Here is a 53,436-nt window from a genome sequence, read left to right as displayed (position 1 = left end):
GCCGACGACTTCGGCCCCGAACCCGACGACTTCGGCCCCGACGCCGAGTGAGCCCAAGGAACACTGAGAGCACTGACTCCGTGTCAGTGCGGTAACTGATTCCTGGGAGCTCGGAAACACCCTGGTCACGAGATGGTGTCGGACTGGGCGGCCCACCTTCGGCTGACCCTATAGTGAGCCGCGTGCTGAATGGTGCCCAGGACCGGTCCCCCCGGTGACCGCGACCCGCGCCGCCCGGCATCGCATGCCCGGACGTCTGGTCGTGGGTGGGGTGGGTGCTGTTCTCGTCGCCTCGGCGGCGTTGGTGGCCGCGTTGTTCGCGGCCGACAGCGAGCCTCGTGATGTCGGCGGGATCGGCGGTCCGGATGTCTTCGTCGCTTGGCTGCTGCCGCTGTTGCGGATGATCTCCACGCTGGCCACGGTCGGCTGCGCCGGTGCGCTGCTGGCCGCGGTCGTCCTGCTGCGGGTCGAGGGCGGGCCGCTCGGCGTACAGGGCCGGCGTGCGGTCCGGGACGCGAGCAACGCGGCGATCATCTGGGCGGTGTGCGCGTTCGCGGGTGCGATCGTGACCGCGTCGCTGCTGCTGAACACGCCGGTGCTGCTGCTCCGGCTCCGCCTCGACGACGCGCTCGGCGTCCCCGAGGTGAAGGCGCTGCTGATCACCGGCATCCTGGTCCTCGCGCTGGCGATCGGGATCCGCCGGGTGCAGACGTCCTCGGCCGCGGGACTCGGCGTGCTGGTCGCGATCGGCGCACTGATACCGACCGCGGTCACGGCGTACCCGAGGAACGAGTCGTACGTCGTCCTGGCCGGCGCCGCCCTGGTGATCCACGTGATCGCGGCGACGACCTGGATCGGCGGACTCGCCGGCCTGGTCCGGTACGGGCGGGCGAGCCGGACCGGACTGCCGCTCGTGATGGAACGGTACGGCCAGGCGGCGTTCATCTCGGCGATCGCCGTCCTGGTCAGCGGCCTGATCAGTGCCGCCGGCCGCTTGGCGGCGAAGGGCGGTGGCTGGGGCTCGCTCGTCGACGCCCTCACCGAGGATGCGTACGGCGCGCTGCTGATCGCCAAGGTGGCGGCGTTCGTGCTCCTGGTCGTCCTCGCGGCGATCCACCGGGCTCGCTCCGACGTCGACCTGCTGGACTCCGGCGGCCCGTTCTGGCGCGTGGTCGGCGTCGAGCTCCTGGTGATGGCGCTCACCCTCGGCCTGTCGGTCGCCTTGTCGCAGACCGCCTAGTCCCTGTCTAGTCCCAGGGAGCCGTGCGCAGGTCAGCGGTACTGCGACGCTCCCGATCGGCCGGGCGGTCCTCCGCGGGCCGGCCGACCGCGATCATCGAGAGGATGTGCCAGCCGGGGCCGGGGTCGAGATCCGCGGTGAGGGACTCGAGGTCGAACGCGCGGAACTGGCGGCAGGCGAGATCCATCGCGTGGGCCTGCAGGGTGAGGTGCGCGACCGACTGCCCGAGGTCGTAGTCCGCGAAGTCGGAGTACGCCCAGTCGGTGTCCTCGACGTACCGGTGGGCCATCGTCACGATCAGCAGCGACGCGCTCGGCGCCCAGCGGGCCGAGCTGCGGGCGAGATGCCGTACGACGCGCTTGTGCTCGGGCTCGCCGCGGCGCGCCACGAAGTACGCCCAGGGCTGCGAGTTGCCCGCGGACGGCGCCCAGCGGGCCGCGTCGAGGAGCAGTTCGACGTCGTCCTCGGAGACGGTCCAGGCGGGATCGAACATCAGCGGGCTGAAGCGGCTGGCGAGCAAAGGGTGGACGGGCACGCTCCCATTCAACCCCGGACGCATACGGTGGGACGTATGGCGAACGAACTCGGGCGGTCGACCAGTCCGTACCTGCGGCAGCACGCGGACAACCCGGTGGAGTGGCGGGAGTGGTCGGAGCGGGCGTTCGCCGAGGCCCGCGAGCGGGACGTGCCGGTCTTCTTGTCGGTGGGGTACTCCGCGTGTCACTGGTGTCATGTGATGGCGCACGAGTCGTTCGAGGACGCCGCGACCGCCGCGTACCTGAGCGAGCACTTCGTCAGCGTGAAGGTTGACCGCGAGGAGCGGCCGGACGTCGACGCGATCTACATGTCCGCGACCGTGGCGATGACCGGGCAGGGCGGCTGGCCGATGTCGGTGTTCCTGACACCGGCGGGCGAGCCGTTCTTCTGCGGCACGTACTTCCCGAGGGACGCCCGCGGCGGGATGGCGTCGTTCCGCCAGGTGCTGGAGGCGATCACCGACGCGTGGCAGCACCGGCGCGAGCAGCTCGACGGGATCGGGAAGCGGGTCGTCGAACAGCTCGGCGCGCACCAGCCTGCCGGCGAGGAGGCGTTCGATCTCGCCCGCGCCGTCCAGTTGCTGAAGACCGACTTCGACCCGGTCGACGCCGGCTTCGGGCGGGCCCCGAAGTTCCCGCCGTCGATGGTGCTCGACTTCCTGCTCCGGCACCATCGGCGCACCGGCGACGAGGACGCGCTCGCGATGGTCGCCCACACCTGCGACCGGATGGCCCGGGGCGGCATGTACGACCAGCTGGCCGGCGGTTTCGCCCGGTACTCCGTCGACGGGCAGTGGATCGTTCCGCACTTCGAGAAGATGCTGTACGACAACGCGCTGCTCCTCGACGTCTACACGCACTGGTGGACCCTCACCGGCGACCCGCTGGCGCGACGCGTCGCCGAGGAGACCGCCGGCTTCCTGCTCGCGGAGCTCCGGACGCCGGAGGGCGGCTTCGCCTCCGCGCTCGACGCCGATACCGAGGGCGAGGAGGGCAAGTACTACGTCTGGACGCCGGACGAGCTTCGGCAGGTGCTCGGGGACGACGCCGACTGGGTGATCGAGCTCTGCGACGTGACGGGCACGTTCGAGCACGGTACGTCGGTGTTCCAGCTTCGGCGGGATCCGGAGGACGTCGAGCGGTGGGATCGGGTGCGCTCGACGCTGGCGCAGGTGCGGAGCACGCGCACATACCCGGGCCGGGACGACAAGGTCGTTGCCGCGTGGAACGGGTTGGCGATCACGGCGCTGACGCGGGCCGGGGTGGTGCTCGACAGGCCTGAGTACGTCGAGGCCGCGGCTGCGGCGGCGCGGTTGATCCGGGAGGTGCATCTTGACGGCGCCCGGTTGTACCGGACGTCGCGGGACGGAGTGCGGGGGAGCGCGGACGGCGTACTCGAGGACTACGCGGCGTTCGCCCTGGGGTGCTTGACGCTGCTCGGTGCGACCGGTGACGTCGAGTGGTTCCGGGTGGCGGAGGGCTTGCTGGGCAGGGTTCTGGAGCAGTTTGTTGCTGATGGCTCCTACTTCGACACGGCCGCGGACGCGGAGCAGTTGGTGTGGCGGCCGCAGGACGCGACGGACAACGCGACCCCCTCGGGGGTCAGCCTGGCGGCTGAGGCCCTCATCACGTTCGCGAGCCTGACCGGATCCGACACCTACGAGACCGCCGCCCACCAGGCCCTGCAAGCCTCAGCAACCATCGCCGCCCGGGCCCCCCGCTTCGCGGGCCGCGCCCTGGCCGTCGCCGAAACAATTGCCGGAGGCCCCCTCGAGATCGCCGTCGTTGCCGCCGGCGACTCTCTCACCGGCTCGGCGCGAGAGCTTGTGCGGGTCGCGTTCGCCGACGCTCCCTGGGGTACGCCGATCGCGGCCGGGGCGTCCGGGCTCGGCGTGCCGCTGATGGACGGACGCGGGCTGGTCGGCGGATCGCCGGCGGCGTACGTGTGTCAGAAATTCACCTGCCGGCTGCCCGTGACGTTGCCGGAACACCTTCGGCAGGAGTTGCGCCCCACGGACTGATCCCGTCCCGGGCGCGGGTTTTCCCTGCGGTTTCGGCCGAATCCCTTGACTCACGGCGTACGGACGGCAACAGTCTGTCCTCAAGTCGGATGTAACAGAACTCGCATGCATCGACACGAAGTGTCACAAATGAGGCAGTGGCACTGTTGCGTCAGCATCCGGCGCGTCCCCAACTGAATTAGGTCGCTGCGCCCAAACAGCGACCACACCGTGAGGAGATGTTGTCTTGAAACGACTGACATCAGCAGGGGCGGTGGCCGTCGTCGCGGCAGCGGGTCTTGCCGCGACGTTCACCGCTTCGACCGCGGGTGCCGCCGACCGGACGGCTCCGCTCCCGGCATCCGGCTTCAACCAGCCGGCCGCCGTTCAGGCCGAACAGGCGCTGACCGCGCAGACGGCCGCCGCTCTCGGCCTCGGCACCGGCGAGCAGCTCAAGGTCCGCGACGTGGTGAAGGACGCGGACGGCACCGAGTACGTCCGCTACGACCGCACCTTCAACGGCCTCAAGGTCGTCGGCGGTGACCTGATCGTCAAGCGCAAGGGCGAGTCGATCGGGCAGGTCACCTACAACCGCGGCGCGAAGGCCGTCGCCGTCGCCACCAAGCCGACCCTGTCCCAGTCGGCCGCGCTCGCCAAAGGTGCGAAGGCCGCGGAGTTCAAGGCCACTGGCAACAAGGGGCAGTTGGTCGTCTTCGTGACGCCGACCAAGCCCGTCCTCGCGTACGAGGTGATCACGACCGGCGTGAAGGCCGACCAGACCCCGTCGGTGCTGCACTCGTTCATCGACGCCAAGTCCGGCGCGGTGCTCGACCAGGACGACGAGGTCAAGACCGGTACCGGCAACTCGATGTACTCCGGCACCGTCAGCATCGGCACGTCGGGCAGCTACACGATGAGCGACCCGAACCGCGGCGGCAACTACACCACGGACCTCAACGGTGCGACCTCCGGCAACGGCACCACGTTCACCGACCCCGACGACACCTGGGGGACCGGCGCTGCGTCGAACCGCCAGACCGCCGGTGTGGACGCGCACTACGGCGCCCAGCTGACCTGGGACTACTACAAGAACGTCCACGGCCGTAACGGCATCTTCAACAACGGCCAGGGCGCGCGGTCCCGCGTGCACTACGGCAACGCGTACGTGAACGCGTTCTGGGACGGCACCCAGATGACGTACGGCGACGGGTCGGGTAACACTCACCCGCTGACCGCGATCGACGTCGCCGGTCACGAGATGAGCCACGGTGTCACCGAGGCGACCGCGAACCTGAACTACTCCGGCGACGCCGGCGGCCTGAACGAGGCGACCTCCGACATCTTCGGTACGGCGGTCGAGTTCTCCGCGAACAACTCGTCCGACCCGGGTGACTACCTGATCGGCGAGAAGATCAACATCAACGGCAACGGCACGCCGCTGCGCTACATGGACAAGCCGTCGAAGGACGGCCGGAGCGTGGACTGCTGGTCGACCAGCACCGGCGGCCTCGACCCGCACTACTCGTCCGGCCCGCTGAACCACTGGTTCTACCTGGCCTCCGAGGGCACCGGCAGCAAGGTCATCGGCGGCGTGACGCACAGCAGCACCGCCTGCAACGGCGCCACCATCACCGGTATCGGCCGCGACGTGGCCGCCAAGGTCTGGTACCGCACGCTGAGCACCAAACTGAGCTCGGGCAGCACCTACAAGGACGCCCGTGAGGGTGCGATCAACTCCGCGAAGGAGCTGTACGGCGCGGACTCCGCGCAGTGCAAGGGCATCGAGGCCGCGTTCAACGGCATCTCGGTCCCGGCCGGTGCGGCCGCCTGCTCGGGCGGCGGCGACCCGGAGCCGCCGACCGGCGACAACCTGCTGCTGAACCCGGGCTTCGAGTCCGGCGCGGTGAACTGGACCGGCACCGCCGGCCCGATCACCAACGACTCGGGCCGCCCGGCGCGGACCGGCACCTGGAAGCTGTGGCTCGGCGGCAACGGCCGCGCCGCGGCCGAGAACGAGGCCCAGTCGGTCGCGATCCCGGCGTCGGCGACCAGCGCGACGCTGTCGTTCTGGATCCGCATCGACACCGCGGAAACCACCACCTCGACGGCGTACGACACCGCCAAGGTGCAGATCGTCGACGGTTCGACCACGACCACGCTGGCGACGTACTCGAACCTGAACAAGAACACGTCGTACGTCCAGAAGACGCTCAACGTGACGCAGTACAAGGGGAAGACGGTTTCGGTGAAGTTCGTCGGCACGGAGGACTCCTCCCTGCAGACCAGCTTCGTCATCGACGACACCTCCCTGACCGCGAGCTGACCTCGCGGGTGTTTCGTCCGGGGCGTGCGCGGCCCTCCGCCCAAGGCCCGCACGCCCCGGATTTCCTTTGCCTGAAGGAGTTCCACCATGCGCAAGTCCCTCGTCCCAGGGCTCGGCGTAGTAGCGCTCGTCGCCGGAGCAGTGCTTGTCACCGGCAACAGCGCGGTCGCGGCCGAGTCGCCCGACATCTCGGTCACCAACACCAAGGCCCACCTGGACCAGTTGCAGTCCATTGCCAACAGCAACGGCGGTAACCGGTACACCGGCCGGGCCGGCTACAAGGCCTCGGCCGACTACGTGAAGGCCAAGCTGGACGCGGCCGGGTACACCACCACCCTGCAGTCGTTCAGCACCTCGGCCGGTACGTCGTACAACGTGATCGCGGAATGGCCGCACGGCGACGCGAACCACGTCGTGATGACCGGCTCGCACCTGGACAGCGTCAGCTCCGGTCCGGGAATCAACGACAACGGCTCAGGTAGCGCCGGCGTACTCGAAACCGCCCTCGCCTACGCTGCCAGCGGCCAAACGCCCAAGAACCGGCTGCGCTTCGGCTTCTGGGGTGCCGAGGAGCTCGGGCTGCTCGGCTCGAAGTACTACGTCAACAACCTGCCCTCCGCCGAGCGCGACAAGATCGAGCTGTACCTGAACTTCGACATGATCGCGTCGCCGAACCCGGGGTACTTCGTGTACGACGACAACCCGGCCGGCGACGGCGCCCGTGACGACCTGGTCGCGTACTTCACCAGCAAGAGCGTCCAGACCGAGTTCATCGACGTCCAGGGCCGCTCCGACCACGCCGCGTTCCGGTCGTTGGGCATCCCCACGGCCGGGACCTTCTCCGGCGCCGAGGACACCAAGACGTCCGCCCAGGCGTCGAAGTGGGGCGGTACGGCGGGGAGCGCGTTCGACCCGTGCTACCACCGGTCCTGCGACACCATCAACAATCTGAACCTGACGTCGCTCGACCGCCAGATCGATGCCATCGGCCACATGATCTGGAACTACGCGCAGAAGGACTACACCGGCGGGCCGCCGCCGACCGGCGGCAACCTGCTGCAGAACCCGGGCTTCGAGTCCGGTGCGGTGAACTGGACCGGGACCACCGGCGTGATCACCAACAGCTCGTCACGTCCGGCCCACACCGGGTCGTACAAGGCATGGCTGCAGGGCAACGGCCGGAGCAGCACCGAGAACCTCGGCCAGTCGGTCGCGATCCCGGCCACGGCGACGGCGGCCTCGCTGTCGTTGTGGATCCGGATCGACACCGCCGAGACCACCTCGTCGACCGTCTACGACACCGTGAAGGTCCAGATCGTCGACGGATCCACCACGACGACGCTGGCGACGTACTCGAACCTGAACAAGAGCTCGTCGTACGTACAGAAAACGCTGGACGTCACGCAGTACAAGGGCAAGACGGTCACGGTGAAGTTCGTCGGCCAGGAGGACTCCTCGCTGCAGACGAGCTTCGTGATCGACGACGTGGCTCTGACCGCCTAAAGCTGCTTGCAGAGCTTGCCCGGCGGAATGGCGGCTTCGGTGAGCAGTTTGCTCACCGGGGCCGCCAACGGCTTCAGGTTCGGGTCCTCGATCCGGGCCGTCTTCCCGTTCGCCGACACCGCGACGATCATGTCGTCGGGGTGCTTCGCGGTCAGCTTGGTCGCGGCGACGCTCGCCCAGTCGACCTGCTGAGCGGCCGTGGTGATGGTCGTCAGCAGGCTCGGGTCGAGCTTGCACCGGATCGTTTCCTTACTGCCGCGCTTGGTCACCGTCGCGACGCCGTCCGGGCCGACCTGCACGTGGTCGTCGAAGCCGGCGAACCCGCCGGTCCTGGACACGGTCAGCGGTAGGCCGGTGCCCACCGGCGTCGACTGCGTCACGGTCGGCAGGGTGGGCGGCGGTGTCGTGCTCTGCGGCGTGCCCGCCGAACCGGACTCGCTGCCGCACCCGGTCAGCACGAGTCCGGCGACGGTCGTACACACGGCCATTGCTGCGTATCTGCTCAGGTTCGTCACGCACTATGGATACAGGGTGACGGGCCGTTCGTTGCAGCTGTGACACGACTGAAATGTTCAGATCACCGGCGACACCAGATCGACCAGCGTGCGGGTCAGCAGTACACGCTCCTCGAACAACTCCAGCGATGCGTCCGCCGTACCGAACTGCTCCAGCGGCAGCGCGGTGAACGCGGCGCGGACGAGCAGCGAGCCGAGGTACCCGTACAGCACCTGCTCCTCGTCCACCTCCATACCGTCTTCGCGCAGCCCTTCCTGAAACGCCTTCAGGATGACTTCGTGGACTGCGGGCAGCGCCTCCGGCGAGAGCTCGCCCGCGTGGGCCAGCCCGATCAGCAACTGCCCCAAGTCGAATCCGGCCGCCTGCGGGCAGTCGAAACCCCAGTCGATCGCCACGAACTCGTCCGGGCTGTCGTGCGGTACCAGCAGGTTCTGCGGGCTGGCGTCGCCGTGCTGGTAGCACTGCGGCAGCGCGTCGAGCGTGTCGAGGACCGTGGGAATGCGCTCGCCCAGTGCGAGCAGATCGTCCCGCAGGGCGTGCTCGTGGAGGTTGCACACCGCCGCCGCGAGCAGCGGCTGCCGCCAGCATTGCGGGTCGGCGAGGACCGGCAGTGCGGACTTCATGACACGGCCGTTCGCGTAGTAGCGCAACGCCGCACCGGGCGTGCTGGAAACCTCCCTGTCGAGCAGCGGCTCGACCAGGTGCGGTTGGCGGCGCGCGGACAGCCGGCCGAGCAGGTACGCCGCCCGCTCGAAGCGCTCCGGCGGCCACGGGCCCCATTCCTGGACGACGTTCTCCATCCACACAGTGCCGCGGTCGTCGTCGTACAGGTCGATGCGGTAGGCCTTCGCGAGCCGCAACCCGTCGGGCATCAGATCGCCGACGCCGCTGCGGTGCACGGCGATCTCCAGCTGCCAGGGCATGTAGTCGATGAAGCTCTGCCGGTACTCGATCGGCACGAACCGGATGATCGGCGAATGCCGGACCGACTGGAGCTTCTTCACGAAGCACGACCAGCCGGCGCCGTCGGCCGTCGTACCGAAGACGCGGTGCAAGGACTCGGTGCTCGGCGTGCCGATCGGGTAGTCGACAGGCTCGACCCGGACCGCGCCCGCGACGGCCGCCGGATCCCCGGTGATCGTCCGCACGAGCGCCGCCAGGTCGTCGGCCCCCAACGCGTCCCGGCCCAACGGTGCGAGTTCGGTGATCATGTTCCCCCCAAGGAAGTAAAGTCACCTTACTATCGGCATAGTAAAGTGGCTTTATGACCTCCGTCAACGACGATCCCCGCGTCGACCACGTGGCCGGACTGCTCGGGCAGGCGCTGCGGCGCATCCGGGCGGAGATCCTCGCTGACTCCGAGGCCCACTTCCCCGGCCTCCGCGTCTCGCACTACCGCCTCCTCGAACTGATCCCACCCGAAGGCGCCCGAATCACCGACCTCGCCGAGGTAGCGACAATGACCAAACAAGGCCTGGGCCAACACGTCGACTACCTGCAAAAACTCGGCTACACCGAGTCCGACCGCCTCCCCGACGACCGCCGCGTCCGCCTGGTCCGCCGCACCCCGCTGGGCGACGAGGCAGTCGCCTACAGCCGAGCCGCAATCGCCCGAGTAGAAGCCACCTGGACAGCCCAACTAGGCCACACCCGCTACGCAGCCCTACAACAAACCCTCCGCGAACTAGGCACCCAATAGGCCAAGCCCCCGCCCACGGCGCGGGGCGGGTCGGGTTGCCGAGTCGTGCGGATCGGCTGTTGATTCGGCGCCGTTCTCCACGACTCGCGTGTCGGGGTGCCGCCGTTCGCCACGACTCGGTGGGGACGAGGTGCTCGACGCCAAACAGACAGCCGTGTCCGGGGTGTGCCTGCACCCGTAGCCCGGCGTACGGCGGGTGGTCAGCCGGCGTGGTACGTCGCGATGCTGACGGCGATGTAGTGGCAGATGAAGGCGGCCACGGTGAAGGCGTGGAAGATCTCGTGGAAGCCGAACCAGCGGGGGGACGGGTTGGGGCGCTTGGTGCCGTAGACGACGGCGCCGATCGAGTACAGGCCGCCGCCGACCGCGATCAGCGTGACGACTGCCGCGCCGCCGGTGTGGTAGATCGCGCCCATCCAGAAGATCGCGACCCAGCCGAGGGCCAGGTAGATCGGGGTGTAGATCCACCGGGGCGCGCTGAGCCAGAAGATCCGGAACAGGATGCCGAGCACCGCGCCGCCCCAGACCAGGCTGAGCATCAGCACCCGGTCCTTGCCGTGCAGCAGCACCATGCCGAGCGGGGTGTAGGTGCCGGCGATCAGCAGGAAGATGTTGCTGTGGTCGAGCCGGCGCAGGATCGCCTCACCGGTCGGGCCCCAGTAGAACCGGTGGTACAGCGCGGAGATGCCGAACAGCAGCATCGATCCGGCGGTATAGACCGCGGCCGCCCAGCGCGCGTTCGCATGCGGGGCCAGGCAGATCAGCACGATGCCGGCGGCGGTGGCGAACGGAAAGGTGCCGGCGTGCAGCCATCCACGAAGTTTGGGCTTGAGCGGTCCGAGCCGGCCGGAGAGCCGGTGCCCGAGGTCCTGGGGCTGGGCGCTGGTAGCGGTCATCGCCGTCCTTTCGAGGGGAGTCCGGGCGGTTCATACCTACGCAACCGTAACCTACGGAACCGTAGGTTGCATCGGTCGGAAGAATGAAATGTAGGCGAAGTCACCCGGGTGCTGCAGCACTCCCGCGCTTACGATGCACGAACTCACCGAAAAGTTCGAGCTTTCCGGCAGCTTTCCGTGAGCCGCTCCAGGGCCTCTCACCGGCGGCGTTTCTGGGCTAGCCTCGTGACCGAGAGTCTTTGAGGAGAGCACCCTGCCCATGCGGACACCTGGCAAGCAGAAGCTGCGCGGCGCGATCTACGGCCTGTACGAGCGTCGGGTCCGCCGGTCCCTGTCACCGGACCGGATCCCGCGGCACATCGGCGTCATCATCGACGGCAACCGGCGCTGGGCCCGCCAGGTCGGCGATCCGGTGTCGCGCGGTCACGAGGCCGGGGCGAACAAGATCTCGGAGTTCCTGGAGTGGTGCGACGACGTCGGCGTCAAGGTCGTCACGGTGTGGATGCTGTCCACCGACAACCTGACCCGCCCGGCCGAGGAGCTCGAGCCGCTGCTGCGGATCATCGAGCAGACCGTCGAGGAGCTGACCGCGATCGGCCGCTGGCGGATCCACCCGGTCGGCGCGCTCGACCTGCTGCCGGGCACGACCGCCGAGGCACTGAAGGCGGCCGAGACGGCGACGCACGACAACCAGGGGATGCTGGTCAACGTCGCGGTCGGGTACGGCGGTCGGCGCGAGCTGGCCGACGCGGTCCGCTCGCTGCTGCTCGAGGAGGCCGCGAAGGGCATCTCGATCGAGGAACTCGCGGACCGCGTCGACGTGGAGCACATCGCGCGGCATCTGTACACGAAGGGCCAGCCGGATCCGGACCTGGTCATCCGGACGTCGGGTGAGCAGCGCCTGGGCGGCTTCCTGCTCTGGCAGAGCGCGCTGAGCGAGTTCTACTTCTGCGAGGCGCTGTGGCCGGACTTCCGGCACGTCGACTTCCTGCGCGCGATCCGGAGCTACGCGCAGCGAGAGCGTCGCTTCGGGACGTAGTGCCGCGCCCGCACCGCGAGCACGTCGTACGGCGCCGCAGGTAGTACGCGTACGTCGCGACGCCGAGCGCCGCGCCCCACGCGATCCACAGGATGCCCGGCGCGTTGGCTCCCCACATGTCACCGTCGAGCGGGGCCTGGGTGTTCATCAGCCCGGCCGGGATCAGGACGACCGACACGATCGAGGCCGGGACGATCGCGAGCAGCGGCGGTACGCGGCGGCCGGCCTTGAGCCAGATCCACCGCGGGTACACCTCGCCCCACCGGTGCACCAGGCCGTGCGTGAGGACGCCGCCGCCCAGGCCCAGGACGGCCAGGCCGAGGCCCATCTCGAGCATCCCGGGCGTGTCGGCCATCATCCGGTGGAACTCGCCGGTGATGCCGAGCGGCCAGCCGAAGTACCAGGCGATCCGGGTGAGCTCGTACGGAAGGTTCGCCACGACCGCGATCGCGACCGCCCAGCGGCCCCACCGGAGCGCAGCCTCCGGGCGCTTCCAGGCGGGCTCCGCGGCGCCACGGCCGCAGGAGACGCACGCCTCGCGGCTACGCCGGTGGTACGCGAGCGCTGTCGCCGCCCAGAGCACCCCGCCGACGAACAGGATGATCAGATTCACCCGGTGCCAGTACAGGATGTCGCCGACGCCGTCCTGCGGCCCCGGTACGCCGGTGAAGGCGAACACGATCAGTGCCGGCGCCATGGCGACCACCGCGACCAGCGTGTAGTCGGGTACGACGAGCGCGAGGCCGACCGCGAGCACGGCGGCGATCGCCTGCAGGATCGATCCGCGCGGCCTGGTGTGCGTCATCACGAGCGCGAGAACGGCGCCGCCGAGGCCGATCGCCGCCATCACGGGGGCGACGACGTGCACCGCCGTACCTTCCAGGATCGACGCCGTGGACAGGTCGTCAGGGACCCGCGCGAACGGGTAGCCGGCGCCGCCGAAGGTCCAGTACAGCCCGAGTACGCCGTACACCAGGGACCAGAGCGCGGTGGCGTACCCGGTCCACGTCGGCCAGTTCCTTGTCATGCTCCGAGTCATGCCCCGAGCCTCGTCGCGGGGCCGCCGGACCGGATCACCCGGCGGAGTGACGTGGATCCCCCGCGTGAGGGGGAAAGGCGTAACACCGTGTTAACCCCGTGGCCGGGCGTGTCGGGCTGCGCCGTTTGCAGGAGGCTCCTACCCTGACAATGACGGTCGGAGGGGAAGCCGGCTGTCCGGGAGGCCCGATCAGCTTGAGAATCGTTCGCCAGCCGGTAGCCCCATGAGGGGCCGAACGGAGTACCCGAGACGTCAGGTCTCGATCTCACTGATTCCCGTCGTTGCGTACGCGGCACGGCGGACGGGGTCTGCACCAGACCCCGAGGGCGGCACCCGGTCCACCTAACCACTGGTCGGCCGGGGCGAGGGTGCACGTCACGGCCAGAAGAGGACGTGCGACATGGCCGACAATGCCAAGGCGTCAAGTACCTCATCCACACCGGCCCAGCGCACATTCGTGCTGGACACCTCGGTGCTCCTCTCGGACCCGCACGCGATGCTGCGGTTCGACGAGCACGAGGTCGTCGTCCCGGTGGTCGTCGTCACCGAATTGGAGGCCAAACGGCATCACCCGGAACTCGGCTACTTCGCCCGTACGGCGCTGCGACTGCTCGACGAGCTCCGGATCCTGCACGGACGTCTGGATGCGCCCCTGCCAGTGGGGGAGAAGGGTGGAACCCTCCGGGTCGAGCTGAACCACACCGACCCGGAGACGCTGCCGGCCGGTTTCCGGCTCGGCGACAACGACAGCCGGATCCTGGCCGTGGCCTGCAACTTCATGGCCGAGGGCAAGGACGTCACGCTGGTCTCGAAGGACCTGCCGATGCGGGTCAAGGCGTCGGCGTGCGGCCTGCTCGCCGAGGAGTACCGCGCCGAGCTGACGCTGGAGTCCGGCTGGACCGGGATGGCGGAGCTCGAGGTCGAGACGCATGTCGTCGACGACCTGTACGAGAACGGTTCGGTCGAGCTGCCCGCCGCCGGCGAGTTCCCGACCCACACCGGGCTGGTGATGCTGTCCGACCGGGGCAGCGCGCTCGGCCGGGTGATGCCGGACAAGCGGATCCGGCTGGTCCGCGGCGACCGCGAGGCGTTCGGGATCCGCGGCCGGTCGGCCGAGCAGCGGGTCGCGCTGGACCTGTTGCTGGACCCGGACGTCGGGATCATCTCGCTCGGCGGCCGCGCCGGTACCGGTAAGTCCGCGCTCGCGCTGTGCGCCGGGCTGGAGTCGGTGATGGAGCGCCGCCAGCACAAGAAGGTGGTCGTCTTCCGGCCGCTGTTCGCGGTCGGCGGCCAGGAGCTCGGGTACCTGCCGGGCAGCGAGTCGGAGAAGATGCAGCCGTGGGCCCAGGCCGTGTACGACACGCTCGGCGCGCTGACCAGCGGTGACGTGATCGACGAGGTGATCGATCGCGGGATGCTCGAGGTGCTGCCGCTGACCCACATCCGGGGCCGGTCGCTGCACGACGCGTTCGTGATCGTCGACGAGGCGCAGTCGCTGGAGCGCAACGTGCTGCTCACGGTGCTGTCCCGGGTCGGCGCCAACTCACGGGTGGTGCTCACCCACGACGTCGCCCAGCGGGACAACCTGCGGGTCGGCCGGCACGACGGCGTGGTCGCGGTCGTCGAGCAGCTCAAGGGTCACCCGCTGTTCGCGCACGTGACGCTGACCCGCTCGGAGCGGTCGCCGATCGCGGCGCTGGTCACCGAGATGCTGGACGATCTGCAGCTGTGACCGGGGCGGTGTAAGGAGCGTTACGTTTCTTAGGTAATAGCTTTCTGTAAAGCGGGAGTAAGAACGGTGCGGTCGCCACGCGGCGGCCGCACCGTTCGTTCGTGACCTGCTTGTGATCACGGACGGTTTACGTCAGAGTATGTTCTCGTTGCAGCCGACGGGGGTCGGGTTTTCTCGGAAGGACAGATGAAAGCGAAGCGCTCCGTCGCGGTTCTCGCAGTCACCGGAATCGCCGTGGTCTCCGTTGTCGCCGGTGTCGACCTCTTCAGCTCTCCTGGGAGCAGCAGTGCGTCGGAGAAGGTGTCCGGGCGGGCCGAGATGGCCGTGCTGAACAGTGGGAAGGCCATCCCGTCCGCGACCACGCCGTCGGCCAAGGAGAAGTCGGCCGCCGAGATCGCCGCCGAGGCGGTCCGGATGCGGAACCAGGTCGAGGCCATCGAGCAGCAGCGCACCGCGCTGCAGGACGCGGCCGACCAGAAGATGAAGGCCAGGAACACGGCTTTGCTGCGCTACAAGGCACTCAAGGAGGCGAGCCGGGACGCCGCCGAGGAGCGGGCCAGCCGGGACGCCGAGCGGAAGAAGTACGAGGGCACGCCGAAGGAGGTCGCGATGAACCTCCTCCCCGACCACGGCTGGAGCCAGAGCCAGTTCAGCTGCCTGGAGAAGCTCTGGAACAAGGAGTCCCGCTGGAAGGTCAACGCCGACAACCCGACGTCGACGGCGTACGGCATCCCGCAGGCGCTGCCGGGCAACCGGATGGCGGCGTACGGCAAGGACTGGCGGACCAACCCGGTCACCCAGATCAAGTGGGGCCTGGACTACATCGAGGCCACGTACGGCTCGCCGTGCAAGGCGTGGAACCACTCCCAGAACAGCGGCTGGTACTGATCACCCGATCCTGAAGGCCGGCGCGTAGGTCCCGTCGCCGGCCGCCTTCAGGACGGTGTCCCCGGTGGTTGTCGTCATCGCCACCGGACCTGCCCCGAGACGCTTCGCGGACCCGGAGAGTGCGACGTCCTTGATGACGATGTCGCCCCGCGGCCGGCCGAGGACGACGGCGTACACCGCCTTGCCCTTCTGGGTGAACACGACCTGGTCGCCGGCGGCTGTGGTCGTCGATGACCGTGTCCACGGTCGCGTTCCGTCCAGGGCCTCCCGGTTGACCTTCAGCCACGCCCCGATGTCGGAGAGCCGGCTCCACTGCTCAGGGACGATGTCGCCGGCTCCGCCGCTCGGTCCGACGTTCAGCAACAGCGAACCGTTGTTGGCGGCGCCTTTGGCGAGTGCTGCGATCAGCTCGGCCGAGCCGGTGTAGTCGTCCCCGGTCTCCTCGCGGTTGTAGCCGAACGAGCCGCCGATGCCGCGGTCCTGCTGCCAGAACTTGTCCTGGATGGTGTCGAAGTCGGCGTACTCCGGCGTCCGGAAGTCACTGTGCGGTGCGGGCTTCTGGGTGTTGATGCCGTCCGCGACACCGGGCTGCTTGAACAGGCCCTTCATGAGCTGGTCGAAGCCCCAGCGCATCGGCTTAGGGCCCATCAGTTGCCGGCCGAACGACGCCGTACTCCAGCGGTCGTCGACGACACCCTCCGGGACGGTGTTGTAGTAGTCCGCTAACAGGGCGTAGAGCCGCTTGGACCCGGTCGGCCAGGCGATGTCGTTCCAGAGGATGTCAGGCTTGTACCGCGTGATCAGCTCACGCACCTGCGCGACGGCGTACTTGCGGTAGTCCTCGCCGTAGTGCAGGTACACGTAGTCGCCGAGGGTCTTCACAGTCTTGCGCTGGAACGTCCAGTCGACGCCGCCGGAGTAGTAGACGCCGAACTTCAGGCCCTGCTTGCGCACTGCCGCGGCCAGCTCGCCCATCAGGTCCCGCTGGGCGTGGAAGTCCGGTGCGTGCGGGTTGCGGACCTGGGTCGGCCACAAGGAGTACCCGTCGGCGTACTTGGCCGTCACCACGATGTACGAGGCCCCGGCCGCCTTGAACTGCGCTGCCCAGCGATCGGGGTCCCACTTCGCGAGACCGGCGTCGAACTGCTGCGTGAAGTCGCCGTACGGCGCGTGGCCGTAGTGCTCCCGGTGGTACTGCGCGGTCGGCGAGGCCGGGTCCTTCATCGCGTTCGCGTAGTCCTCGGCGTACGGGTTGTGGGTCATCGCGTGCCCGTACTGCGTCTCGAGCAGCTTGCTGAACGTGGTGCCCTTCGGCGCGAACCCCGGCACCGAGTAGAGCCCCCAGTGGATCATGATCCCGAACTTGGCATCGGCGAACCACTGCGGCAGCGGATGCTTGTTCAGCGACTCCACAGTCGCCTCGTACGGCCCCTCGGTGGTCATGTCGGCCCGCCGGTCGTCCTGCCAGGTCCACACGGCCGAACACCCGACGAAGATCAGCACCAGGACGACGACCACCAGCGCGAACCGCAGCAGAAATCTCCCGACGCGCCTCATGCCGTGCACCCGCGCGCGCCGGCGAGCCATTGGGTGAGGCGACCGCTCCACTGGGCATTGTCGGTGCGTTCGGTGAACCAGCGGTGGTTCACGAGCAGGTACAGCACGGTGCCGGATCGCAGTTCGAGGACCAGCGGTGCGCCGAGCGTCTTGGATCCACCGCCGAGGAAGCGGCCGTACAGGTCGGTGAAGTCGTTGCTCACCGACGCCAGCTCGGCGGGATGGACGGAGACGTCGCGGCCGTGGTCCCAGCCGGTCAGCTCCAGATGACTCAGGTGCAGCCGGATCGTGCCGGAGCGCGGGAAGATCGCGCGCTGGTCGACGGCGGCCCTGAACGAGCCCCACCAGGTGCGGGCGGCCAGTTCCGCGGCGGTCGTGCCACGGAAGGTGCTTTCGGCAAGAATCATGCCTGCAACCCTGCCGCCGGCCAGCCGCCCGGCGGATCAGCCCGCCGTACGCCGTCAGCGTCGTTCGGTGGACTCGCGCCTCCACCGAAAGTCTCGTCATACGCCGTCGAGCCGGTGAAGCGGGCCGTCGAGGCGCTACCGTCGTTCGGGTGGACACGGGGATCGTCGCCGCGCTGATCGCGCCTGGATCGCGAGCGGCGCCGGGGTACGGACGGCTGACGCCGCGGGACCGGGTGGTGGACGTCGCCTGCGTGCTGATCGCGTCCCTGTTCGGGCTGGTCGCGGTGGGAGACAACGACCCGGCGCCCCGGATCGGTCCACTGCCGCACTGGCTCGATCTGACCCTGTGCATCGCCGGGGCGCTCTCACTGCTCGTCCGCCGCCGCTGGCCGATCGGGCTGGCCGTGCTGATGATCCTTGCGTCCACTCTGGTGCCTTCGGTCGGTGCAGCGGGCGGTCTGGCGCTCTTCAACGTCGCGGTGCACAGACGTCCGGCTGTCAGCCTCTCGCTGGGTGCTGTGGCGATGGCGTCCTGCATGCTGCAGTTCTGGCTCTATCCGTTGGCTGACGTGCCTAACGCGTACTGGATCGCTGTGACTCTCACTGCGCTGGCCTGTCTGGCGCTGGTTGCCTGGGGCATCGTGGTCCGGACCAGGCGGCAGCTGATGGCCTCGTTGACCGACCGCGCCGTCCGCGCCGAGGCGGAGCAGCAGTTGCGTGTCGAGCAGGGGCAGCGGCTGGAGCGGGAGCGGATCGCGCGGGAGATGCATGACGCGCTCGGGCATCGGCTGTCGTTGCTCAGCATCCATGCGGGCGCGCTGGAGTTCCGGCCGGACATGCCGACCGACGAGCTGTCACGCGCGGCCGGCGTGATTCGCTCCAGTGCCCGCGACTGCGTGGACGACCTGCGCGAGATCGTCGGCGTACTGCGGTCTCAGCACACCGCCGACGGGCCACGCCGGGGGATTGCCGAGCTGGATGCGTTGCTGGACGAGTCACGGGCCGCCGGGATGAGGATCGAGCTCGAGACAGGAGTCGAGCTCAGCGAGGTGCCGGACACGATCGGGCGGCATGCGTACCGGATCGTCCAGGAGGGACTGACGAACGCGCGCAAGCACGCACCCCACCAGACGGTCCGGGTGCTGCTGAGGGGTGCGCCGGGCACAGGGCTCTCGGTGGAGGTGTCGAATCCTTTGGAGCAAGGTGTCGCAGCCCCGGGCTCACGGGTGGGCCTCATCGGACTGGCGGAGCGGGCGTCGCTGGCGGGTGGGCGGTTCGAGCACGGGGCAACGGCTGACGGAGAGTTTCGGCTGGCGGCCTGGCTGCCCTGGGTGGCCTACGATGACGGCCGTGAGTGAACCGGTCCGGCTGCTGGTGGTCGACGACGACCCACTGGTCCGGGCAGGCCTGTCCAGCATGCTGTCCGGCGCACCGGAGCTCGAGCTGGTCGGTGTGGCCGCCGATGGGCAGGAGGCTGTCGATGCGGTCCGCGACCTGCGCCCGGACGTCGTACTGATGGACATCGGCATGCCGGTGCTGGACGGGGTTGCCGCGACTGAGGCGATTCGGCGGCGGACTGCGGCGCCGGACGTGGTCATGCTGACCACTTTCGGGTCGGACGAGGACCTGCTGCGGGCGTTGCGTGCCGGTGCGTCCGGTTACCTGCTGAAGGACGCTGCGCCGGCCGAGATCGTCGCAGCGGTGCTGAAGGTGGCTGCTGGTGAGTCCGTGCTCTCACCACAGGCCACCCGGCAGCTCATGGACCATGTCGGCGCCGCCGACCAGGACAGCCGCCGTACGACGGCTTGCGCGGCGCTGGCGCAGCTGACCGAGCGAGAGCGGGACGTGGTGCTGGCTGTGGCTGAAGGAAGGAGCAACGCCGAGGTGGCGACCGCCCTGGACGTCGGGATCGCCACGGTGAAGACACACCTGACGAACTCCCTCACCAAGCTCCAGTTGACCAACCGCGTGCAGCTGGCGCTGCTGGCCCACGACGCGGGGCTGACCAATCAGAGTGGCGGCGTGTGACATGGCAGAGATCGCGCGGGGCCACAGTGAGCGCGGAGAGCTCGTGCTGCGGCGCCGGGAGGACGACGGCGCGCTGGAGCTGCGGGTCAACGGCGTGTTCGTGATGGACGACCGGGAGACGTCGAGCGAGGAGTTGCTGGCGTCGGCTGCACTGGAGGCGGTGCAGCGGCCCGACCGGGTGCTGGTCGGGGGACTCGGCCTCGGGTACACGGTCCGCGCGCTGCTCGCCGACGACCGGCTCGGCGAGGTGGTGGTCGCGGAGATCGAGCCGGACCTGGTGTCGTGGATGCGCTCCGGCCTGGTCCCGTCGATCCTCGGCGACCCGCGGGTCGCGGTCGTCGTCGGCGACGTCCGCGCGGTCGTCACGGACCTCCCCGACGCGTCCGTCGACGCGATCCTGCTGGACGTCGACAACGGCCCGGACTTCCTTGTCTACAACGAGAACTCGACCATCTACACGTCCGGCTTCCTCACCACCTGCCGGGCCAAGCTGCGTGCCGGCGGCGTCCTCACCGTGTGGTCCTCGTCCGCGTCGGCCGCCCTGGAGACCGCCGTCGGCGCCGTGTTCGGCACGTGCGACGTCAAACCCGTGCCGGTCCAGCTCCAGGGCCGCGACGAGCTGTACTACGTCTATCAGGGCAGCTCGTAGCCGATCATCACCTGCGGGGCATCGCTGTGTCGTTGTCCACAGCTTGTCCATCAGGGCGTTCCGGCAACGGTGAGCGACGTACTCTGCAGGTATGGGTGATGACGTGGAATTCCGGATCGAGCACGACACGATGGGCGAGGTCAAGGTGCCCCGCGACGCGTTGTGGCGGGCGCAGACGCAGCGCGCGGTGGAGAACTTCCCGATCTCCGGGCGGCCGCTGGCGCCGGAGCTCGTGCACGCGCTCGCCCAGATCAAGGCCTCGGCCGCGGTCGTGAACGCGTCGCTCGGGGTGCTCGACGCCGACCGGTCCGCCGCGATCGCGGCCGCCGCGGACCAGGTGACCGCGGGGCAGTTCGACGCGGAGTTCCCGATCGACGTCTTCCAGACCGGTTCCGGCACGTCGACGAACATGAACGTCAACGAGGTCCTGGCCACCCTCGCCACCCGCGCGCTCGGCGCCGACGTGCACCCGAACGATCACGTCAACGCGTCGCAGTCCAGCAACGACACCTTCCCGTCGGCGATCCACGTCGCCGCCACGGCGGGGGTCGTCCAGGAGCTGCTGCCGGCCCTCGAGCATCTCGCGGATTCCCTGTCCCGCAAGGGATCCGAGTTCGCCGAGGTGGTGAAGTCCGGACGCACGCACCTGATGGACGCGACGCCGGTGACGCTCGGCCAGGAGTTCGACGGGTATGCCCAGCAGATCCGCCGCGGCGCCGCGCGCGTGCGGGCCACGCTGCCCCGGGTCGCCGAGCTGCCGCTCGGCGGGACGGCGGTCGGTACCGGGATCAACACACCGCCGGGGTTCGCGGCAGCCGTCATCACCGAGCTGAACCGCCGCACCGGGCTGGAGCTGACCGAGGCCGAGGACCACTTCGAGGCCCAGGGGGCGCGCGACGGACTGGTCGAGCTGTCCGGGCAGCTGAAGACGGTCGCGGTCAGCCTGACGAAGATCAGCAACGACCTGCGCTGGATGGGCTCCGGCCCGCGCGCCGGGCTCGGCGAGATCGCGCTGCCGGACCTGCAGCCCGGGTCGAGCATCATGCCCGGCAAGGTGAACCCGGTGATCTGCGAGGCGACGCTGATGGTCGCCGCGCAGGTGATCGGCAACGACACCACGATCACCGTGGCCGGTGCCGGCGGCAACTTCGAGCTGAACGTGATGCTCCCGGTGATCGCGCGCAACCTGCTCGAGTCGATCAGCCTGCTGGCCAACAGCTCCCGGCTGCTCGCCGACCGCTGCGTCGACGGCATCACGGCGAACGTCGGCCACGCCCGCGCGCTGGCCGAGTCGTCCCCGTCGATCGTGACGCCCCTGAACCGCTACATCGGCTACGAGAACGCCGCCGCGGTCGCCAAGAGCGCCCTGAAACAAGGCAAGACGATCCGCGAGGTCGTGATCGAGAACGGGCACGTCGAGAAGGGCGACCTCACCGAGGAGCAGCTGGACGCGGCCCTCGACGTCCTGTCCATGACCCGGCCGGCGCAGTCGTGACGTTCTGGGAGCCCGGCACGACGATCGAGTGGGTGTACGAAGGGCCCGGACAGCACGCCGACAAGCCGCTCGTGCGGCCGATGACGGTGGTGCGTGACGACGCCGACGGGCTGGTCGCCTGGCTCGCCCCCGGGACGCCGTTGCTCAAACCGGTGCTCGTCGACGGGCGGGAGATCCGGCACGCCGGTCCGGTCGCGATGTTCACCGCGGAGCGGGTGCTGAAGCTCGACGTCTGGCGCGGGACCGGGATCCTCAAGGTGTCGCCGCCCGGCAAGCCGTGGTCGGTCTGGTACTTCTGGGACGATGACGCGACGTTCCGCGGGTGGTACGTGAACCTCGAGCGCGAACACGTCCGCGACCGGGCGGCACGCCGTACGAGCACGGTCGATCATGTGCTTGACCTGTGGATCAACCCTGACCGCACGATCGAGTGGAAGGACGAGGACGAGCTCGAGGGAGCGGTCAGCGCCGGACGTTTCAGCGCCGCCGAGGCCGAGCGGATCGTCGCCGACGCGCACCTGGCGATCCGCGACGTCGAGGCCTGGACGGCGCCGTTCTCCGGCGGCTGGGAGTCCTGGTCGGCGCCGGCGGCCTGGCGGCTGCCCGTCGCGCCGACGACGCATCAGCCGACCTGGATCGCCGAGGAGCTGCACAGCCGCTGACAACAGGTAGGTCACGAGCGCTTGTCACCGGCGGGATTGGTCTTAGCTTGGAAGTATGTACACCATCGAGCTGCAGGCCGACGAGCTTCAGATGCTGCGCTCGGCCCTTGGGTGCTACCTCCAGGCGTTCGGACACAACGAGGCAGACCTGGTCAAAGCGGCCAGAGCCCTGCTGATGAAGCTCCCGGAGGAGATCGAGACCAAGGCCGGCTGAGCGGGGGTCAGTCCGGGGCGGGCTCCAGGACGGCGACGGGGATCGTCCGCCCTGCCTTCGTCGCGAACCGGCCGATCCGCGGGTCCTCGCGGAGGATGACGTCGGTCCACACCGTGCTCCGCTCGGGCTCGGTCAGTTCCCGCGCCTGCATCCGCCGGTGCTCGGCGCCGATCTGTACGTCGGTGCTGTCCGCCGCCCGCAGGTTCCGGAACCAGTCCGGGTCCTGAGGTGAGCCCGACCCGGTGCCCCAGACCACGAGCCCGTCCGCCGTCTCCAGGTACCGCACGCAGGTCGACCTCGGTACGCCGGTCCGCCGGCCGGGCGTGGTGAGCATCAGGACGTGCACGTCCTTGCTGCCGCTCGCCAGCCGCCCGTCCAGCGTCCGGTACATCCACACGCCGACCCGGTTCCCCATCCGCAGCATCCGCCGCCCCATCGCGACCACCCCCGGTTCCGAGGGTGGGGCGATCGGCTCACCGGGTCAACGGTTCAGCTGCGCGGACGGACCGTCAGGGGGACCGGCTTGCGGGTGTCGGTGAAGAAGTCGTTGCCCTTGTCGTCGACCACGATGAACGCGGGGAAGTCCTCGACCTGGATCTTCCAGATCGCCTCCATGCCGAGCTCCGGATACTCGATCACGTCGACGGACTTGATGCAGTCCTGCGCCAGCCGCGCCGCCGGGCCGCCGATCGACCCCAGGTAGAACCCGCCGTGCTCCTTGCACGCCGCCGTCACCTTCGCCGACCGGTTGCCCTTGGCAAGCATGACGAACGAGCCGCCGGCCGCCTGGAACTGGTCGACGTAGGCGTCCATCCGGCCCGCGGTCGTCGGTCCGAAGGAACCGGACGCGTAACCCTCGGGGGTCTTCGCCGGACCCGCGTAGTACACGGCGTGGTCACGCAGGTACTGCGGCATCGGCTCGCCCGCGTCCAGCCGCTCCTTGATCTTCGCGTGCGCGATGTCGCGCGCCACCACGAGCGGGCCGGTCAGCGACAGCCGGGTCTTCACCGGCAGCTTGGACAGCTCGGCGCGGATCTCGCTCATCGGCCGGTTCAGGTCGACCCGGACGACCTCGGCGTCGTCGAGGTGCTCGTCGGTCGTGTCCGGCAGGAACCGGGCCGGCTCCCGCTCCAGCTGCTCGAGGAACACGCCCTCCGGCGTGATCTTGGCCAGCGCCTGCCGGTCCGCCGAGCAGGACACCGCGATCGCGACCGGGCAGGACGCGCCGTGCCGCGGCAGCCGGATCACCCGGACGTCGTGGCAGAAGTACTTCCCGCCGAACTGCGCGCCGATCCCGAACTCCTGCGTGAGCTTGAAGACCTCCTCCTCCAGCTCCACGTCCCGGAACCCGTGCCCGAGCGGCGATCCGCTCGTCGGCAGGGTGTCCAGATAGTGCGCGGAGGCGTACTTCGCGGTCTTCAGCGCGTACTCGGCCGAGGTCCCGCCGACCACGACGGCCAGGTGGTACGGCGGGCAGGCCGCCGTACCGAGGGAGCGGATCTTCTCGTCCAGGAACTCCATCATCCGCGACGGGTTCAGCACCGCCTTGGTCTCCTGGTAGAGGAACGACTTGTTCGCCGAGCCGCCGCCCTTGGCCATGAAGAGGAACTTGTACGCCGGGTCGCCGGCGCCGGCCGGTGTCGAGTAGAGCTCGATCTGGGCCGGCAGGTTGGAGCCGGTGTTCTTCTCGTCCCACATGGTCAGCGGGGCCATCTGCGAGTAGCGCAGGTTCAGCTTGGTGTAGGCGTCGTACACGCCGCGGCTGATCCACTCCTCGTCGACCGCGCCGGTGAGCACGCCCTCGGACTTCTTGCCCATCACGATCGCGGTGCCGGTGTCCTGGCACATCGGCAGCACGCCGCCGGCCGAGATGTTCGCGTTCTTCAGCATGTCGAGCGCGACGAACCGGTCGTTCCCGGACGCCTCCGGGTCGTCGATGATCCGCCGCAGCTGCGCGAGGTGCGCGGTCCGCAGGTAGTGCGAGATGTCGTGCATCGCCTCCGCGGTCAGCGCCTGCAAGACCTCGGGCTGCACTTGCAGGAACGTCCGGTCGCCTACGGTGAACGTGCTGACACCCTCCGTCGTCAGCAGCCGGTACTCCGTCTCGTCGGCACCCAACGGCAACAGGTCGGAGTAGTTGAAGTCGGCAGACACCGGGCATACCTCCACACAGACTGGACTGGACGCCCAAAGGCTACCGCTCACCATCAGGGGCCGGATCAGGGGTGAATCGGGGAGGAAACGGGTCTGCGGGCGGGGGTGGGCGCGCGTATGGTTCAGGCGTGGCTCAGGATGATGTTCCCCAGGAGAACCGACCGCAGGATGTCGTGCCCGCGCAGGCCGGTGACGATCCGGTGCTGCGGCGGCGGGTGTCCGATCTCGAGCGCGAGGAGGTCGCCGACATCCTCCGCGACGCCGCGGGCGAGGGCCGGCTGTCCTACACCGAGCTCGAGGACCGGCTCGAGACGCTGTACGCCTCCAAGACGTACGGCGAGCTCGTCGAACTGACCGCCGACCTGCCCAACGGGCCTCGCGCGCAGACCACGCCGGCCACCACCCCGCCTTACGGCGGTGCGCTGGTGGAGTCCGGGCCCGTGATCAACGTGTTCATGTCCGAGTCCAAGCGGACCGGGAGCTGGCTGGTCCCGCAGCGCCAGGAGATCAACGCCGTGCTCGGCGACGTCACCCTGGACTACACCGAGGCGCAGATCCCGTTCGACGACGTCCACATCGACGTCAAGTCGATCCTCGCCGACGTGAAGATCCGGGTCCCGCAGAACGCGATCGTCCTGCTGGACAGCAACCCGATCCTCGGCTCCGTCTCCGAACAGGAAGCCGGACTGAAGGCGGTCCCGGACCCGAACAGCCGGCCGGCCGAGCCGAAACGCTTCCACATCCGCGGCACGGCGATCCTCGGCGAGATCAAGATCAAGCGCGGCCCCCGCCTGAGCAAGCGCCTCGGCCTGACCTGACCGGCGCCGGCTAGGGATTCGGGCGCTGCTCCTCCAGCAGTTCGCCGAGCCACAGGCGGAACGCTGAGAGGTCGTTGACGTGCTGCTGGGTGAGGACGAGGTTCTTCGCCCAGACGTTCTTCGGCTGCACCGGCAGTTGCCGCGCCAGTTTCGGCCCGGCCACGAACCCGATCGATCCGATCTCGCTCCACGCCATGAACCGCCGGTGTCCGACGTGGATCCCCCGGTGGTCGACGACGACGACCGGGCGCTGGGTGACGAGCTGCCAGACGATCATCACCGCGATACCGACGTACCCCGCGATCAACAGGTAGGCCAGATACCGCCACGCCCCGTCGTCGAGCATGTCCGGCAGCCGGCCCGCCGTGAAGAGCGCGAACGCCGCCAGGTACAGGACCGGGAACATCGAGAACCCCCAGCGGCGCAGCGGGAACTCGACCCGGCCGTTCCGGTGCCACTCGACCATCCACGCCTCAGGCAGGCGTTCACCCATGACGCTCATCTCGCCCCCGCCCTCACAACTCCACCCCTGGAGCAGAACCAACTGTAATGCACCACACTTGGCGCATGCGGCGACTTCGCGGGGCGCTGAGCTGGGCGTTCGTCCGTGGTCCGGCGGCGGCGTACGCGCTGGCCGACTCCGGCTCGTCGCTGTTCGGCATCGGCGCCGTGCTGGCCATGGCGCTGGTCGCCGCGCTCGGCGCCGGTATCGGTGCTCTCGTCGCACTCGTGACCGGCCGGCCGGTGGACGACGCGGCGTTCGTCGGCGGGATGATCGGCCTCGGCACGGTGATCGCGTACCTGGTACTGATGCTGGTCGTCGTCGGCGTCCTCTGGATCAGAGGCGTCAGCCCGACCGAGACAGCGACCGGCGAGAAGCCGGCCGGGCGGCACGCCGCGGCTGCCTACGGATGGCGGCGGCGTGGCGAGCCGCTCGTGCCAGGCAGCCTGGTGCTGTTCTTCCTGATCGTCGCGGTGCCGTTCGGGTCCTTGGGCCTGAACGCCCGGAGCGCGGGCCGTCCGGCGGAGCAGCCAACCGCGATCACCAACGGGACCGTAGTGGTGATCCATGAGCCGGGGTTGCTCGACAAGAGCTCGGGCACGGTGGACATCCGGTACTCCGTCGCCGGTGCCGACCACACGTTCGAGACGGACCGGGATGCCGGCGACCACACCTTCCGGCTCGGCGACGTCGTACCCGTCGAGTACGTCGTCGCCGAGCCGGCGAAGGGCCGTGCCGTCTGGGCGGTCGAGTCGGCGCGCGAGGACACGGTGTTCTGGCTGTGGCTCGCCGGGATCTGCGCCGCGCTCGGCCTGCTCAGTGGTGCCGGGTACCTCGTCGGGCGGTGGCGGTCCAGCGCCCGTCGTGGCGGTTGATCTCGATCGGATGGTCGAACGTCTGCGAGATGCGATCCGTCGTGAGTACGTCGTCAGCCGGCCCCGCGGACAGGACCCGGCCGTCGCGGAGCAGCGCGGCGTGCGTCGTACAGGTCGGAAGCTCCTCGAGGTGATGGGTGACCAGGACCCACGCCAGCTGCGGGTGGCTGAGGTGGATCTGGTCGAGGGTCTCCAGCAACTGCTCGCGCGCGGCGACGTCCAGGCCGGTCGACGGCTCGTCCAGCAGCAGCAACCGCGGATCCGAGATCAGCGCGCGGGCGATCAGCGCCCGGCCACGCTCACCCTGCGACAGCGTGGTCCACGACGAACCGGCCAGCGCGCCGATCCCGAGCAGGTCGATCAGCTCCAGAGCGCGAGCTTCCTGCGCGGGAGTCGGCTCCCACCGCGGCATCCGCTCGATCGTTCCGGTGAGCCCGGTCAGGACGACGTCCCGGATGCTCGACGGCGACCGCAGCGGGTGCCGTGGATTCACGTGCCCGATGGACTCGCGCAGGGTACGGATGTCGACGGTACCGAGCCGGCGTCCGAGGATCTCGACCGTGCCGCGGGTCGGGTGCGTGACCGCGCCGCACAGGCCGAGCAGCGTGCTCTTGCCCGCGCCGTTCGGCCCGAGCAGCGCCCACCGCTCACCTTCGCCCGCGGTCAGCGACACCCCGGACAGCAACAGCTTGCCGTCCCGGACGAAGTCGACGTCCTTCAGTTCGAGCACCCGTAGACCTCCTCGTACAACGCCTTCAACTCCTCCGCAGTCGCTTCCCGCCCGGTCGCGTCGGTGTGCCGCTGCACGTGCCGCGCGAACTCCCGCTCCTGCTCCGGCGACAGGCGGATGCCGTACACAGACTCCAGCACGTGGGCGATCCCGCCCTTGCCGGACTGGCTGTTCACCCGGACGACGGCCTCGTACCCGCGCCCGACATCGGCCGGATCGATCGGCAGATAAGGCACCTCCCACGCACCGGGGCCCTGAACTGCGAACCCCTTCCGGATCGCGTCCTGATGCGTCCCGGAGAAGGCCGTGTAGACGAGTTCCCCGACGTACGGGTGCCGCGGATGGATCGGCATCCGCGTGCAGTACTCCACCACCGAACGGATCCCGTCGATGTCGGAGAAGTCGATCATCGGGTCGACGCCCTGGGCGTGCAGGTTGAGCGCGAGCGTGGCGATGTCGACGTTCCCGGTGCGTTCCCCGTTGCCGAAGACGCAGCCCTCGACGCGTTCCGCCCCGGCCAGCACCGCCAGCTCCGCGCACGCGATCCCCGTGCCGCGGTCGTTGTGCGGATGCACCGACAAGATGACGCCGTCGCGACGCGGCAGGTTCTGGTGCATGTACTCGATCTGGTCGGCGTACACGTTCGGCGTCGCGGCCTCGACCGTGGCGGGCAGGTTCAGGATCACCGGCCGCTGCGGTGTCGCGTCCCACTGCTTGGTGAGGTGGTCCGCCAGCTCGAGCACGTAGTCCGGCTCGGTCAGGTTGTACACCTCGGGCGAGAACTGGAACCGTACCGAGTCCCCGGCCAGCCGCAGGATCTCCTCCGAGCCGGCGTAGATCATCGACGCCAGCTCGTCGCGCGATTTCCGCAGGACGACGTCGCGCCACACCGGCGCGGTGGCGGCGTACAGGTGGATGACGACGTCGCCGCGCATTCCCGCGACGGACTCGACGGTCCGCTCGATCAGGTCCTTGCGGGCCGGGGTGAAGACGACGATCGTGACGTCCGGCGGGACGAGGTCCGACTCCGCGAGCAGCCGGACGAAGTCGAAGTCGGTCTGCGAGGCCGACGGGTAACCGACCTCGATCTCCTTGTAGCCGATGGCAACCATCAGCTCGAAGAACCGGCGCTTGCGCTCGGGGTCCATCGGTTCGGCCAGGGCCTGGTTGCCGTCCCGCAGGTCGACCGGCACCCAGAGCGGCGCCTGGGTGATCCGGCGGTCGGGCCAGGTGCGGTCGACCGGCGCGACCGGGACCCTGGCGAAGATGTCGCGGTACCGGTGGCTGGGCATGGGGGAGGGTTGCTGACGGTTCATGCGTGGGTCCTTCCAACGAGTCCGGGGAGGACCGGCGGACGACTGCACTCCACGGAGGGAGCGCCGGTCGAATCAGCTCCCGCCGTGGCGGCCGAGGAGGAGGACGAGACGCGGAAGCGAGCGCATGCCGAGCACGCTATCAACTCCTCAGACAAGCTGACAACTCAGATCCCTCTAGACTGACCCGCATGATTCGCCGTCACCCGCTCGCCGAGCAGGCTGCCGAGGAGCTGCTGCGCCGGATCGGGAGCGGTGAGTGGGCGCTCGGCGCCAAGCTTCCCGGTGAGACCACACTGGCCGCCCAGCTCGGCGTCGGCCGGTCCACGATCCGCGAGGCGGTGCGGGAGTTGGCCGGCCGCCGGGTGCTGGAGAGCCGCCAGGGCGCGGGCGTGTTCGTGATCGCGCTGCAGGCCGCCGAGGACTGGGACAAGGTCCTGCGCAAGGCGGACATCACCGACGTTCTGGAGGGCCGGCTCGCGATCGAGACCGAGGCTGCCCGGCTGGCCGCGTCCCGCCGGACGCCGGCGGACCTGAAGAACTTCCGCTACACGCTCGCGGACCGCAAACGGGCGGCCGCGAACGCGCCCGACGACTGGTACATCGAAGCCGACCTCGCGTTCCACCGCGCGGTCGTGACGGCCGCGCACAACGCCGTACTGACCGAGCTCTTCGACACATTCGTGCCGCGGATCCGGCGGGCGATGATCGACATGCTCAAACTCGACGAGGAACACCGGCACCGCCACGACCAGGCCGCCCACGAGGCGATCGCCGACGCGATCCGCGCCAAGGACTCGGACCTGGCGGCGGCCCGCTCCCGCGAACACCTCGCCGCCGTCCGCAGCTCGGTCAACTAGTCCCGGTGCTGCTCGTGGAGTGCGCGCAGCCAGGGGGTGAGGGCTTCCAGGTCCTCGACGTTGTCCTGCGGGATCGAGATCGGCCGGGTACGCCGGTCGGCCGGGTTGATCTGGACCGCGCGCGCCAACGGCCAGCCGGCGGGCTCGTCGATGCTCGTGATGCCCGACCACCGCAGGCTACGGCCCCTGGTGATGCCCTCGGCGTCGACCGTGATGACCGGGCGGTTCGTGATCAGCTGCCACGCGGTCAGACCGGTGCCGTACACGAACGCCGCGAGCGCAGTCAGCCGCAGGACGCCGAGTGCGCCCGAGACGCCGTCCGCGCGCAGATGGTCGATGTTCGTCCACGCCGACAGCACCATCAGCAGGCCGAACGCGGCCAGGCGCACCGCCAGCCGGCCGCGGCGCGGCCGGAAATCCACACTGCCGTTGGACTCCAGCTCGGAGGTCCACGCTTCGGCGGACACCCTCAGGAACCCCACTTCTCCGTGTGCTCGGCCGCGGTCGGCGGGTCGGCGCCGTGGCGGGTGCAGGTGATCGCCGCCGCCTTCACCGCGTAGTCCACGACCTCCCGCAGCTCCTCGGCGGTCATCCCGGCCAGCCGTCGCCCGCCGAGCAGCCCGCGGGTGAGCAGCCCGGTGATCAGGGCCGCCATCAGCGAGTCGCCGGCGCCGACGGTGTCGACCACCTCGATCGGCGGCGCGGGAACCTCGACCCGCAGGCCCCGGCCGACGCCCAGCGCGCCGCTGCCGCCGCGGGTGATCACCACGCACTGCGTTCGCTCGGCCGTCAGCAGCTCCGCCGCGATGTCGTCGAGCGAGACACCGGGACGGAAGAACGCGCAGTCCTCGTCGCTCAGCTTCACCAGGTCGGACAGGGCCGCGAGCTCCCGGACGGCGGCCCAGGCCGGCACCGGGTCGGGAGTGATCGCCGGCCGTGCGTTCGGGTCCAGCGTGACCGTCACGGGCTGGTCGGCCACCGTCTTCAGGAAGTCGCGGATCGCGGTCGCCCCGGGCTCGAGCATCATCGCGATCGACCCGGTGTGGATCGCCGGGCAGCCGCGGGTCAGCGACAGCGCCGGCGGATCCCAGGTCATGTCGAACTTGTAGCTCGCCACCCCGTCGGCGTCCAGGGTCGCGGTCGCGGTGCTCGTCCGGACGCCGGGATCGACCGTCCCGGGCGCGAGCTGGACACCGTTGCCGAACAGGTGCGCGCCGAGCAGGTCGCCGTACGGATCGGTGCCGAAGCGGGCCACGAGCTCGGTCGGCACGCCCATCCGGGCCAGCCCGACGGCGACGTTCGCGGCGAACCCGCCGGGGATCGCCTTCGGCTTGCTGTTGCCGTTGCGGAACTTCCCGGCGGTGCCGACGATGTCCACGAGAGCCTCGCCGATGACGAGGACGGGTGTGCTCATCGGGCGTGCTCGAAGTCGATGGCGGAGTAGGCGCGCAGCTTCTCCAGCTGGTGAACGCTCTCGATGCTGCGGATCGTGCCGCTGCGCGAGCGCATCACGAGCGAGTGGGTGCGCGCGGTGGAGCGTCCGTAGCGGACGCCGCGGAGCAGCTCGCCGTCGGTGATCCCGGTCGCGACGAAGAAGCAGTCGTCGCCGCTGACCAGGTCGTCGGTGTCGAGCACCCGGTCCAGGTCGTGGCCGGCGTCCAGCGCCTTCTGCCGCTCGGCGTCGTCGCGCGGCCAGAGCTTGCCCTGGATCTTCCCGCCGAGGCACTTCATCGCGCAGGCGGCGATGATGCCTTCCGGCGTACCGCCGATGCCAAGCAGCATGTCCAGACCGGTGTCCGGCCGGGCCGCCTCGACCGCGCCGGCCACGTCGCCGTCGGAGATGAACTTGATCCGCGCGCCGGTGGCCCGGATCTGCGTCGCCAGCTGCTCGTGCCGCGGCCGGTCCAGCAGGACGACCGTGACGTCGTCGACCGTGCTGCCCTTCGCCTTCGCGACCCGGCGGATGTTCTCCGCGACCGGCAGCCGGATGTCGACCACCTCGGCCGCCTCCGGACCGACCACGAGCTTCTCCATGTAGAAGACCGCGGACGGGTCGTACATCGAGTTCCGCGGCGAGACCGCCATCACCGCGATGCCGTTGGCCATGCCCTTCGCCACCAGCGTCGTACCGTCGACCGGGTCCACCGCCACGTCGCACTCCGGGCCTGCACCGGAGCCGACCTGCTCGCCGTTGTAGAGCATCGGGGCGTTGTCCTTCTCACCCTCGCCGATCACCACGACGCCGTTCATACCGACAGTGCCGATCAGCGTACGCATCGCGTTCACCGCCGCGCCGTCGGCGCCGTTCTTGTCGCCGCGGCCGACCCAGCGCCCGGCCGCCATCGCGGCGGCCTCGGTGACCCGGACCAGTTCGAGGGCGAGGTTCCGGTCGGGCGCATGCGCCTCGACCTCCAGGTGGGCAGGTGGCGTGGTCGGGTCGGTCATGTCAACGGATCGTAGCCAACGCCGTGAGCCGGTGTTCGGGCGGATTGCGCGTCGCGAGACACTGTGGACATGAGTTCGACAGGTCAGGGAGCGTCCGACGACGCCGCGGCGCTGGAGAAGGCGCGGGAGCGGGCGCAGATCCGGGCCGAGGCGAACGAGTACCGGCAGGCGTACCGGCGGGACAAGCGCAAGTCGCAGACCGTCGGGAACATGGTCTTCGCGCTGGTGATCTGCCTCGCGGTGGTCGCGTTCCTGATCACCGTGACCTGGCGGCCGAAGACCGAGGAGAAGCCCAACGCCGTCTCGTACACGGCCCAGCTGGAGGACGCCCGCAAGGCCGCCGCCTGGGTGCGCGGGCCGGAGCCGATGCCGTCCGGCTGGACCGCGACCAGCGTGGAATTCCGTACGCCGCAGCAGGCGCCGATCACCTGGCACCTCGGGGTCGTGACGACCGAGAAGAAATACGTCGGTCTCGAGCAGTCGAATGTCAGCGGCGGGAAATTCGTCTCCGACAAGCTCGGCCGGACGTCGGACGACGGCACCGCGACGGTCGCCGGCGGCACCTGGCAGCGCAAGGTGCTGCTCGACCGCAAGAACGAGAACGCCTTGATCCTGGTGGGTTCCGGGGTGACGACGATCGTCGCCGGAAATGCTGGATATCCGGCCCTGGAAACGTTCGCTGCCGCGCTGCGCTGATTCCGGCCCGCCCGGCGGGTCCGCGGGAATGCCCATTTTCCGGGCAATTCCGACCACTTTCCGGACGCACGTTGACACGCGCCGTCGGCGAGCGGTTCGATCGAAGCTCGGCTTGCGCACGCTCGGGGACAGCAGAAGGGGCCGTTCCATGGTCACGCCGTCCCGAGTGGGGAGTTGACCCGCCGATGTTCGTCACGGGGCTCTTGCTGGGTGCCGACAGCGCGCCGCATCTCAGTGCGCCCTGGCAATTGCTGGACTATCGCGGCGGCACGCTGCTCGGCGCCGCCCTCGACGGCGCGCGGGAGTGCGGGTTCGACCAGCTGGTCGTGACGCTCGGCAGCGCGTCGGAGCAGATCCACGACCGGGTCGACCTCGACGGGGTGCGGGTGGTCGAGTCGCCGCACTCCGACACCGGCAGCGCGTCGATCGTGCCGGCTCTCGACGCGGTCGACCGGCGGGCCGACGGGATCGTCGTCCTCGCCGGTGACCAGCCCGGCATCACCTCGGCCACCGTCTGGTCACTGGTCGCCGAGGCCGCGACCCCGATCGGCGTCTGCCGGTACGACGACGGCGAGAGCTACCCGTGCTGGTTCGGCCGCGAGCTCTTCGGCGAACTCCGCGGCCTGCGCAGCGACGCCGACTTGTGGGGACCGATCGCCGCCGGCGCCCACCCGGTCACCAGAGTCGATGCCATCGGCAACATCCCGCCCCGCGCCAGCACCTGGGCGTCGTACCGCGAGCTCCTCGACGACGGCGCCGAACCCGAAGAGCTCCCCTTCGACACGCATCCGCTCCCGGTCGCCCCCGCCACCACCCGCCGTCGGCGCCGCGCCCCGAGCTGACCCCGGCCCGGACGGCCACCACTCATCAACTGCGCCGATGCGGCGGCCCGCCCGCTCAGAACCCGCCGCGGACCGGCGCCGCGAAGAGGTTGATGAGTGGTGCAGGTTCGCCTACTCGGCGCCGGCCAGGCGGAGGCCGACGATGCCGACGACGATCAGGGCGATGCAGGCCAGGCGGGTCGGGGTGACGGGCTCGTGGAAGATGACGATGCCCAGCGTCACCACGCCGACGGAGCCGATCCCGGTCCAGATCGCGTACGCCGTGCCGACCGGGAGGCGGTCGAGGGTCTTGGCCAGCAGGGCGACCGAGATCACGCCGAACACGAGCACGCCGAGCGTCGGCCACAGGCGGCTGAAGCCCTCGCTCGGTTTCAGGCTGAGCGCGAACGCGATCTCGAACGCCGCCGCGGCGAGCAGGATGAGCCATGCCATCAGGCCGCCAGTGCTCCTCTCAGGTGCCGGTGGGTGACGGTGGCGACCCGCGCGCCGAGCGCGGCCGCGGTCCGGAGGTCCGTCGCCGGCGGCGCCTTCTCCGCGGACAGATCCGCGTCGGACTGCGCCATCGCGCCCAGCCAGCTGCCGAGCCGGTTGAGGTCCTCGATGCTCGCGGTGCTCTCCGCCCAGCCCGGGTAGATGTCCAGGCCGACCCAGATCATCCCGTGCTGCGCGGCGAACACGGCCAGGTCGACCAGGCTGTTGAGCTTGTCGCCGGACATCGCCTTGGAGTTGGTGAACCCGGCCGCGATCTTGTCCCGCCAGGCGAGGTCGGCCGCCCAGATCCGCACGCTCTCCTCGGCGAACTTCTTGAACACCCAGCTCGGGCTCCCCATGTACGTCGGGGCGCCGAAGACGATCGCGTCCGCGGCGGTCAGCCGCTCCCACACCTGCTCGGTCAGCTCGTCCAGCGGCACGAGGTCGGTCGCGGTGCCCGGAACCGACGCGGCGCCGGCGGCCACCGCCTCGGCCTGCTTCGCGGTGTGCCCGTAGCCCGAGTGATAGGCGATCGCGATCCGGGCGTGCGTGTTGGTCATGTCTGCTTCCTCCAGGGTCTTTAGCGGACTACAGTCCGTCTTATGAACGACAATACCGGACCGCAGTCCGCTTCACAACGGAGTCTTCCGGTCGTGGGGGAGCCACGGCCGGAACGGGCCGACGCGCGCCGCAACCGGCTCCGCGTGCTGGAGGCCGCCGAGCGCTTGTTCACCGAGCACGGGGTGAAGAACGTCTCGCTGGACGCGATCGCCGCGGAGGCGGGCGTGGGGAAGGGAACCGTGTTCCGCCGGTTCGGCGACCGCGCGGGCCTGGCGGTCGCGCTGCTCGACGAGCGCGAGCAGGAGCTGCAGGCGAAGATCATCAGCGGCCCGCCGCCGCTCGGGCCGGGCACGTCACCGGTGCTCCGGGTGACGGCCTTCCTCGACGCCTACCTGGATCTGCTCGACCGGCATGTCGCGCTGTTCATGGACAGCGAGAACGCCTCGGACGGCGCGCGCTACCGCATCGGTTCGTACCATCTCTGGCATCGCCACCTGTCCCACCTGATCGAGTCCGCCCGCCCGGACCTGGACGCGGACTACACGGCGCATGTGGTGCTCGCGCCACTGGCGGCCGACCTGCACAACGCCCTTCGCGAGCAGGGGTACGAGCTCGACCGGATGAAGGCCGGCCTTCGGGCGGTGGCTACAGGCTTGCTGTCAGCCTGATCTCGGGCAGGTTGTCCAGCGAGGAGTGCGTCCGGTCGGCTGTCTCGGTGAAGCCGTAGCGCGTGTAGAAGTGGCGGGCGCGGATGTTTGCCTCGAGCACCCACAGCTGGACGACAGTGCAGCCCGCGGCGCGGAGGTCGGCGCACGCGGCGTCGGTCAGGGCGCGTCCGGCGCCTGTTCCCCAGTGGTCGGGGTGGACGAACAGCGCGTACAACTCGCCCGTGGTCGGCGGGGCTGCCTGATCACGCTCCGGGCCGACACCGGCGTACCCGATCACACGCTCGTCGAGGACCGCCACATGGATCCGGGAGCGGCCGGCGGCGATGCTGTCCGCCCAGGAAGCGGCGATCGAGCCCGGGTCCATCTGGTCGAGGAAGTCCTGCGGGACGAGGCCGGTGAAGGCTCCGCGCCAACTCGCCACCCGCGCCTCGGCGGCGCCCAGAAGGTCGCCCGGGCGGGCCGAGCGCGTTGTCGGCCGGCTGTTCAGTCGGTCTTCTCCTCGTGTGCGGCTTGGGCCTTGGTGAGGCGCTCGCGGGCGCCGTCGAGCCAGCGCTGGCAGGTGCCGGCGAGCTCCTCACCGCGCTCCCACAGCGCCAGCGACTCCTCCAGGCTGGTGCCGCCGGCTTCGAGCTTGCGGACCACGTCGACGAGTTCCTCGCGGGCCTGCTCGTAGGTCATCTCGGGTCGGTCGCCGCTCACTTGTCTTCCTCCGTCTTGACTTCGACCGCGAAGCGGCCGTCACTGACCCGCGCCTGCAGCAGGTCGCCCGGCGCCACCTGCGCCACTTCCCGTACGGCGGTCCCGTCGGCCAGCTGCAGCACGGAGTACCCGCGCTCGAGCGTCGCCTTCGGGGACAGCGCCCGCACACTCGCCAACCGGTGCGCGATGTCGTCGCTCGCGCGATCGAGCCGGTGCGTAAGCGTCCGCCGGTTGCGCTCGACCAGGGCCGCGATCTCGTCCGCGCGCCGCTGCAGGTCCGTGACGGGCGCGGCGAGCGCCGGCCGCGACCGGATCGCCGCCAGCGCGTGCGACTCGCGATCCAGCCAGGACCGGATCGCCCGCAGGCCACGCTCGCGCAGTAGCCGCACGCCGTCCAGCTCTTCCCGCACGTCGGGGACGATGCGCTTCGCCGCGTCGGTCGGCGTCGACGCGCGCAGGTCCGCGACCAGGTCGAGCAGCGGTGAGTCCGGCTCGTGCCCGATCGCGCTCACCACCGGCGTGCCCGTCTTGGACACCGCGCGGATCAGGCCCTCGTCGGAGAACGGCAGCAGATCCTCCAGGGATCCGCCGCCGCGGGCGATCACGATCACCTCGACCGACTCGTCCGCGTCGAGCTTGCGCAGCGCGGTCATCACCTCGCCGGCCGCCGACGGGCCCTGGACCGACGCATACTCGATCCGGAACGCGACCGCCGGCCAGCGGCGCTTGGCGTTCTCCAGCACGTCGCGCTCGGCCGCCGAGTCGCGCCCGCAGATCAGCCCGATCGTGTGCGGCAGGAACGGCAGTTTCTTCTTCCGGTACGGCTCGAAGAGGCCCTCGGCGCCGAGCAGTTGCTTGAGCCGCTCGATCCGGGCCAGCAGCTCGCCGATGCCGACGTGGCGGATCTCGCTGACCGCGAGCGCGAGCGTGCCGCGGCGGGCAAAGAAGTTCGGCTTGGCGTGCACCAGCACCCGCGAACCGTCCCGGACGTCGACGGTCTCGAACACCCGCCGGTTGCAGGTGAAGCGCAGCGAGATGTCCGCGTCGGTGTCGCGCAGCGTGCCGAACACCGTCGTCGTACCGCGGCCGATCGAGACGTCCGTCAGCTGCCCCTCGACCCACACGGCACCGAGCTGGTTGATCCAGCTGGCGATCCCGTTCGCGATCGTGCGCACGGCCGCCGGCGCTTCCGGCGAGGTCTCCAAAGCCACTCCCAGACCCTACGACCCCGCACCGACATTCCCTAACGTTGAGTAATGCGCCCCCTCCTGCTGCTGGATTTCGACGGCCCCCTGAATCCGCACCGCGCGGAGCAGGCGCCACCGGGCTACCAGCCGCGGGAGATCGTCGAGGGCGAGAAGACCTGGCGGGTGCTGATCGATCCGCGCCACGGCGCCGAACTGGCGGCGCTCGACGGCAGCTTCGACCTGGTCTGGGCGACCAGCTGGGAGCACGGCGCGAATCGACTGCTGTCGCCGCTGCTCGGGCTTCCGTCGGATCTTCCGACGATCCTGTGGCCCGATCGCTCGCCGGTCCGGCGCGGTTCGTGGAAAACGCCGTACGTCGCGGACTGGGTGGGCGATCGGCCGTTCGCCTGGGTGGACGACGAGGTGGGGGAGGCCGAGAACGTCCGGTTTTCCGGTGCGCACCAGCTGATCCGGCCGGTCGATGCGCGGGTCGGGCTCACCGGTGCGGACTTCGCGGCGCTGCGCGGGTGGGCGGCCGGAAAATCCTTTGCGGGGAAGGTGTTTCCGGGGCATTCTTGACTCATCGGTAACACCTCCCACGGAGGAGCCGTCCGGACAGGGCGGACGGCTCCCCGACGTACATCCGGCGCGCATCAGGAGCCGTTCCAGGCGGCCCGTACCATGGGGACCGTGACTTCCCAGCCTGACGACACCGGTACGACGACCGCGACCAAGACCAAGCGGGTGCTGCTTGCGGCCCCCCGCGGGTACTGCGCGGGCGTCGACCGGGCCGTGGTGGCGGTGGAGAAGGCCCTCGACCTGTACGGGCCGCCGGTGTACGTGCGCAAGGAGATCGTGCACAACAAGTACGTCGTGCAGACGCTGCAGAAGCGCGGCGCGATCTTCGTCGACGAAACCGCCGAGGTGCCCGAGGGCGAGACGGTGATCTTCTCCGCACACGGGGTCGCCCCGGTGGTGCATGAAGAGGCGGCCGCACGGCAGCTGAAGACGATCGACGCGACCTGCCCGCTGGTCACCAAGGTGCACCACGAGGCGAAGCGGTTCGCCGCGACCGACTTCGACATCCTGCTGATCGGCCACGAAGGCCACGAGGAGGTCATCGGCACCTCCGGCGAGGCCCCCGACCACGTGCACCTGGTCGACGGCCCCGACGATGTGCCGAACGTCACCGTCCGTGACCCCGAGAAGGTCGTCTGGCTGTCCCAGACCACGCTGTCAGTGGACGAGACGATGGAGACCGTACGGCGCCTGCGCGAGCGGTTCCCGCACCTGCAGGACCCGCCGAGCGACGACATCTGCTACGCCACCCAGAACCGCCAGGCCGCGGTCAAGAAGCTGGCGCCCGAGGCGGACCTGATGCTCGTCGTCGGCTCCCGCAACTCGTCGAACTCGGTGCGCCTGGTCGAGGTCGCGATCGAGCACGGCGCGAAGGCCGGCTACCTGGTCGACTTCGCCGACGAGATCGACGAGTCCTGGCTGGCGGGCGTCGACTCGGTCGGCGTGAGCAGTGGTGCGAGCGTGCCGGAGGTGCTCGTCCGCGACGTCCTGCGCTGGCTGGCCGAGCGCGGGTACGCCGAGGTCCAGGAGGTCACGACCGCGGAGGAGAGCCTGACGTTCGCTCTCCCGCGCGACCTCCGCACCGACCTGAAGGCGGCCGGCCTCCCCACCACCGGCACCTCCGACCACGCCTGGACCATCTGACCTACTTGATCGTCACCTTCGTGGACTTCGTCACCGGCACCCAGCCGCCGGTGCCGCAGTACCGGACCGTGTACTTGAACGTGTAGGTGCCTGCCTTCGGGTACGTGTGGGTGGTCGGCGGCGTGGACCCGTCCTGCAGTGTGTAGGTCTGCCGTCCGGTCGTCGGCTTCGTGCCGCTCAGGCAGTCCACCGCGCCGGCGTCGGAGCCGCTCTGGCCGCCGTCGCCGAAGAAGTACTGCGTCCCACCCAGAAGGTCGAGGAAGGTGGTCTGCGAGGTCGAGAGCGGCCGGTGGTTGATGAGATCCGTCGGCACCAACTCGGTTCCCGACACGGTCACCTTCATGGTCAGGGCCCGCCCCTGAACGGTCGGCTTCAGCGTGACCTGCACTCCGAGCGTCGGGGCATCCGGTGTGCTCGAGGTGTGGTTGGCGACAGGCGGCGGGGTGTTCGTCGTGCGCGCGGCCCCGGTCACACCCGACGTCGCCGGTTTCGTCGCGGTGGTGCCCGGCGCGGCGGGCGGTGTGCTGGTCTGCGTGTTCGTCGGGGTGTTCGGCGGGGTGGTCGTCGGTGTGGCGGTGGGCGGCCCGGTGACGACCGTGGACGGTGCGCTCGGGGTGTTGGTCACCGGCGGGCTGCTGTTGATGTCCGTGAGGTTGCCCGCGGCAACGGCGACGGCGACGACGGCCGCCGCGGCCAGGGTCACGACGCCGGCGGTACGACGGCGGCGCGCCGTACGCACCCGGGCGAACACGGATTCGCTCGGCCGCGCGCCGAGCGGCGGCGGGTCGGCGACGAGGCGTTCGAACTGCTGCTTGAGATCATCGGTCATGCGTCAGCCCTCCTTCTGGGCCGGAGCGGAAATGGCGGCCACCAGGTGGTGTTCGCGGAGTTTGGCCAGTCCGCGCGAGACGTTGGACTTCACGGTGCCGACCGAGCAGCCCATGATCTGCGCGATCTCGGCCTCCGGCAGGTCCTCGAAGTACCGCAGGACGAGCGTCGCGCGGGTCCGGCGGGGGAGCCCGGCGAGTGCCCGCAGCAACAGGTCCCGGTCGTCGACCGAGCCGTACTCCTCCCGGGCCTGCGGTTCGGGCAGCTGTTCGGTGGGTGTCTCGCCGCGCCACTTCCGGCGCCACCACTGCGTGCTGGTGTTCACCATCACGGTCCGGGTGTAGCTCTCCAGAGCGCTGCTGCTGCGCAACGAGTTCCGGTGGAACCACACCTTGGTCAGCGCGGTCTGCACCAGGTCCTCGGCGAGGTGCCATTCACCGGTCAGCAGGTAGCCGAACCTCTGCAGCGCGGTGAACCGCCCGTCCACGAACTCGGCGAATTCGTGGTCGCGTCCTGGATCCATTCCAACCCCCATCTCACTCAACTCGGTCAGCCTTGAGATGGCACGACCCGAAGGAAAGGTTGAGTGAAGCGAGCTGGATCTTCTCAGGCGGTCTCGTCGTACTGCCGCTGGGCCTTGGTGATCGCGGGCATGTGCGTCTCGGCCCAGTCGGTGACGGCGGCGATCGGTGCGGTCAGGGAGGCGCCCATCGGGGTCAGCGTGTAGACCACGCGCGGCGGGATCTCCGGGTAGACCTCGCGGGTGATCAGGCCGTCGCGCTCCATCCGGCGCAGGGTCTGGGTGAGGACCTTCGGCGCGACCCGGCCGATGCCGTCGCGGAGCTCCGTGAAGCGCAGTGGGCCGCCGCGCAGGCTCAGCACCACGAGCACCGTCCACTTGTCGCCGATCCGGTCCAGGATCGCGCGGGTCGGGCAGTTCGGGTCGAAGGCGTCGCCTTTAGTTACCACAAGGTACTTATAGCACGTTGAAGTAGCCAGTTACCAATAGATACCGTTGGTCGCAGGTCAACGGACAAGGAGCAGAGATGAAGATCGCGGTGTTCGGCGTGAGCGGGATGGTCGGCAGCCGGGTGGCGGCCGAGGCGGTGAGCCGGGGCCACGAGGTGGCCGGCGCGACGCGCTCGGGTGGCGAGGTGCCGGACGGCGTCCGCGCGGTGCAGGCGAGCGCGAACGACGTGGCGGCGGCCAAGGAGTTGGCGGCGGACGCGGACGTGCTGGTCGCGGCGATCGGGCCGAGCCGGACCGGCGGCGACCACCAGGAGTACCTGGACGCGGTCGACAACCTGATCGCCGCCGTGCGGGGGACGGCGACGCGGCTGCTGGTCGTCGGCGGCGCCGGCAGCCTTGTTGTCAACGGCAACCGGGTGGTGGACGGGCCGGACTTCCCGGCCGAGTACAAGGGCGAGTCGCTGACCGTCTCGCAGGCGCTCGAGAACCTGCGCGCCAGCGACGTGAACTGGACCATGCTCTCGCCGGCGTTCGTGATCGCCCCGGGCGAGCGCACCGGCGTCTTCCGGCTCGGCCAGGACGAGCCGGTCGGCGAGCACATCTCCGCCGAGGACTACGCCGTCGCCCTGGTCGACGAGGCCGAGACCGCGGCCCACAACCAGCGACGTTTCACGCTGGGCTACTGAGCCTGTGGATAACCGAGCGTGCGGTCGGTCGATTCCTTGTACGCTTAGGCCAAAGGAAGAACACGCGCCGCCGCCGCGATCGTTACTGGATGCTTAGGGGCTTGCCGAGGTAGCCGCGGGCGAGCATCGTCACCCACTGGTAGACGGCGTCCTCCGCGGGCGCCAGCGGTCCGGGACGGAAGTGCGGGGACTCCGCGCCGCGCTGGACCGACTCGCAGGCGGCCCAGTCCTCGCGGTTCGTGATGTCCCAGAACTCCACGGCGTACGACGGATCGCTCACCTCGGGCCGGAAGTACCACGAGCACTCGATCGCGGTCAGGCCCGGTGTGCGGGGCTCGAGCCGATGGGTCATGACGTAGTCGGGGTGCAGTGAGATCAGCAGGTTCGGGAACAGCCCGAGGTAGTTGACCTGCCGCGGGTTCACCCCGTCGATCGGTATCCCGAGCGACCGGCCGTCGAGCGACATCGTCTCGGCGTCCGGGCGCAGGTCCATCAGCCCGCCGACCCACGCGCCGGGCAGGTTCCAGTTGTCGCCCGACGTCGGCGGCGACACCTTGCACAGCTCGGGATGGATCAGCGGGCAGTGGTAGCACTCGTGGTAGTTCTCCACGATCGTCTTCCAGTTCGCCGCCACGTCGTACGCGTGCCGCGCCTTCAGCGCCAGGGTTTCCGGCGCGTACGGCGCCACCAGGTCGGTGATCCCGCCGAGATGGTCCGCGAACGACGCCGCCGTACCGGTTGCGTTCACGAACAGCCAGCCGTGCCACACCTCGGTCGGCAGCTCGACCAGACCATACGGTTCGGTACTGAAGGCGTCGCCCATCCGGGGCGCGGCCTTCACCGAGCCGCCCAGCTCGTACGACCAGCCGTGGTACGGGCACACCAGGGCGGGGCGAGTGCCCGACTCCGCGCGCTCCAGCAACTCGTGTCCGCGATGCCGGCACACGTTGGCGAACGCCCGCGGCACGTCCCCGAACGTGATGACGGTCGCGATGTCGCCGACGGTCACCTCGCGGTACGTCGTACCGTCGGAGAGCTCGTCGACGCGGCCGAGGCAGGTCCAGGTGCCGGCGAAGAAGTGCCGGCGTTCCCAGGCGAGCACCTCCGGATCGACGTACGCCGCCCGCGGCAGCATGACGGACTCGCCATGCGGCCGCAGCGAGGCTTCCAGGGCGCGTGCGTCGAGGGGAGGATTCGCCATTCCCCAACTATCGAGCGTGTTCTACGTACTTGCCCAGTACGTAGTCCCAGCCGGTGTCGTAGCTGAGCCGGGCCCGGCCGCCGTCACCGCGGCGCTCCCAGCCCGAGTGAACGAGCTGGACCTGCGTGCCCTCACCCGTCGCCTCGAACGTCACGGTGACCTGCCCGGCTTCCGACGGATCCTGGCCGGGGTGCCAGCTGAAGCTCAGCGACGCCGGCGGTTCCCAGTGCGACAGCGTGCCCCAGGTCGCGATCTCGCCGTCGGCGCCGTACTCGACGATGCGCCCGCCGACGGCGCCTTCCAGCCGGACCTCGTTCGCCGCCGCTGCGCCGACGGAGTGGCTGAACAGCGGCCACCACGCCGACGTCTCCGCGGTGAACGCCTCGAACGCCCGGTCCACCCCGACCGGCACGACGACGGTCTTCACCAGTGGTGAGATGTCTTGTTCCACAGTCATTCCCGTTCCTCCTCGGTCCGCTTGACCGTCCGCTGCACATGGTCGGCGTACGCCTGCAGCGCGTCGCCCCAGAACCGGTCGAGCCAGCTGCGCAGCTCGTCGAGACCGGCCTGGTGGACCCGGTAGATGTTCCGGGTCCCGCGCGACTCGTGCTGCACCAGACCGACCGCGCCGAGCACCTTCAGGTGCTGCGAGATCGCGGGCCGGCTGACGGGCACGCGCTCGGCCAGTACGCCGACCGAGCACGGCCCGCCGGTGCGCAGCGTCTCGAGGATCACCCGGCGCGTCGGGTCGCCGAGCGCGTCCAGCACCGGTCCGGCGGCTTCGAGTGATCCGTAAGTTCCCACGAACGGTAAGCTGCCACTAACCAAGGAAGGAGTCAAGCCCTCAGCTGAACGGATCCAGGATCAGTCCGGCCTGTTGCGGGTTCCCGTCGTGGACGAGCGCCTCGTGGTTGCCGACGTCGTCGAAGGCGAACCCGTACGCGTGGCCGTCGGCCATCTGGGAGTGGATGATCTTCGAGTACTGGTTGGTGACCGCGTCCTGGTAGAAGTTCGCGTCGCTCGGATCCGGCTGGTTCGGGTTCGTCAGCAGGGTGGAGCGGTTGTAGCCCGCGCACAGGGTGCGGGAGATCGGGCCGCGGACCTGGTCGTTCGGTGCGTCGAGCAACTTGAAGCAGCCGAACACGCTGGCCGAGTCCGGTTTCTGGAACGAGGTGACGACGGCGCCGGAGCTGTTCGTGAAGTTCATGACGCCGCCGGACACGCGACCGAAGTACTTCGTGTTCGGCTGGTCGCCGAACGGCGTGACCGTCAGCGTCTCCGAGCTGTACTTCGACCAGACGCGGTTGATGTAGTCGTCCATCGTGCTCGCCGGAAGCGCCCCGGTCTCGACGCCGTACAGCGGCGAGAGCGCGCGGAGGACCGAGCCGTCGGGCGCCGTCTGGATCAGGCCGCCCCAGCCGCCCGCGGTGTTGCGGAGCGTGTTGTAGACGGCGTTGTAGCCGCCGGGCTTGAGGTGGCCGGTGGTCTTCGTGGTCCCGTCGGCGCCTTTCACGCTGACGGCGTACGGCGCGGAGACCATGTCGACCTGCGTGCTGTTGATCCACAGTCCGCCGTCGTTGAGCGTGTACTCCGACCAGTGGAACAGGATGTTCCGGTTCGGGTCGCTCGGGTTCTGTACGGCGGGCTGGACGAGGCCGCCCGTGGTGAGTTTGAAGACGAGTTTCTGGCCGTAGGAGAAGTAGACGCGGCCGGAGAACTTCGGCATCTGGATCGTCGTCGACTGACCGTTGGCCGGGCCCTGGATCGAGGCGTCCGGCGCCGGGGTCGGCGGGTTGCCGCCGGCCGGCCAGGCGTGGAAGGCGCCGGACGCGTCGGCCCAGCCCTGCTGGCCGGTGGCCAGGTTCGTGCCCAGGTTGTAGATGTAGACCGGGTCGCCACGACCCGAGTTGTTCGTGATCGTCAGCGGGATCGTCGCCGGCACAGCCGCGTCCGCCGGCCGGTCCGGGACCGCCGAAAGCACCCCGGCCACAGCCGCCGCAGCCGCGACGACACCCAGCACTCTGCTTCTGAAGCGCATCTCGTTTCTCCTCACGTCGCCTGAGAGAGCGCTCTCATCGTTCCGTGAGAGGACCACCGACTGTCAACAGCTCGCTACTGTCGGCTTTCCGACAGGCGGGCCCGGATCGCCAGGCCATCACAATCGCCGGGTAGGCGGGGCTGCCGCGCTCAGATGCGCCGAGTGGGAGCGATTGTGGTGGCCTGCAGATCCGTTCAGGACTGCGGGATTCCTTCGCCGGTGAGGCCGTCGATGGATTCGCGGATCAGGTCGGCGTGGCCCGTGTGCCGGGCGTACTCCTCGATCAGGTCGACGAGGATGTAGCGCAGGCTCGGCGACGCGCCGCCGCGGCCCTTCCAGTTGGCGAGTTGGTCAACACCGCCGACGGCGAGAACCTCAGCGACCGCGGCGCGGGAGCGGGCAACGGCTGCCTCCCAGAGCGCCATCAGTTCCTCGGGGGAGTCGTCGGCCGCGCTGCCCCACTCCCAGTCCGGGTCCGCGTCCCAGTCGACCGTGTCCCACGGCGCCCCGTACTCCTTGCCGAGCAGCCGGCGGGTGAAGTAGTCGTCCTCGACCAGCGCCAGGTGCTTGAGCAGCCCGCCGAGCGTCACCGTCGACGGCGGATGCTGCTTGTTCAGACCGGCAGCGTCCAGGCCGCCGCACTTCCATGCGAACGTCCGGCGGTTGCGCTCCAGCGCCCCGAGCAGCGTGTCGACCTCGCTTCCGGCGACGGGCGGCTCGGCGAGCGGTTCGGTCTGGGTGACGTCGTTCATGGCGAGCACGCTAGCCCAGGTTCCGGACGATCGGCGTCCGGAACTGGTCAGCCCGTCTGGGACGGTGGCCACCTTCGTGTCGTCGGCGACTCGTCGAGCGCCACGAACTCGGGCGCGGTGAGCGGACGCACGGACGCCTCGATCGACTCCATCGCGGTCAGCTCGGCCTCGGTGACGTGCAGGTCGCGGAGTTTGCGCGCGGTGATGAACACCCGGCGCTCGAACGAGCCGACCGTCCCGTTGTAGGCCTCGACCGCGGACGTCAGCGAGCGCCCGACCCGCCCGAGATGGTCGCCCATCGTGCCGAGCCGCTCATACAGCTCGCGGCCGAGCTCGAAGACCTGCTGGGCGGACTCGGTCAGCGCCGACTGGTTCCACGCGTACGCCGCTGCGCGGAGGGTGGCGATCAGCGTCGTCGGCGTCGCGAGGATCACCCGGCGCTCGGCGGCATACTCGAGGAGGGCCGGCTCGATGTCGAGCGCCGCGGACAGGAACGACTCGCCCGGCACGAACAGGATGACGAACTCCGGCGACGGCGAGAGCCGTGTCCAGTACGCCTTCGAGGCCAGCTGGTCCACGTGCGTTCGCAGGTGCCGGGCGTGCGCCCGCAGCCGGTCTTCGCGGTGCGCCGCGTCGTCGGACTCGCTCGCGTCCAGGAACGCCGCCAGCGGCACCTTCGAGTCGACGACCAGGTTCTTGCCCTCGGCAAGTCTCACGACCAGGTCCGGCCGCAGCACACCCTCCTCGCCGAACGTCGTCGTCTGCTCGGTGAAGTCGCAGTGCGCAACCATGCCGGCGAGCTCGACGGTCCGGCGCAGGTGCAGCTCGCCCCACCGGCCGCGCACCTGCGGCTTGCGCAGCGCGGTCGACAGCGACGCCGTCTCACGGCGCAGCGCCTCGCCGCTCATCCGCACCTCGTTCACCTGCTGATGCAGCTGGCTCTGCCAGGCGGCGCGGCCCTGCTCGAGCTGGTTCAGCTGCGCGTGCAGGCGATCGAGAGCCTCCTTGACGACGGCCTGCCCGCCCATCTGCTGCCCGACGCTGGTCCGCTCCTGGGTCAGCTCGACGACCCGGTCCTCGGCCGCGTCACGCTCGGCGGTGATCCGCGCCAGCGCGGCGCCGTCCCGCCCGCGCACCCACAGCACGCCGAACACAGCACCCAGCAGCAGCCCCACCACGAGGAAGAGCAGGATCAGCAACACCGTCGTACCCGTCATGTCACAGATAGTGCCGAACCCCGCCGACAGTTTTGGGCAGATCGGGCCCGGAGTTCCGGGAAAGTACCGGAAGAAGTCCGGTTCGGTTCCGGATCAGCGAGCGGCGGCCTCGATGACGAACGTCGTGCTCGCGGTGGCGACGGTGCCGACCAGGTCCAGGCCGGCGGCCGCGAGCAGCGCGGCGTACTCGTCCGTCGTACGCTCCCGGCCGCCGGTCATGATCAGCATGTTCAGGTCGGAGAACGCCGTCCGCACCGGATCCGGCGAGCGGTCCAGCAACTGCTCGACGAGCAGCACCCGCCCGTCGGCCGGCAGCGCCTCGCGGCAGTTGCGCAGGATCGCGATCGACTCGGCGTCCGCCCAGTCGTGGATCACCGACTTCAGCACCAACGCGTCCCCGGCCGGAACGCTGTCGAAGAAGTCGCCGCCGGCCACCTGGAACCGGTCGGTCGACGCCCCCGCCACGACCTCGGGCTGGTCGAAGAGCACGCCCTTGACCGCCGGGTAGCGCTCGAGGATCCCGAGCAGCAACCGGCCGTGCCCGCCGCCGACGTCCACCACGGTGCCGTAGCGGCCGAAGTCTTACGCCGCGACGACCGCCTCGGTCACCGCGTCCGCCATCGACGTCATCGCCGCGTCGAACGCGTTCTGTTCCTCAGGATGCCTGGCGCGGTACTCCCACACCGGCTCGCCGTGCACGATCGAGAATGCCGTCTCGCCGGAGCGAACGCTCTGCTCCAGGGCGGCTTGCGTCTGCCAGTAGGAGCCCGTCCCGATGAACCGCGCCCATCCGGCGACCGAGCGTGGCGCGTCGACCCGCAGTGCCGCGCCGAGCTCGGTGTTCGCGAACGTGCCGCCGTCGTCCGTGTAGAGGCCGAGCGCGGTCAATGCGCGCATCAGCCGGCCCAGCGACGGTACGTCGGCGCCGGTCGACTGCGCGAGCTCGGACAAGGTCTGCGGGCTGGTGGCGAGCACGTCGCTGATCCCCAGCCGGGCGGCGACCGAGATCGCCTGCGACACCTGGTACCCGCCGATCAGGCGGAGCAACTCCCGGGAAGCGTCCATGGCCCATGGTGCACCCGGGAGGGCGGGCCGGTCAGCAGTTCATCGCGGGGAACGAGTAGCCCTGCGCCTTGAGCAGCGGGAGGACCTTGTCCAGGGCAGCGACGGTCTGCGCGCGGTTACCGCCGCCGTCGTGCATCAGGATGATGTTGTGGTTGTGCGCGTGGGTGAGGATGTTGTGCACGATCGCGTTCGTCCCCGGCCGGGCCCAGTCGCGCGGGTCGACGTCCCAGAGCACCTGGACCATGCCGGCCGCCAAGATGTCGGCGCGGACCTTCGGGTTCGACGCGCCGTACGGCGGGCGGAAGCAGGTCGACTCCGGCCCGTCGAAGATCTCGTGGTGCCGCTTCGCGGGCGAGACCGCGGTCAGCTGGGCGTGCGTGATCGAGTGGCTGCCGATCGTGTTGCCGGCAGCAAGCACCTGCTCACGTAGCCCGGGGTGCGCGGTCTGCATCGAGCCGAGCTCGAAGAACGTCGCGTGCGCCCCGTGCTTGGCCAGGACCTGCAGGACCTTCGGGGTCCAGACCGGATCCGGCCCGTCGTCGAAACTGAAGAACAGGACCTTCTTGTTGCCGGTGGCAAGCGCTGCGGTCGGGTCCGGCGCCGGCTTGCGCGGCTTCGACGGCGGCGCGTTCAGCGTCGGCGTCTCGGTCGGCGTCGGGACCGGGGTCGTCGTGGTCTGCGTGGTGGCGGCAGCCGGTCGTGGTTGCTCTTCGTGCCCGAGTGCCAGGACCAGCAACGAACCGGCGACGACAACCAGCGCCACTCCGGTCGCGACGAATGCTGCGAACTTCCGGGACATGACTTTCCCCTTGCAGATCAGGCGGATCTTCCCCAGTTGCGCCCCCTCAGGCGCCCTCACACAAGGGAAGACGCCTTACCCCTCAGGCTGGTTGGCGCTGCTGTGTTGCGGTGAGATCTCGACTGTCGCGGCACCGCCGCGGTGGTACAGCCGGCCCTCCAGCGACTTCACGCTGGCGACCAGCACGAAGCTCATGCTGACCAGCAACGACCAGGCGCCGAACTTCGCCGGATGCACGAGCCGCCACACACTCACCTGGTCCGGATAGTTCCACGCGTCGAGGAACGTGCCGAAGTTCTCCGCGATCCACAGGAAGAACCCGATCAGCGCGAACGACAAGGCCAGCGGCATCCGGTACCGGCGGACGCCGACGGTGAAGAAGACCCAGGTACGACGCAGCACGACGAGCAGCGCGAGCGTGATCGGGATCCGCAGGTCGGGGATCCAGTGATGGGTGAAGAAGTTCGCGTAGATCAGCACCGCGCCGATCGTGGTGAGCACCGGGCGGTAGTTGCTGACCCGCAGGTCGAAGCGTCGCCACGCCTGGCAGATGTAGCTGCCGACCGCGGCGTACATGAACCCGGCGAACAGCGGCACCCCGGCGAACTTCGTCACCGCGTCGCCCGGGTACTGCCAGGAGCCGACCCGGACCTTGAACAGCTCCAGCCCGAGCCCGACCAGGTGGAAGCCGAAAATCACCGCCACCTCGCGCCACGTCTCCAACCGCACCAGCCAGAACAGCAGCGTCAGGCCGAGGCAGTAGATCAGCAGGGCGTCGTACCGGGCGATCGGCAGGTCGACGTACTTCGAGATCGCCAGCCCCGCGAACAGGAACGCCGGGAACAGGCACGACACCATCTCCAGCCACCCGAACCGCAGGAATTGCAGGCATCCGAACACGAAGCGTGAGGGCAGTCCGATCCGGTCGGTCCATGTGGTCACAGACTGGAGACGTTCCTTGCGATCGCCTGGTTGGGCCGAATATGAACAGCCTTGGGAGGTGGCGGGGATGGTGGTGTTCGAGACGGACCGGGTGCTGGTGCGCGACTGGTCGGAGGCCGACGGCGACCGCGTGTTCGACATCTACCGGCGCTGGGAGGTGTCCCGATGGCTGGGCGCCGAGCCGCGGGTGATGAGCGACCGCGGGGCCGCGTCGAAGGCCATCCAGCGCTGGAACGAGCGCAGTCGCGAGGCGCCGTACGGCGTCTGGGCGGTGGAGGAGCGGGCCACCGGGACGATCGCGGGGACCGTCCTGCTGGCGCCGCTGCCCGAGCCGACGGACGGGACCGCGGGCCGCGGCGAGGTCGAGGTCGGCTGGCACTTCCACCCGGACGCGTGGGGCCGCGGCCTGGCGACCGAGTCCGCGCGGGGCGCGATCGAGCACGGGTTCACCGCGGGGATCGGCCAGATCTACGCGGTCGTCCGGCCGGACAACGTCGCGTCGCTGGCGGTCTGCAACCGGCTCGGCATGCGTGCGATCGGCCGCACGCACCGCTGGTACGGCGCCGCGCTGGAGGCCTTCCTCATCTAGCCGGATTGGGGTAGTTGGGGTTCCCCCGCGTAACCTTGACGCCCGTGGCACTCACCATCGGAATCGTCGGGCTCCCGAACGCGGGCAAGTCCACCCTGTTCAACGCACTGACCAAGAACGACGTGCTCGCCGCGAACTATCCGTTCGCGACCATCGAGCCCAACGTCGGCGTGGTCGGCGTCCCGGACCCGCGGCTGGCCAAGCTCGCCGAGCTGTTCAGTTCGCAGAAGGTGATTCCCGCCACCGTGCAGTTCGTCGACATCGCCGGCATCGTCCGCGGCGCGTCGGAGGGCGAGGGGCTGGGCAACAAGTTCCTCAGCCACATCCGTGAGTCGGACGCGATCTGTCAGGTCACCCGGGTGTTCCGCGACGACGACGTCACGCACGTCGACGGCAAGGTGTCGCCGGCCGACGACATCTCCACCATCCAGACCGAGCTGATCCTCGCCGACCTGCAGACCGTCGAGAAGGCGATCCCGCGGCTGGAGAAGGAAGCCCGGCTGAAGAAGGAGAGCGCCGTCGTCCTGGAGGCGGTCCGGGAGGCGCAGAAGCACCTCGAGGCCGGGACGCCGATCATCGCCACCGACGTGGACCGCGACGCGATCCGCGAGCTGATGCTGATGACCGCCAAGCCGTACCTGTACGTCTTCAACTGCGACGCCGACGAACTGGCCGACGAGGACCTCAAGCAGAAGATGCGGGACCTGGTTGCGCCCGCCGAGGCGATCTTCCTGGACGCCAAGTTCGAGGCCGAGCTGGTCGAGCTCGGCGACGAGGACGAGGCCCGCGAGATGCTGTCCGAGATGGGCATCGACGAGCCCGGTCTCGACGTCCTCGCCCGGGTCGGGTTCGACACCCTCGGCCTGCAGACTTACCTGACCGCGGGCCCGAAGGAGTCCCGCGCCTGGACGATCAAGCGCGGCGCCACCGCCCCCGAAGCCGCCGGCGTCATCCACACCGACTTCCAGCGCGGCTTCATCAAGGCCGAGATCGTCTCCTACGACGACCTGATGGACGCCGGCTCCATGACCGCCGCCCGCTCCGCCGGCAAGGTCCGCATGGAAGGCAAGGACTACATCATGCAGGACGGCGACGTCGTGGAGTTCCGCTTCAACGTCTGAGGCGGAAGCGTCGGAAGGACCCGGAACTGCTTCGACGCCTAGGAGACGAGTCGGTTCGGCTCGGGCTGGTTGATTTCGGACCAGAGGGTGTCGAGGGATAGGCCTAGGACGTCGGCGATGGCGGCGATGGTGGGGAAGGCGGGGGTGGCTACCCGGCCGGACTCGATTTTGCGGAGGGTTTCGGGGGAGACGCCGGCGTCGAGGGCGGTCTGGAGCATCGAGCGGGTGCCGCGGGCGCGGCGGAGCAGCGCGCCGAGGCGTTCGCCGCGCTCGACTTCTGCGGGGGTGAGCGGCAGCCTGACCATGGTCCGATGATAGTACCGGGATAGTTTGGCCGGTATAGTTATTGCATGATCGAGATCTTGGACAGCCGGCAGCTGGCGCAGGCGAAGGAGACCGGCGCGCTGGTCGGCGGCATCCTGCAGACGTTGAAGAGCCGGACCGCCGTCGGGACGAATCTGCTGGACATCGACCAGTGGACGAAGGGCCTGATCGCGGCCGCCGGCGCGCAGTCCTGCTACGTCGACTACGAGGCGTCGTTCGGGCGCGGGCCGTTCGGTCACTACATCTGTACGGCGGTCAACGACGCCGTGCTGCACGGGAAACCGTCCGACTACCAGCTCGCCGACGGTGATCTGCTGACGCTCGACCTCGCCGTGCTGCTGGGAGGCGTGGCGGCGGACGCGGCGATCAGCTTCGTGGTGGGCGAGTCCAAGGCGCCGGAGGATCTTGCGATGATCGACGCGACCGAGCGCGCCCTCGCCGCGGGGATCGCCGCCGCCGTGCCCGACGCCCGGATTGGCGACATCTCGCGCGCGATCGGCGACGTGCTGAGCAAGGCCGGGTATCCGATCAACACCGACTTCGGCGGTCACGGCATCGGGTCGACGATGCACCAGGACCCGCACGTCTCGAACACGGGTCGTCCCGGGCGCGGTTACAAACTTCGTCCCGGTCTGCTGCTCGCCCTCGAGCCGTGGGTCATGCAGGACACCGCCGAGCTCGTCACCGACGAGGACGGCTGGACCCTCCGGAGCGTGACCGGCTGCCGCACCGCCCACACCGAGCACACCATCGCCATCACGCCTGATGGGCCGGAGATCCTCACGAAGCCGAGTGCCTGATGCTCACGCCGATCCTCGCGACGTCCGACCCGTACTCAGCCGCGGACGAGTTCGTCGCTAACGGCTGGACCCTGGCGTACGCGACGCCAAGGGAGTCCCGGGACCCGCTCGCGGTGGTGGAGTTGCACGGTGGGCAGGTCATGCTCGGTGTGGACTCGGAGCAGTTCCTGCCTGTTGCGGCCCGGGACCTTCGCGGAGCGGGCGTGCAGTTTTACGTCGAAGTGCCGGCCGAAGCGATCGAGAAGGTTCACGCGGCGCATCGGGAGGCGGGGCCGATCGAGCAGCGGCCTTGGGGTGTGCGGTCGTTCGTGGTGCGCCTCGCCGCGTACAACTTCATGATCGCCACCGCGCAGGGCTAGTGGGAGCCGGCCACTAGCCGGGCGGCCTCTCGGACCATCGTGATGAGTTCCGGGGGTGCGACGACCTGGGCGGCGCCGGCTTGGGCCAGGACGGCGGCGCAGGCTTCGTGGGGGTTTTCGAGGTCGGTGTGGATGATCCACCAGTCGTTGTCGGCGGGGAGCATCGGTTGGAGGGGGCGGAAGCGGCGGACGGCGTGGTCGCGGACCTTGAGGACGATCGGGTACGACGGGCGTGAGGCCTGGAACTCGCGCTGCGCCCGGGCCCAGTACGTCGCCAGGTCGAAATCGGCCGGCCGCGTGAAGGTGTCGTCGGTGAGTTCGGCCGAGGTCAGGCGCGACAGGCGGTAGGTGCGCAGCCGGCCGTCGGTGCGGGCGGCGACCAGGTACCAAGTACGCGCCTTCGCCACCAACCCGAGCGGCGCCACAACGAACGGCCCACGCCGCCGCCTATCGCGGTCGGGCATCGCGCCGTCGCCTGCCGCTGTGGTGTCGCCGTAGGTGATCTGCAGGTGGCGTTCTTCCCAGACGGCTTGGCGGCAGAGGTCCAGCCAGCGGGGGGTTTCGCGGCGGTCGTCCCAGCCGGCGTGGTCGATGAGGAGACGTTGGCGGGCGTACTCGGCCTCGCGTCGGGTGCCGTCGGGCAGGGACGCGATCAGCTTGGTGACGGCCAGTTCGCTGGAGGCGTCGAGGCCGAGGTCGGCGAGGACGTGTGCGGTCGCGCCGACGAACACCGACATGACCTCCGACGGCGTCAGCCCGGTCAGCCGGCTGCGGTAGTCC

The 53,436-nt window shown here is 69.6% G+C and carries 61 protein-coding genes and 1 pseudogene (2 of these 62 cut by a window edge); 28 read left to right on the top strand and 34 right to left on the bottom strand.

The genetic code is table 11. The features are described from left to right. Both AB0I12_RS08300 and AB0I12_RS08295 read left to right on the top strand, forming a co-directional pair. Positions 1–67, top strand: partial view of a hypothetical protein gene (locus AB0I12_RS08300; RefSeq protein WP_359926369.1) — the end only. The gene continues 224 nt to the left of window position 1, outside the view; 67 of the gene's 291 nt are visible here — the last part of the coding sequence; its start codon lies off the left edge, out of view; the stop codon is at positions 65–67. 204 nt (positions 68–271) lie between these two features. Then, complete coding sequence (locus AB0I12_RS08295; RefSeq protein ID WP_359926366.1) at positions 272–1,240, top strand: CopD family protein; 969 nt, start codon at positions 272–274, stop codon at positions 1,238–1,240. 7 nt (positions 1,241–1,247) lie between these two features. On the opposite strand, the gene AB0I12_RS08290 is transcribed toward AB0I12_RS08295, so the two are convergent. Further along, positions 1,248–1,775, bottom strand: a complete 528-nt coding sequence (locus AB0I12_RS08290) for a nitroreductase family protein (RefSeq protein ID WP_359926363.1) — start codon at positions 1,773–1,775, stop codon at positions 1,248–1,250. Between the two features lie 36 nt (positions 1,776–1,811). Between AB0I12_RS08290 and AB0I12_RS08285 the strand changes: the two genes are divergently transcribed. The 3 genes from AB0I12_RS08285 (at position 1,812) to AB0I12_RS08275 (ending at position 7,602) form a co-directional block, all read left to right on the top strand. After that, positions 1,812–3,797 carry a thioredoxin domain-containing protein gene (locus AB0I12_RS08285; protein WP_359926360.1) on the top strand — a complete coding sequence of 662 codons (1,986 nt, stop codon included), beginning with the start codon at positions 1,812–1,814 and terminating at the stop codon, positions 3,795–3,797. Between the two features lie 226 nt (positions 3,798–4,023). Next, positions 4,024–6,099, top strand: a complete 2,076-nt coding sequence (locus tag AB0I12_RS08280; protein WP_359926357.1) for a M4 family metallopeptidase — start codon at positions 4,024–4,026, stop codon at positions 6,097–6,099. A gap of 87 nt (positions 6,100–6,186) precedes the next feature. Then, complete coding sequence (locus AB0I12_RS08275; RefSeq protein WP_359926354.1) at positions 6,187–7,602, top strand: M28 family metallopeptidase; 1,416 nt, start codon at positions 6,187–6,189, stop codon at positions 7,600–7,602. Here AB0I12_RS08275 and AB0I12_RS08270 read toward each other — a convergent pair. After that, complete coding sequence (locus AB0I12_RS08270; protein WP_359926351.1) at positions 7,599–8,117, bottom strand: hypothetical protein; 519 nt, start codon at positions 8,115–8,117, stop codon at positions 7,599–7,601. The two genes, AB0I12_RS08275 and AB0I12_RS08270, sit on opposite strands and share 4 nt — an antisense overlap. 57 nt (positions 8,118–8,174) lie before the next feature. Next, the gene (locus tag AB0I12_RS08265; RefSeq protein ID WP_359926348.1) at positions 8,175–9,329 is read right to left on the bottom strand and encodes a phosphotransferase; all 1,155 of its coding nucleotides are present in this window, start codon (positions 9,327–9,329) and stop codon (positions 8,175–8,177) included. Positions 9,330–9,382: 53 nt separating this feature from the next. On the opposite strand from AB0I12_RS08265, the gene AB0I12_RS08260 reads away from it, so the two are divergent. Next, positions 9,383–9,817: a hypothetical protein gene (locus AB0I12_RS08260; protein ID WP_359926345.1), complete on the top strand. Its 435-nt coding sequence runs from the start codon at positions 9,383–9,385 to the stop codon at positions 9,815–9,817. 200 nt (positions 9,818–10,017) lie between these two features. Here AB0I12_RS08260 and AB0I12_RS08255 read toward each other — a convergent pair whose 3' ends face one another. Continuing rightward, positions 10,018–10,713, bottom strand: a complete 696-nt coding sequence (locus AB0I12_RS08255; RefSeq protein WP_355476956.1) for a hemolysin III family protein — start codon at positions 10,711–10,713, stop codon at positions 10,018–10,020. A 259-nt stretch (positions 10,714–10,972) separates the two neighbouring features. Between AB0I12_RS08255 and AB0I12_RS08250 the strand changes: the two genes are divergently transcribed. The 3 genes from AB0I12_RS08250 (at position 10,973) to AB0I12_RS08240 (ending at position 15,411) form a co-directional block, all read left to right on the top strand. After that, positions 10,973–11,752: an isoprenyl transferase gene (locus AB0I12_RS08250; protein WP_359926342.1), complete on the top strand. Its 780-nt coding sequence runs from the start codon at positions 10,973–10,975 to the stop codon at positions 11,750–11,752. Positions 11,753–13,191: 1,439 nt separating this feature from the next. After that, on the top strand, positions 13,192–14,523 hold the full coding sequence (locus tag AB0I12_RS08245) for a PhoH family protein (RefSeq protein WP_359926339.1): 1,332 nt from the start codon (positions 13,192–13,194) through the stop codon (positions 14,521–14,523). 186 nt (positions 14,524–14,709) lie between these two features. Further along, a complete protein-coding gene (locus AB0I12_RS08240) occupies positions 14,710–15,411 on the top strand; it encodes a hypothetical protein (RefSeq protein WP_359926336.1) in 702 nt (233 codons plus the stop codon). Here the strand turns inward: AB0I12_RS08240 and AB0I12_RS08235 are convergent, their stop codons facing one another. Both AB0I12_RS08235 and AB0I12_RS08230 read right to left on the bottom strand, forming a co-directional pair. Next, the gene (locus AB0I12_RS08235; protein ID WP_359926334.1) at positions 15,412–16,968 is read right to left on the bottom strand and encodes an alpha-L-fucosidase; all 1,557 of its coding nucleotides are present in this window, start codon (positions 16,966–16,968) and stop codon (positions 15,412–15,414) included. It abuts the gene before it with no gap. After that, on the bottom strand, positions 16,965–17,375 hold the full coding sequence (locus AB0I12_RS08230) for a hypothetical protein (protein ID WP_359926331.1): 411 nt from the start codon (positions 17,373–17,375) through the stop codon (positions 16,965–16,967). The genes AB0I12_RS08235 and AB0I12_RS08230 overlap by 4 nt, the downstream gene beginning before the upstream one ends. 149 nt (positions 17,376–17,524) lie before the next feature. Here AB0I12_RS08230 and AB0I12_RS08225 point away from each other — a divergent pair, with 149 nt between their 5' ends. The 6 genes from AB0I12_RS08225 to AB0I12_RS08200 all read left to right on the top strand — a co-directional run bounded on the left by AB0I12_RS08225 (position 17,525) and on the right by AB0I12_RS08200 (position 22,423). Next, entirely contained in the window at positions 17,525–18,733 is a 1,209-nt protein-coding gene (locus AB0I12_RS08225; RefSeq protein WP_359926328.1) for a histidine kinase, read from the top strand. Beyond that, positions 18,726–19,403 carry a response regulator transcription factor gene (locus AB0I12_RS08220; protein WP_359926325.1) on the top strand — a complete coding sequence of 226 codons (678 nt, stop codon included), beginning with the start codon at positions 18,726–18,728 and terminating at the stop codon, positions 19,401–19,403. The genes AB0I12_RS08225 and AB0I12_RS08220 overlap by 8 nt, the downstream gene beginning before the upstream one ends. Before the next feature lies 1 nt (position 19,404). Further along, positions 19,405–20,052, top strand: coding sequence for a hypothetical protein (locus AB0I12_RS08215; RefSeq protein ID WP_359926323.1), 648 nt, complete (start codon positions 19,405–19,407; stop codon positions 20,050–20,052). A gap of 91 nt (positions 20,053–20,143) precedes the next feature. Then, a complete protein-coding gene (locus AB0I12_RS08210) occupies positions 20,144–21,547 on the top strand; it encodes a class II fumarate hydratase (RefSeq protein ID WP_359926321.1) in 1,404 nt (467 codons plus the stop codon). After that, entirely contained in the window at positions 21,544–22,209 is a 666-nt protein-coding gene (locus AB0I12_RS08205; RefSeq protein WP_359926318.1) for a DUF402 domain-containing protein, read from the top strand. Before AB0I12_RS08210 ends, AB0I12_RS08205 begins: the two co-directional genes overlap by 4 nt. Before the next feature lie 55 nt (positions 22,210–22,264). Further along, on the top strand, positions 22,265–22,423 hold the full coding sequence (locus AB0I12_RS08200; protein WP_355476938.1) for a hypothetical protein: 159 nt from the start codon (positions 22,265–22,267) through the stop codon (positions 22,421–22,423). Between the two features lie 7 nt (positions 22,424–22,430). Here AB0I12_RS08200 and AB0I12_RS08195 read toward each other — a convergent pair whose 3' ends face one another. After that, positions 22,431–22,859 (bottom strand): nitroreductase/quinone reductase family protein, encoded by a 429-nt coding sequence (locus AB0I12_RS08195; RefSeq protein WP_359926316.1) that lies wholly within the window; start codon positions 22,857–22,859, stop codon positions 22,431–22,433. A 53-nt stretch (positions 22,860–22,912) separates the two neighbouring features. Next, a complete protein-coding gene (locus AB0I12_RS08190) occupies positions 22,913–24,631 on the bottom strand; it encodes a fumarate hydratase (protein WP_359926314.1) in 1,719 nt (572 codons plus the stop codon). 74 nt (positions 24,632–24,705) lie between these two features. Between AB0I12_RS08190 and AB0I12_RS08185 the strand changes: the two genes are divergently transcribed. Beyond that, the gene (locus AB0I12_RS08185; protein ID WP_359926311.1) at positions 24,706–25,395 is read left to right on the top strand and encodes a DUF1707 domain-containing protein; all 690 of its coding nucleotides are present in this window, start codon (positions 24,706–24,708) and stop codon (positions 25,393–25,395) included. A 10-nt stretch (positions 25,396–25,405) separates the two neighbouring features. Here the strand turns inward: AB0I12_RS08185 and AB0I12_RS08180 are convergent, their stop codons facing one another. After that, on the bottom strand, positions 25,406–25,888 hold the full coding sequence (locus AB0I12_RS08180; protein ID WP_359926308.1) for a hypothetical protein: 483 nt from the start codon (positions 25,886–25,888) through the stop codon (positions 25,406–25,408). 74 nt (positions 25,889–25,962) lie between these two features. Between AB0I12_RS08180 and AB0I12_RS08175 the strand changes: the two genes are divergently transcribed. Continuing rightward, positions 25,963–26,772 carry a hypothetical protein gene (locus tag AB0I12_RS08175; protein WP_359926305.1) on the top strand — a complete coding sequence of 270 codons (810 nt, stop codon included), beginning with the start codon at positions 25,963–25,965 and terminating at the stop codon, positions 26,770–26,772. On the opposite strand, the gene AB0I12_RS08170 is transcribed toward AB0I12_RS08175, so the two are convergent. Together AB0I12_RS08170 and AB0I12_RS08165 are read right to left on the bottom strand one after the other, a co-directional pair. Next, positions 26,714–27,502 carry an ATP-binding cassette domain-containing protein gene (locus tag AB0I12_RS08170; RefSeq protein WP_359926302.1) on the bottom strand — a complete coding sequence of 263 codons (789 nt, stop codon included), beginning with the start codon at positions 27,500–27,502 and terminating at the stop codon, positions 26,714–26,716. The two genes, AB0I12_RS08175 and AB0I12_RS08170, sit on opposite strands and share 59 nt — an antisense overlap. Further along, the gene (locus tag AB0I12_RS08165) at positions 27,490–28,818 is read right to left on the bottom strand and encodes a 2-isopropylmalate synthase (RefSeq protein WP_359926299.1); all 1,329 of its coding nucleotides are present in this window, start codon (positions 28,816–28,818) and stop codon (positions 27,490–27,492) included. Before AB0I12_RS08165 ends, AB0I12_RS08170 begins: the two co-directional genes overlap by 13 nt. Positions 28,819–29,006: 188 nt before the next feature. Between AB0I12_RS08165 and AB0I12_RS08160 the strand changes: the two genes are divergently transcribed. Further along, entirely contained in the window at positions 29,007–29,675 is a 669-nt protein-coding gene (locus AB0I12_RS08160) for a FadR/GntR family transcriptional regulator (protein ID WP_359926296.1), read from the top strand. On the opposite strand, the gene AB0I12_RS08155 is transcribed toward AB0I12_RS08160, so the two are convergent. Genes AB0I12_RS08155 through glpX form a run of 3 tightly spaced genes read right to left on the bottom strand, consistent with a single transcriptional unit; the run spans position 29,672 to position 32,120 of the window. Then, positions 29,672–30,142 carry a hypothetical protein gene (locus tag AB0I12_RS08155; protein WP_359926293.1) on the bottom strand — a complete coding sequence of 157 codons (471 nt, stop codon included), beginning with the start codon at positions 30,140–30,142 and terminating at the stop codon, positions 29,672–29,674. The genes AB0I12_RS08160 and AB0I12_RS08155 overlap by 4 nt on opposite strands. 2 nt (positions 30,143–30,144) lie before the next feature. Beyond that, on the bottom strand, positions 30,145–31,089 hold the full coding sequence (locus AB0I12_RS08150; RefSeq protein ID WP_359926290.1) for a carbohydrate kinase: 945 nt from the start codon (positions 31,087–31,089) through the stop codon (positions 30,145–30,147). Then, the gene (glpX, locus tag AB0I12_RS08145; protein ID WP_359926288.1) at positions 31,086–32,120 is read right to left on the bottom strand and encodes a class II fructose-bisphosphatase; all 1,035 of its coding nucleotides are present in this window, start codon (positions 32,118–32,120) and stop codon (positions 31,086–31,088) included. Before glpX ends, AB0I12_RS08150 begins: the two co-directional genes overlap by 4 nt. Positions 32,121–32,189: 69 nt before the next feature. Between glpX and AB0I12_RS08140 the strand changes: the two genes are divergently transcribed. Both AB0I12_RS08140 and AB0I12_RS08135 read left to right on the top strand, forming a co-directional pair. Then, positions 32,190–32,816 carry a DUF4245 domain-containing protein gene (locus tag AB0I12_RS08140; RefSeq protein ID WP_359926285.1) on the top strand — a complete coding sequence of 209 codons (627 nt, stop codon included), beginning with the start codon at positions 32,190–32,192 and terminating at the stop codon, positions 32,814–32,816. A gap of 185 nt (positions 32,817–33,001) precedes the next feature. Then, the gene (locus AB0I12_RS08135; RefSeq protein ID WP_359926283.1) at positions 33,002–33,658 is read left to right on the top strand and encodes an NTP transferase domain-containing protein; all 657 of its coding nucleotides are present in this window, start codon (positions 33,002–33,004) and stop codon (positions 33,656–33,658) included. Positions 33,659–33,769: 111 nt separating this feature from the next. On the opposite strand, the gene AB0I12_RS08130 is transcribed toward AB0I12_RS08135, so the two are convergent. Together AB0I12_RS08130 and AB0I12_RS08125 are read right to left on the bottom strand one after the other, a co-directional pair. Then, positions 33,770–34,090 carry a multidrug efflux SMR transporter gene (locus AB0I12_RS08130; protein WP_359926282.1) on the bottom strand — a complete coding sequence of 107 codons (321 nt, stop codon included), beginning with the start codon at positions 34,088–34,090 and terminating at the stop codon, positions 33,770–33,772. Then, the gene (locus AB0I12_RS08125; RefSeq protein ID WP_359926280.1) at positions 34,090–34,689 is read right to left on the bottom strand and encodes a flavodoxin family protein; all 600 of its coding nucleotides are present in this window, start codon (positions 34,687–34,689) and stop codon (positions 34,090–34,092) included. Before AB0I12_RS08125 ends, AB0I12_RS08130 begins: the two co-directional genes overlap by 1 nt. A 93-nt stretch (positions 34,690–34,782) precedes the next feature. On the opposite strand from AB0I12_RS08125, the gene AB0I12_RS08120 reads away from it, so the two are divergent. Beyond that, on the top strand, positions 34,783–35,358 hold the full coding sequence (locus tag AB0I12_RS08120) for a helix-turn-helix domain-containing protein (protein ID WP_359926277.1): 576 nt from the start codon (positions 34,783–34,785) through the stop codon (positions 35,356–35,358). Here AB0I12_RS08120 and AB0I12_RS08115 read toward each other — a convergent pair. The 3 genes from AB0I12_RS08115 to xseA form a co-directional block, all read right to left on the bottom strand. Next, positions 35,336–35,779 (bottom strand): GNAT family N-acetyltransferase, encoded by a 444-nt coding sequence (locus tag AB0I12_RS08115; protein WP_359926274.1) that lies wholly within the window; start codon positions 35,777–35,779, stop codon positions 35,336–35,338. The genes AB0I12_RS08120 and AB0I12_RS08115 overlap by 23 nt on opposite strands. Before the next feature lie 62 nt (positions 35,780–35,841). Then, complete coding sequence (locus AB0I12_RS08110) at positions 35,842–36,036, bottom strand: exodeoxyribonuclease VII small subunit (protein ID WP_130385041.1); 195 nt, start codon at positions 36,034–36,036, stop codon at positions 35,842–35,844. A gap of 17 nt (positions 36,037–36,053) precedes the next feature. After that, on the bottom strand, positions 36,054–37,268 hold the full coding sequence (gene xseA, locus AB0I12_RS08105; RefSeq protein ID WP_355700482.1) for an exodeoxyribonuclease VII large subunit: 1,215 nt from the start codon (positions 37,266–37,268) through the stop codon (positions 36,054–36,056). A 45-nt stretch (positions 37,269–37,313) separates the two neighbouring features. On the opposite strand from xseA, the gene AB0I12_RS08100 reads away from it, so the two are divergent. Then, positions 37,314–37,823, top strand: coding sequence for an HAD domain-containing protein (locus AB0I12_RS08100; RefSeq protein ID WP_359926270.1), 510 nt, complete (start codon positions 37,314–37,316; stop codon positions 37,821–37,823). 102 nt (positions 37,824–37,925) lie between these two features. Next, complete coding sequence (locus tag AB0I12_RS08095; protein WP_359926268.1) at positions 37,926–38,966, top strand: 4-hydroxy-3-methylbut-2-enyl diphosphate reductase; 1,041 nt, start codon at positions 37,926–37,928, stop codon at positions 38,964–38,966. 1 nt (position 38,967) lies between these two features. Here AB0I12_RS08095 and AB0I12_RS08090 read toward each other — a convergent pair whose 3' ends face one another. The 3 genes from AB0I12_RS08090 to AB0I12_RS08080 all read right to left on the bottom strand — a co-directional run bounded on the left by AB0I12_RS08090 (position 38,968) and on the right by AB0I12_RS08080 (position 40,763). Then, entirely contained in the window at positions 38,968–39,795 is an 828-nt protein-coding gene (locus AB0I12_RS08090; protein ID WP_359926266.1) for a hypothetical protein, read from the bottom strand. A gap of 3 nt (positions 39,796–39,798) precedes the next feature. After that, entirely contained in the window at positions 39,799–40,317 is a 519-nt protein-coding gene (locus AB0I12_RS08085; RefSeq protein ID WP_359926263.1) for a SigE family RNA polymerase sigma factor, read from the bottom strand. 83 nt (positions 40,318–40,400) lie between these two features. Then, complete coding sequence (locus tag AB0I12_RS08080; protein WP_359926260.1) at positions 40,401–40,763, bottom strand: helix-turn-helix domain-containing protein; 363 nt, start codon at positions 40,761–40,763, stop codon at positions 40,401–40,403. Between the two features lie 77 nt (positions 40,764–40,840). On the opposite strand from AB0I12_RS08080, the gene AB0I12_RS08075 reads away from it, so the two are divergent. Next, positions 40,841–41,449: an NAD(P)H-binding protein gene (locus AB0I12_RS08075; RefSeq protein WP_359926258.1), complete on the top strand. Its 609-nt coding sequence runs from the start codon at positions 40,841–40,843 to the stop codon at positions 41,447–41,449. Positions 41,450–41,531: 82 nt separating this feature from the next. Here AB0I12_RS08075 and AB0I12_RS08070 read toward each other — a convergent pair whose 3' ends face one another. From AB0I12_RS08070 to AB0I12_RS08025, 10 genes and pseudogenes are all read right to left on the bottom strand, one after another. Further along, positions 41,532–42,650 carry an aromatic ring-hydroxylating dioxygenase subunit alpha gene (locus tag AB0I12_RS08070; RefSeq protein WP_359926256.1) on the bottom strand — a complete coding sequence of 373 codons (1,119 nt, stop codon included), beginning with the start codon at positions 42,648–42,650 and terminating at the stop codon, positions 41,532–41,534. A gap of 7 nt (positions 42,651–42,657) precedes the next feature. Then, positions 42,658–43,107 (bottom strand): SRPBCC domain-containing protein, encoded by a 450-nt coding sequence (locus tag AB0I12_RS08065; RefSeq protein WP_359926253.1) that lies wholly within the window; start codon positions 43,105–43,107, stop codon positions 42,658–42,660. Continuing rightward, on the bottom strand, positions 43,104–43,454 hold the full coding sequence (locus tag AB0I12_RS08060; RefSeq protein WP_359926252.1) for a metalloregulator ArsR/SmtB family transcription factor: 351 nt from the start codon (positions 43,452–43,454) through the stop codon (positions 43,104–43,106). Before AB0I12_RS08060 ends, AB0I12_RS08065 begins: the two co-directional genes overlap by 4 nt. Positions 43,455–43,494: 40 nt before the next feature. Further along, positions 43,495–44,688, bottom strand: a complete 1,194-nt coding sequence (locus tag AB0I12_RS08055; RefSeq protein WP_359926250.1) for a glycoside hydrolase family 64 protein — start codon at positions 44,686–44,688, stop codon at positions 43,495–43,497. A 194-nt stretch (positions 44,689–44,882) separates the two neighbouring features. Beyond that, positions 44,883–45,440, bottom strand: coding sequence for a DinB family protein (locus AB0I12_RS08050; protein ID WP_359926247.1), 558 nt, complete (start codon positions 45,438–45,440; stop codon positions 44,883–44,885). 47 nt (positions 45,441–45,487) lie between these two features. Then, on the bottom strand, positions 45,488–46,657 hold the full coding sequence (locus tag AB0I12_RS08045; protein ID WP_359926245.1) for a DNA recombination protein RmuC: 1,170 nt from the start codon (positions 46,655–46,657) through the stop codon (positions 45,488–45,490). A 93-nt stretch (positions 46,658–46,750) separates the two neighbouring features. Then, positions 46,751–47,224 (bottom strand): annotated as a pseudogene (locus tag AB0I12_RS08040) (methyltransferase); the annotation flags it as partial. A 15-nt stretch (positions 47,225–47,239) separates the two neighbouring features. Continuing rightward, positions 47,240–47,722: a methyltransferase dimerization domain-containing protein gene (locus AB0I12_RS08035; protein ID WP_359926242.1), complete on the bottom strand. Its 483-nt coding sequence runs from the start codon at positions 47,720–47,722 to the stop codon at positions 47,240–47,242. A gap of 31 nt (positions 47,723–47,753) precedes the next feature. Then, complete coding sequence (locus AB0I12_RS08030) at positions 47,754–48,521, bottom strand: polysaccharide deacetylase family protein (protein ID WP_359926240.1); 768 nt, start codon at positions 48,519–48,521, stop codon at positions 47,754–47,756. 75 nt (positions 48,522–48,596) lie between these two features. Next, the gene (locus AB0I12_RS08025) at positions 48,597–49,463 is read right to left on the bottom strand and encodes a DUF817 domain-containing protein (protein WP_359926237.1); all 867 of its coding nucleotides are present in this window, start codon (positions 49,461–49,463) and stop codon (positions 48,597–48,599) included. Positions 49,464–49,530: 67 nt separating this feature from the next. On the opposite strand from AB0I12_RS08025, the gene AB0I12_RS08020 reads away from it, so the two are divergent. Beyond that, entirely contained in the window at positions 49,531–50,052 is a 522-nt protein-coding gene (locus AB0I12_RS08020) for a GNAT family N-acetyltransferase (protein WP_359926235.1), read from the top strand. Between the two features lie 44 nt (positions 50,053–50,096). Continuing rightward, a complete protein-coding gene (ychF, locus tag AB0I12_RS08015) occupies positions 50,097–51,173 on the top strand; it encodes a redox-regulated ATPase YchF (protein ID WP_359926232.1) in 1,077 nt (358 codons plus the stop codon). A 38-nt stretch (positions 51,174–51,211) separates the two neighbouring features. On the opposite strand, the gene AB0I12_RS08010 is transcribed toward ychF, so the two are convergent. Beyond that, entirely contained in the window at positions 51,212–51,478 is a 267-nt protein-coding gene (locus AB0I12_RS08010) for a helix-turn-helix transcriptional regulator (protein ID WP_359926229.1), read from the bottom strand. Between the two features lie 45 nt (positions 51,479–51,523). Here AB0I12_RS08010 and map point away from each other — a divergent pair, with 45 nt between their 5' ends. After that, on the top strand, positions 51,524–52,297 hold the full coding sequence (gene map / locus AB0I12_RS08005; RefSeq protein ID WP_359926228.1) for a type I methionyl aminopeptidase: 774 nt from the start codon (positions 51,524–51,526) through the stop codon (positions 52,295–52,297). Continuing rightward, positions 52,297–52,656 carry a hypothetical protein gene (locus AB0I12_RS08000; RefSeq protein ID WP_359926225.1) on the top strand — a complete coding sequence of 120 codons (360 nt, stop codon included), beginning with the start codon at positions 52,297–52,299 and terminating at the stop codon, positions 52,654–52,656. The genes map and AB0I12_RS08000 overlap by 1 nt, the downstream gene beginning before the upstream one ends. Here the strand turns inward: AB0I12_RS08000 and AB0I12_RS07995 are convergent. Further along, positions 52,653–53,436, bottom strand: partial view of a WYL domain-containing protein gene (locus AB0I12_RS07995; protein WP_359926222.1) — the 3' portion only. Its footprint extends 188 nt past the window's final position; only the last 784 of its 972 coding nucleotides appear in the window; the start codon falls outside the window, past its right edge; its stop codon occupies positions 52,653–52,655. The genes AB0I12_RS08000 and AB0I12_RS07995 overlap by 4 nt on opposite strands.

This window comes from Kribbella sp. NPDC050459, assembly GCF_040655315.1.
Lineage (GTDB): Bacteria > Actinomycetota > Actinomycetes > Propionibacteriales > Kribbellaceae > Kribbella.
This window is presented reverse-complemented; position numbering and strand designations above follow the sequence as displayed.

What these genes read in the sequence shown, in the direction of transcription:
- AB0I12_RS08210 (WP_359926321.1), top strand. Translation starts at nt 20,144, where the DNA reads ATGGGTGATGACGTGGAATTCCGGATCGAGCACGACACGATGGGCGAG.
- AB0I12_RS08235 (WP_359926334.1), bottom strand. Translation starts at nt 16,968, where the DNA reads ATGAGGCGCGTCGGGAGATTTCTGCTGCGGTTCGCGCTGGTGGTCGTC.
- AB0I12_RS08255 (WP_355476956.1), bottom strand. Translation starts at nt 10,713, where the DNA reads ATGACCGCTACCAGCGCCCAGCCCCAGGACCTCGGGCACCGGCTCTCC.
- AB0I12_RS08160 (WP_359926296.1), top strand. Translation starts at nt 29,007, where the DNA reads ATGATTCGCCGTCACCCGCTCGCCGAGCAGGCTGCCGAGGAGCTGCTG.
- AB0I12_RS08195 (WP_359926316.1), bottom strand. Translation starts at nt 22,859, where the DNA reads ATGGGGCGGCGGATGCTGCGGATGGGGAACCGGGTCGGCGTGTGGATG.
- AB0I12_RS08095 (WP_359926268.1), top strand. Translation starts at nt 37,926, where the DNA reads ATGGGGACCGTGACTTCCCAGCCTGACGACACCGGTACGACGACCGCG.
- AB0I12_RS08020 (WP_359926235.1), top strand. Translation starts at nt 49,531, where the DNA reads ATGGTGGTGTTCGAGACGGACCGGGTGCTGGTGCGCGACTGGTCGGAG.
- AB0I12_RS08150 (WP_359926290.1), bottom strand. Translation starts at nt 31,089, where the DNA reads ATGAGCACACCCGTCCTCGTCATCGGCGAGGCTCTCGTGGACATCGTC.
- AB0I12_RS08180 (WP_359926308.1), bottom strand. Translation starts at nt 25,888, where the DNA reads ATGGGTGAACGCCTGCCTGAGGCGTGGATGGTCGAGTGGCACCGGAAC.
- glpX (WP_359926288.1), bottom strand. Translation starts at nt 32,120, where the DNA reads ATGACCGACCCGACCACGCCACCTGCCCACCTGGAGGTCGAGGCGCAT.
- AB0I12_RS08260 (WP_359926345.1), top strand. Translation starts at nt 9,383, where the DNA reads ATGACCTCCGTCAACGACGATCCCCGCGTCGACCACGTGGCCGGACTG.
- AB0I12_RS08125 (WP_359926280.1), bottom strand. Translation starts at nt 34,689, where the DNA reads ATGACCAACACGCACGCCCGGATCGCGATCGCCTATCACTCGGGCTAC.
- AB0I12_RS08165 (WP_359926299.1), bottom strand. Translation starts at nt 28,818, where the DNA reads ATGAACCGTCAGCAACCCTCCCCCATGCCCAGCCACCGGTACCGCGAC.
- AB0I12_RS08050 (WP_359926247.1), bottom strand. Translation starts at nt 45,440, where the DNA reads ATGAACGACGTCACCCAGACCGAACCGCTCGCCGAGCCGCCCGTCGCC.
- AB0I12_RS08075 (WP_359926258.1), top strand. Translation starts at nt 40,841, where the DNA reads ATGAAGATCGCGGTGTTCGGCGTGAGCGGGATGGTCGGCAGCCGGGTG.
- AB0I12_RS08000 (WP_359926225.1), top strand. Translation starts at nt 52,297, where the DNA reads ATGCTCACGCCGATCCTCGCGACGTCCGACCCGTACTCAGCCGCGGAC.
- AB0I12_RS08135 (WP_359926283.1), top strand. Translation starts at nt 33,002, where the DNA reads ATGTTCGTCACGGGGCTCTTGCTGGGTGCCGACAGCGCGCCGCATCTC.
- AB0I12_RS08055 (WP_359926250.1), bottom strand. Translation starts at nt 44,688, where the DNA reads ATGCGCTTCAGAAGCAGAGTGCTGGGTGTCGTCGCGGCTGCGGCGGCT.
- AB0I12_RS08275 (WP_359926354.1), top strand. Translation starts at nt 6,187, where the DNA reads ATGCGCAAGTCCCTCGTCCCAGGGCTCGGCGTAGTAGCGCTCGTCGCC.
- AB0I12_RS08030 (WP_359926240.1), bottom strand. Translation starts at nt 48,521, where the DNA reads ATGTCCCGGAAGTTCGCAGCATTCGTCGCGACCGGAGTGGCGCTGGTT.
- AB0I12_RS08250 (WP_359926342.1), top strand. Translation starts at nt 10,973, where the DNA reads ATGCGGACACCTGGCAAGCAGAAGCTGCGCGGCGCGATCTACGGCCTG.
- AB0I12_RS08100 (WP_359926270.1), top strand. Translation starts at nt 37,314, where the DNA reads ATGCGCCCCCTCCTGCTGCTGGATTTCGACGGCCCCCTGAATCCGCAC.
- AB0I12_RS08200 (WP_355476938.1), top strand. Translation starts at nt 22,265, where the DNA reads ATGTACACCATCGAGCTGCAGGCCGACGAGCTTCAGATGCTGCGCTCG.
- map (WP_359926228.1), top strand. Translation starts at nt 51,524, where the DNA reads ATGATCGAGATCTTGGACAGCCGGCAGCTGGCGCAGGCGAAGGAGACC.
- AB0I12_RS08190 (WP_359926314.1), bottom strand. Translation starts at nt 24,631, where the DNA reads ATGGTGAGCGGTAGCCTTTGGGCGTCCAGTCCAGTCTGTGTGGAGGTA.
- AB0I12_RS08215 (WP_359926323.1), top strand. Translation starts at nt 19,405, where the DNA reads ATGGCAGAGATCGCGCGGGGCCACAGTGAGCGCGGAGAGCTCGTGCTG.
- AB0I12_RS08090 (WP_359926266.1), bottom strand. Translation starts at nt 39,795, where the DNA reads ATGACCGATGATCTCAAGCAGCAGTTCGAACGCCTCGTCGCCGACCCG.
- AB0I12_RS08110 (WP_130385041.1), bottom strand. Translation starts at nt 36,036, where the DNA reads ATGACCTACGAGCAGGCCCGCGAGGAACTCGTCGACGTGGTCCGCAAG.
- AB0I12_RS08085 (WP_359926263.1), bottom strand. Translation starts at nt 40,317, where the DNA reads ATGGATCCAGGACGCGACCACGAATTCGCCGAGTTCGTGGACGGGCGG.
- AB0I12_RS08065 (WP_359926253.1), bottom strand. Translation starts at nt 43,107, where the DNA reads ATGACTGTGGAACAAGACATCTCACCACTGGTGAAGACCGTCGTCGTG.
- AB0I12_RS08285 (WP_359926360.1), top strand. Translation starts at nt 1,812, where the DNA reads ATGGCGAACGAACTCGGGCGGTCGACCAGTCCGTACCTGCGGCAGCAC.
- AB0I12_RS08140 (WP_359926285.1), top strand. Translation starts at nt 32,190, where the DNA reads ATGAGTTCGACAGGTCAGGGAGCGTCCGACGACGCCGCGGCGCTGGAG.
- AB0I12_RS08240 (WP_359926336.1), top strand. Translation starts at nt 14,710, where the DNA reads ATGAAAGCGAAGCGCTCCGTCGCGGTTCTCGCAGTCACCGGAATCGCC.
- AB0I12_RS08175 (WP_359926305.1), top strand. Translation starts at nt 25,963, where the DNA reads ATGCGGCGACTTCGCGGGGCGCTGAGCTGGGCGTTCGTCCGTGGTCCG.
- AB0I12_RS08130 (WP_359926282.1), bottom strand. Translation starts at nt 34,090, where the DNA reads ATGGCATGGCTCATCCTGCTCGCCGCGGCGGCGTTCGAGATCGCGTTC.
- AB0I12_RS08245 (WP_359926339.1), top strand. Translation starts at nt 13,192, where the DNA reads ATGGCCGACAATGCCAAGGCGTCAAGTACCTCATCCACACCGGCCCAG.
- AB0I12_RS08010 (WP_359926229.1), bottom strand. Translation starts at nt 51,478, where the DNA reads ATGGTCAGGCTGCCGCTCACCCCCGCAGAAGTCGAGCGCGGCGAACGC.
- AB0I12_RS08230 (WP_359926331.1), bottom strand. Translation starts at nt 17,375, where the DNA reads ATGATTCTTGCCGAAAGCACCTTCCGTGGCACGACCGCCGCGGAACTG.
- AB0I12_RS08265 (WP_359926348.1), bottom strand. Translation starts at nt 9,329, where the DNA reads ATGATCACCGAACTCGCACCGTTGGGCCGGGACGCGTTGGGGGCCGAC.
- AB0I12_RS08035 (WP_359926242.1), bottom strand. Translation starts at nt 47,722, where the DNA reads ATGGACGCTTCCCGGGAGTTGCTCCGCCTGATCGGCGGGTACCAGGTG.
- AB0I12_RS08045 (WP_359926245.1), bottom strand. Translation starts at nt 46,657, where the DNA reads ATGACGGGTACGACGGTGTTGCTGATCCTGCTCTTCCTCGTGGTGGGG.
- AB0I12_RS08070 (WP_359926256.1), bottom strand. Translation starts at nt 42,650, where the DNA reads ATGGCGAATCCTCCCCTCGACGCACGCGCCCTGGAAGCCTCGCTGCGG.